The sequence below is a fragment of the Prevotella sp. E13-17 genome (genome assembly GCF_022024035.1).
Taxonomy (GTDB): Bacteria; Bacteroidota; Bacteroidia; order Bacteroidales; family Bacteroidaceae; genus Prevotella.
In genome coordinates, this window is the sequence record NZ_CP091787.1 from 1 (window position 1) to 57,671 (window position 57,671).

Here is a 57,671-nt window from a genome sequence, read left to right on the forward strand (position 1 = left end):
ATCTTTTTCACAAGAAAAACTGTTGAAAAGTGACGTAAAAGCCCTGAATAAAGGTGTTGATATCCACCCGTCTCTGGTGGTCTTTGGATAATCCACAAGTTATTCCAGAGTTATTCTATAGTTATTAACAGGGTTATCCACTCCCTTATCCACACCCCTTTTCTCATCTAAAAAGAACAAACTTCTCACTTAAAAATCTCACCTCTCATCTTTCATTCTCACTTAAAATATATATCTTTGCAGAAGAAATGAGAAAATTACGTACTATTGAGATGAAGCGCCTTTCGGTAGAGGAGTTTCATGAAGCAGAGAAGTTGCCACTGACGGTGGTTATGGACGATGTGCGCTCGATGCACAATGTAGGTTCCGTTTTTCGCACCTGCGATGCCTTTCGTGCCGAGGCAGTCTATCTTTGTGGCATCACGGGTTGTCCGCCTCATGCCGAAATCCACAAGACAGCCTTAGGTGCAGAAGAAAGTGTAGCGTGGCGCTATTTCCCCACAGCGCTCGAGGCCGTTCGCGAGTTGCAGAGCAGGGGAGTGGTGGTGCTCAGCATCGAACAGTGCGAGGGCAGCACCATGCTGAATCATTTCACGCCCGATTCCTCTAAGCGCTATGCCATCGTGATGGGCAATGAGGTGAAGGGTGTCCATCAAGAAGTGATAGACGCCAGCGATGGCTGTTTAGAGATACCCCAGTTGGGCACCAAGCACTCGATGAATGTTTCCGTGACGGCGGGAATCGTTATTTATCAGTTTGCCGAACCTTATTTAAAATAGCATCCAACTTCCCTACAATCATCTCGGGAGTGATGCCAGTCATGCAGTGATAGTCGCCAAAGACACATGGTTTTTGGCCATACACGCTGCATGGTCTGCAGTCCAGGTCCAGCTGTACGCAGTTTTCCTCTTTTTGTTTGTAGCCCATAAATCCGGCCATGGGGTGTGTGGCACCCCAGATGCTGACCACGGGTGTGCCTGTCAGTGAGGCCAAGTGCATATTGGCAGAGTCCATTGATATCATCACATCCAGATGGCTCATCAGTATCAGTTCCTGATGCATGTTTTCCAGATGCCAGCCCACGAATACACACTGTGGCATTTCCTTCACCCATTTCTTGAAATGTCGGTCTTCCTCCTTGCCGCGTCCAAAGAGGAAGATGCGGCATTTCGGATACTTCTCTGTAAGTTGTTTCACCACCAGTCCCATCTTCTCGGGAGGATAGATCTTGCCCTGATGTGCAGCAAAGGGCGCAATGCCTATCCACTGTTCCCAGTAGCGTTTTGGTCCGATGGCCTTTGGCAGCATGTTCAGGTTGCCTCCTTCAGCCGGGAACACCGAGTTGAAGGTCAGTTCCTTGATGGGGAACCCCAGTTTTTCGAACACCTCCATGTAGTTTCTCTGCTGTGGCGGCAGTGGTCGTCGCAGCTTGTTGTGAGGCTTCACCAGTTGGCGGCGGTCTTTACGGTGCTTGTCGATGTGTTGCACCTTGAAGTGCCCCATCATGAAGCGCAGTCTGAGGTAGTTGGAGCGCAGCACCGAGTGCAGGTCTGCCACGTGTGTGAACTGCTTTGCCACCAGTCGGCGGTAGAGCGAGTTCAGTCCTTTCATGCCTTGATATTCGCCTTTGATGTCGGCAGCCATGAAGTTCACATTGGGTGCCAGGTCTTCAAAGAAGCTGCGGGCAAACGGCTTACTCAGCACCGTGATTCTCAGTTCGGGATATTGCATGGCCAACGAATAGACCACGGGCACCATCATGGCCACGTCGCCTAACGCAGAGAACCGGATAATGAGTAAGTGCTGTCGTTTCATTTGTTGTTATACAGCACAGGGTTGGTGCTGGGGTCGTTGTACATCTTCATCTGGCGATACACCTTCATGTATTTGCGTCCAGCCTCGATGTCTTCCAGCAGTTGGTCGATGGCGGTAGAGAGATCGGCCTGCTGTTCCAGCAGCACGTTGAGCTTGGCGCGGCAGCGCTGGCGGTGTTCCTCGTCGGCATCCTCGCGCTCTACCTGTTCCTCCATGTGCCATATTTTCAGTGCCAGTATCGACAGTCGGTCCACGGCCCATGCGGGACTCTCGGTGTTCAGTCGTGCGTCTGGCAGGGGCTTCACGTCGCTATAGATATGACGGAAGTAAGAGTCGATGTTTTCCACTAGGTCTGTGCGGTCTTGATTTGAGTGGTCGATGCGGCGTTTCAGCGACAGCGCTTCTGTGGGGTCGATGTGTGGATCGCGTATGATGTCTTCATAGTGCCACTGTACGGTGTCTATCCAGCATTTCAGATAGAGGTTATACTCTATTGACTCACGCTCGTAAGGGTTTCTCATGGGCGTGTCCACATTGTCTGTCAGGTGATAGTCGCGTATTGCCTGTTGGAAGATCTGATTAGCTTGTTCAGTAAAAGTCATCACTAATTTTTTTATAGTATTATTTTCAAACTGCAAACTTACAAAAAGTTTCTTAATTCACCAATTTTTTTCATTCTTATTTGAAAAATACATCAAAATTCAAAGCCCAGGTTCAAGTAGAAATACAGTTGTTTTGTCTGGTTGCTATATCCCATGGTTGCCCCTGCAGGGCCCAGCAGCGTGCGATAGTAGTAGGCCAGCTGTGTGCCCAGCAGTGTCTTGTTTTCGAGCAGGCTTTTCAGGTGGTGGGCCTGTTGTCCGCCGGCCATGCGTAGCATCACGAAGTGGTTGGTGCCTATGCGTTGTTGAGCTTGCAGCTGGGCTGCCACAAATTGATGATCCACATATTCCATGTTGCCGATGCCGGCAAAAGGCATCTGCTGTTCCACGTAGTGACCGAACCACTCGCCACCGATGGTGTTGCCCATCACGAGTGGCACGTTGTCGCCCAGCAGTATGCGTCCGTAGAACATGGGTTGCAGTGTGAAGCGGCTTCCCATGGTGAACGAGATGCGCCAGTTGGCGTTCACGTCGCTGACGCCCGGCTTGCCGTCCAGTTTGGCGAAGTTGTCGGTCAGGTAGGCATACTCAGCCTTGAAGCGTGCACCACGAGTGGGGAAGTACCAGTTGTCTTCGCTGTTATAGTTCAGTAGGGCGCGGTAGCTGTAGAAGTGTTCGTTCTTCAGTGTCAGCTGTATCGATGATTCTGATCCCAGTTTGTTGCGGTAGTGCAGATGATCCCATCTGACGCCCATCTGCAGGTTGAAGTGCCGCAGGTTGAGGTTGATGGGTGTCAGCTCGGCTTGAAACTGATTGTACCGTATGTTGTAGTCGCGGTCGCCATCTGCGTAGATGTCTATGTCGTTGCGATAGAAGGTGCAGCGCAGCGTGGGTCGCGTGAAGCTCAGTGGGTGGATGGTCAGTTCGCCGCGTGCCATCAGTCGTTTGCCCAGTCTCATGGTAAAGTCGGTGTTGATTGGTATGGCGCTCTTCATGGGCACGTCCAGTCCCAGTTGCACGGCGGCATACTCTTCGTTGTCGTAGCGTGCGCCGGCATGAAAGCGACTTCGTCTGCGTTGTCCTGCAATGATTCTCAGCACCTGTCCGTCTTTGGTGGGCTCCAGTTGGCACTTGGCTGTCTGGTAGAACAGATCCACACGTATGGAGGTGGTGATCTGCTGTTCCAGTGTGGCGTCGATGCTGTCCAGTCTGTCCAGGTGGAACTTCTGTTTCAGGAATCGCTCGTCCTGCGGTGTCATATCTACAAACGCGCAACTGTCTATCTTCTGTTTCATGGTCATCACCCTGGGGCTCAGCGGGTGCAGGATGGTGGGCTTGAAGTTGTCGTCTATGCCGATGCGCTTTTTCAGTGCCACGATCTCGTCCCAGTGGCGCATGGCCTCGTCTTCGCCGCGCTGTATCAGTGTGTCGATGGCGGTGGGCGAGAAGCTGGCGGCGGTATAGCCCTCAGGATCTACGTAGAGGTAGAGGTCGGTGTTGTCTTTATTCTCGTCAAACTTGTTCTTACAGTTCATGTTGATAATCTGGTTCAGCACGCTCATGGTGCCCCACACGTCGTCATAGCCCATGGGGTGGTCGCTCACCGAGACACCTATCACGATGTCGGCACCCATCTCTCGTGCTATATCCACCGGATAGTTGTTGCGCAGACCGCCATCCACCAGCACCTTGTCGTCGAGTCTCACGGGCGAGAAGACGGCAGGTATGGCCATCGAGGCGCGCATGGCTTGTGGCAGTCGGCCGCTGTGGAAGTCGTACTCCTCGTAGTTGATGATGTCGGTGGCCACACAGGCAAACGGTATGGGCAGGTCGCGCGAGAAGTCGAGCGAGTCGGTGTAGCCCACGCAGAGCTTGTTGAACAGTTCAGAAATGTTCTTGCCGGTGATCAGTCCGCCCGCATTCTTGTTGCGCCTCACCACGGTGGTGTTGGTCGATATGAAGTAGGTGTTCTGCTTCTCGCGGTCGCTCAGGCTCTGGTTTTTCAGATTCTCGCGGTCGGTGATCACGTAGGTCCAGTCCTGGTTGCGCACCAGCGAGTCGAGCGAGTGGGCATTATAGCCAATGGCATAGAGTCCGCCCACGATGCTGCCCATCGAGGTGCCAGTGATGATGTCAACGGGTATGCCGGCTTTTTCCAGCACCTTCAGCACCCCGATGTGTGCCACGCCTTTGGCGCCTCCGCCACTCAGCACGACAGCCACTTTCTTTCTGTGTGACTGTTGTTCTGCATTCACGCTGCTGATGGTCAGCAAGCAAGCCAGTAGAAATATGATTCTCTTCATCCACTTTCGGTTTTTAAACGATCGATTTCCCCGTCGGCAAAAGTAGAAAATAATTTTGAAATAATCATCATGAAGAAAATAAATATTTACTTTTTTGCGATTTGTTGCCATAGCGGGTTGGCGTGCATGCCGAGCAAAAACAGATAGCGATCCATGTAGGGGCGGTTGCGGAAGCCCTGTCGCTGACTGCCCTGCGAGGCATATTTATACGGATTGCGCGGCATGCGCACATGCAGCAGACTGCAGGCCTGCTGCACGATGGCCGTGAACGAGAGGTATTGTCCCTCGTCGTTGGTCAGTGTGTTGGTCAGAAAGGCAATGTGGAGTGCCTCCATCAGATCTACGGTCGTGCCTTTCCATGTCAGTTGGTCCTCCTGACGGTGATTCTTAAACAGTTGCTCCACCTCTGCTGCCAGATGGAGTCTTGCCTCGCGGCTGGTGTACGTTTGGTTCATAGTCTTAATATCAATGATTGTTATAACGGTGGCAAAAGTAGTCTATTAGTGTGCAAAATATGTTCACTTAGTCGATTATTTATGTTAAATTCCTTCGTTTTTAAAATCATTTAACTACTCAGGTTTCTGGTAGTGAGGCATTTCCACGAGGCGTGTGCCGTCGGTCAGGGCATGTCGCTTCACGCCGTTGCGCGTCTTGTAGGTGTCGGGCTGAAACACCACGTGCACATTCACCACGTCGCGGTCTGTCCTGAAGTCCTTTGTGTGGTCGCATCCCCTGCTGCTGATGCCCAGCATGAAGGTGCCGATGCCCTCCAGATAGACCTTGTGCCCGTTCTGCAGTTCGGTGGTCATGGCGTCGGCCAGTTCGCTCAGCACGGCCAGGATGTCCGACCGCTTCACCGTGCTGTTGCACTGCATCTGTTCCGACAGTTCGCGGATGCCCACCGTTTCGGTGTGGACGGCTCGTGCAAACCACTTCTTGTAGGCCTTGGGAGTAGTAACGTCTGTGTTCTGTCTGAATTTATAAAAAAGTGACATAGTTGTGTGTTTTAATGGTAATGATAAAGTTAAACCTATTGATTTCTGAGTGCAAAGTTACGCTTTTAGCATGCAAAACTTAAGCTTTAATGTGGTAGAATGGTTGGTATAAAAATGTATCTAGCCCCTAGAATGGTCAATTCTAGCCCCTGGAGAGACCAATTCTAGGGGCTGCATGAGGTGAATCTAGGGGCTAGAATGAACCATTCTAGGGGCTAGACGGCATCCAATAGTGCCACTCTTGCGCGCTGATAGTAGCACTCTTGCCGCCTCATAGTGCCACTGTTGCGCCCCAAAACAGCCTGTGTGAACCCTTAAAAAACACTATATTATTTGTCCGTATCGCCAAAAGAGCGTACCTTTGCATTCCGTTTTTTCTTATCATGTTATGAACAAACTGGTTTATCACTTAGTAGCCTTTCTTGTGGTCGCCATCTGGGGCACCACGTTTATATACACCAAACTGCTGCTCATGGCAGGACTCACGGCAGCCCAGATTTTCACCCTCCGATTCATCATCGCCTATGTGCTGTTGCTGGCCTATGCCCTGCGTCGCCGCTCCTTCCGCTGGTTTGCCGCATCGTGGCGTGACGAGCTGCTCATGGCCGCCCTCGGTCTCAGCGGTGGCACCCTCTACTTCCTCACCGAGAACACCTCCATGGTCTATACCACCACCACCAATACCTCGCTCATCGTCTGTCTCAGTCCGCTGTTTGCCACCGGACTTATCAGTCTCTTCTATCGCTCCCAGCGACTGCGTGGCATCCAGATTGTGGGCACGCTGATGGCAGCCCTGGGTGTTGTTGTCGTCGTGCTCAACGGCCATTTCGTGCTCCACCTGTCGCCTCTGGGCGACGCCCTTGCCCTGGGTGCCTGTCTCTGCTGGGCGTTCTATTCGCTGCTGATGATACCCGCCAGCCAGCACTATCGCACCCTGTTCATCACCCGTAAAGTGTTCTTCTACGGACTCGTGTTCATGGTGCCCTACTTCCTCATGCGCCCCGAGGAGACATGGATTTTCACCCCCCGCGTGTTCCACGTGTTCACCCTCCAGATGGTGCTCAACCTCCTGTTTCTGGGCTGCATAGCCTCCATGCTCTGCTTCATTGCATGGAACTGGTCTCTCAAGAAGCTCGGAGCCGTCGTAGCCACCAACTACGTCTATTTCAACCCCGTCACCACCGTCCTCTTTGCCTGGCTCATGCTCTCCGAGCGCATCACCCTCTACTTCCTCGTCGGCACGATGCTCATCCTCACCGGCATGTTCTTTAGTAACAAGCGATAGCGTGTCAGGCAATTCCGTTGAAAATTGTTATTTATATTGGGCGGAAACTTGATTTTTTTATAGGATACATATGCAAACCATTTTGGCTGCAAAGATACAAAAATCAAGTGCGTTGACTCAAAAATTCTCTGTAACTATATTTCAATTATTTCAAAGAACGCTTAGCGATTTTTAGTGGACAGCAATGTTATCACGTTTACGTTGAATAGTCTGTCTTTATTTATACGTTTATCCAAACAGTTCTTCCATCGTAATAGGCACAGGCGATATTTCCGAATACATGTTCTCTTTGAGTCCGTATGTCGTTACAAGGCTTACTTGCACACCACCTTTGTGTCCTGTTTCCTTTTGGAAGGTTTCCATGCGACGGATGATATTTCTATACTCTTTTTCATCAAGAGTATAATCATCCTTGGAATATTTCATTTCACAGATGGTAACGATACCGTCAGCACGATCTATAACCAAGTCAATCTGAACGGCAGGTTGGCTGTTCTGACTGCGCCATGCATAGTATTCATGCCTTATGGCATCAAGACGCAAACCATGTACAATCTGCCTTACATGCCAAAGGCAGACCTTCTCAAATGTCAGTCCATACCAGTTGTTTTGCTCAGGGGTGCCGAGTGTGTTGCGCCAAAAATGTTCATCCGTCACTCTGCGAGTTCCAAAACGATAGTGGAAGAGAGAGAAGAAATCTATCAACTGGTATATTCCGTTCTTCTGTAATGAACCATTGTTATAACGGCGGATAAAGTCACAATGTTCCAAATCATCCAACATGTCACTAAGATGGCCATTGTCCGCAATCTTCAACTCTTTCGCTATCTCTGAACGAGTGTAACCATCTCGATGTGTGCTGAGTAGTCGGACAATCTCCATATATGAATCAGCATTTTTGAAGAGAGATTTGAAAAGTCTCTGGTACTCATTCTCCAGTTCTGGCTCTGCCGAGAAGAAAAGAGTATCGATGTTGTCTGGCACATTCTTCTTCGGATCAAGCAGACTCAGATAGTATGGTACTCCACCAAGCACCATATAAGCCTGCAATACGGTAATTCTTGGCCAACGGAATTTCCTGCTTTTTAGATATTCCTCTGTTTGTCCAAGAGAGAAAGGACGTAGGTGCATGGTGTGAGTGGTGCGCTTATGGAGTCCTGCCTTGTTGTTGACAATATTGCGCATCATCCATGATGTTGCAGAACCGCACACAACGAAATAGATGTTATCTATCCATGAGGCGCGACTGTTCCAAAACAAATCCAATGCTTGCAAAAATCCAGAACGACGTGTGTCGAAACAAGGTAATTCATCAATGAACACAATCAGACGACGCTTGCGGTTCTTGTTTTTCCTCTCCAAGAGTTCCGCGAGTTGTGTAAAAGCCTCAATCCATGTGGAAGCTTTGTCTCCTTTATGGCCATAGCGTACCAATGCATTATGGAAGGCCTCCATCTCAGTTTCTCGTGACCCGTCAATGACTCCTGTTGCATAGAAGTCAAACTGATCCTTAAAGAAACTTCGGATAAGGAATGTTTTACCTACACGTCGACGACCGTATAAGGCTATGAATTCACTCTTTCCTGACTCAAAGTAGTCAGAAAGTTTTTCTAATTCAGATTCCCTGCCAATAATTCTTTCCATTTTGACCTTGTATTTAGCAATTCAAATAATAATAGATTAAGATATTGTCATCCTATCATAAATTACTGATGCAAAGATACTAAGAATATTTTAAATAAATGTCTTTTCGGGCGGAAACTCACGTTTTTTTAATGTTTCCGCCCGAAATAAATCATATTTCAACACAAATTTAGGCATAAAATTGTTATTTATATTGGGCGGAAACTTGATTTTTTTATAGGTTTCCGCCCAAAATACTTCATTTGTGTTTATCAGTTTCGGATGTTGTGATTTGCTAAAAAGTTTGTATCTTTGCCACAGAATAAGAGAAACCTGGATGAAGCTGCTTTTGGCGGCTGTGGGTTGAATTATAAACTAATCGTCTATGCCTAAGAAATTCGAGATAAGAAACAGTACAGCCGGAGTTCCTGATATTTCAAATAGAAGATAAGGAACAAGGGGTTGAGGTGTACTATATTCACCGTGGCAAAATGGTTACGATAAAACGTGTGAAATAAAAAAGCACATCCGCCGAGGCATCTGAAAAGAGTCTCGGCGGATGTGCTTTGTCAGGATTAATGTCCCTGGTGATTCTGGTCATTTTACCCGAATGAAGTAGCTAATCAATCCTTCTTCCACACCCTGTTTAGGTTTCTGATTTTCGACTTAGCCTTCTGTCCGCTTACCATCAGTTGGTCATAGATGAAGTCAGGGAACACCAGTGTTGACATGATGACCGAGCCATCGTCGGTAGTCACCTCAATATTCGACTGATCTACATACAGGCAGAGTGTCACCTTTTCCTTGTTTGAGAAGACAGATGAGCGCATGTCGGGGATGGCGAAGTTGGGATGGAAGCCCGTGTTTCCTGTCTTGGCACCTCGGTTGATGACAAGTTCCCTCGTTGCCGCCAGATATTTCACGGTGTAGGCCTGTTCCACGCTGTTAGACAGCTTTATCTCGCAGTCAGCACTCGTGTCTATCGTTACATTTATCTGATAGGCATCGAGCGATGGTTTTGTGCCATTCATACCCATGGGAAGTGCCCCAAGCAAGGATGATATAGAGGCTGTCTGCCCCTTCACCGAGTGCCAGTCATCGGCGATGCCTTCAATCTCGCTGACGATGGTGGTCTTCAGCAGTGGCTGTCCATCGTGTTCCTCCAGCACCATTTCGCGAGGCAGCGTCATGCAGCAGCGCCAAGGTGACACCGGATAACCGCCATACGCCTGGTTGTTCATCCAGCCGATGCACACCGTTCTATCGCCCGTATTGCTCCAAGTCACGCTGGCATAGTCGTCCATGCCGTGGTCTTCCCAGAGGGGGTAGTTATAGTGGTCAGCAACAAAACGTTTGCCGTTGAAATCACCCACAAAGTACATGGTGCCCGAGCCAAGGACAGGGCCGCCGCCGCTGATGTTCACCGTGAGCACCCATTTGCGTTCGCCTTTGTACTGCATGGGAAACAGGTCGGTACATTCCCATATACCATCGTTGCATTTTGGATATGCGCTGGCATTGAAGGTGCTGCAGATGCTCCATTCCCTGAGGTTGGCCGATTTCCATATCTGCGCGGTGTGCTCTCCGCCCAGCGCGAAGACGCAGTACCACATGCTGGTCACGTCGTCCCACACCACTTTGGGGTCGCGATAGTCGCCATGGGTGGTGTTTTTGATGACAGGGTTACCTTCATACTTAGTGAAAGTCATGCCCCCGTCGGTGCTGTAGGCGATACACTGCTGTTCGTGAGCACCATGCGCGGTGTACATCGCCACGATGGCATTCTCGCCAAAGCCGGCGGTATTGTTTTTGTCGAGCACGGCCGATCCTGAATAGATATAGCCCAGCTCGTCGGGTTCGAGCACCACGGGCTGTTCTTTCCAGTGAAACAGGTCGGTAGAGGTGGCGTGGCCCCACGAGATGTTACCCCAGTCGTGTCCGTAGGGGTTGTATTGGTAGTAAAGATGCCAAATGCCGTTGGCATACACCATGCCGTTGGGGTCGTTGATCCAGTTCTTCTCTGGTGTGAAGTGTATCTGTGGACGGTTTTTCTCCCTGTACCATCCGTTGTCAATGGTGGGAATGTTTTGTTCCACGTTCACTGATGTTCCGCTCACGAATGCGCGCTCTTGTAGTATCACATTCGGATCTTCTGTCTTGCAGGCCACTGCGATGAGAGCCATTACTGCTATTATTATATTCATTTTCATAAGGATTTATCGTGTTTTAAGGTACTCTATTGCGTTTCTTGCCATTTTTAAAACATTTGACTGGTACTGACTATTGTGCGGATAAGCATTCTTGTCGGGCGTGCCGTCGCTATTCTTGTAAGAGAACTCACAGCCACCGTTGCCTATGCATAGCAGCGTGCCCCGACACTCGGTATTGCCCTGACGGGCTTCCCATACGTTGAGCTGACTCACCCAGTCTATCTGTGAGTCCCATACCCCCAATGGGTAGATGCCGTAAATCTCAGTCAGTGCATCGTAGCAGCGGGGGTCCTGGTTGTTGTAGCCTGTTATCAGACTTGGCAGGTTATGGAACACAATATTATGGTCTTCAGTCCATGCCGGTCCTTTCACGGTCACATACTTAGAACGTCCGTCGGTGCGCACATCTACATCCTTATAGAGAGGATGAGAGGAGAAGTCCTCCACGAAATAGCTGCCAGGGTTTATCTGTACTGCCATGTGCCAGATGCCTCCATTCCAGCTGCCGTTGCCTATGGTCACCCGGTGATCCACACTGCGCATCATGTCTCTGTCCATGCGCCCCAGGTCGGTGATGAATGCCACGGCGTGCTGCCACAGTACCATGTTTCCACCCGCCTTATACCACTCGCGTATATAGGGCGTGGCCTGCTGAATGCTAACTGGCTGGTTCCATGCGTCGTCTTCGTTTCCGCTGTCTATATCGCGTATATAGAAGAGCACCCGATAGTCGGCAAGATCCTCAGTTGCTTTGATGTCGGAAGCGCTGAGAAACTTGCTGTTGGGATATGTTTCGTGAAACCACAGCCATGCGCTGGCTTCATCGTCATCGCCCATGTTCACGCACTCCTCTGGTGAGGCATACTGGCTCAGGAAAGCCACCTTTTGTTTGCCCGACTTGAAGATGGTGGTCACAGGCAGCGAGCTACCCTTTTCATTGAGTGCCGTCAGCTCGAAGGTCCACGTCTCGTTGTCGGTAATTTGATCTATCGTATATGTGGTGGCATCGCCTTTCAGTGTTTCCTGTACCATTCGGATGCCATTGGTTCCTTTCAGCAGAATCTCGGTTGCGTCGTAGCTCGGTGTCCAGCTGACCAACAGTTCGTAGGCGTCGGTACCCTCTTGCTGTTCAACGCAGAGCTGTTGTGGTTTTGTGGCTCCCTGGCGGGTGTAGGTCTTCATGATAGCATCGCTGTAGTGGGTGCCGTCGAAGAGTCGGAACAGGTAGTCGTAACGCACATTAGTATCAAGATCCTTTTGAATGAGGGTTGTGGCGCGTGTAGTTTCATGGCAGTAGGGAATGCCGTTGCAAGTGATGGTGATGTCCATCTGCATGTTGTCAGGAAGGAGTGACCACGTCCAAACCACCCCATTGTCCTGTTCTGTGCTACTGATGTAGCCCGTGTAGAAAGCATCAAGAGTAAGTGATGCTGGTGGAATGATGATGTCGTCGGCCGCTTTTGTGCAGCCCATCAGTGCCATACAGATCATCGCTAATGGAAAGCCGAAGAACCGTTGTCGGCAGAAATAATAAATAGTTCTTTTCATGATTAATTTAGTTATTGCGTAAAAAACAAATGAGTTGTAAAAACATTGCAAAAGTAGTTTCTGTCATTTGAACTGTTTGAAAATAACAGGTCAAATAGGAACGTGATTTTTCCAATGAACGAAATATCATAGCATATGAAACATTTTTGCTAAAATATTAGTATCTTTGCACCGTACATAAACAACTTAGTGAACACTGTGATTCCGTCACAAGGTTAATAACAAGCTAATCATATATGCCTAAGAAATTCGAGATAAGAAACAGTACAGCCGAGTTCCTGATTTTCCAACTAGAAGGTAAAGAACAGGGTGTTGAGGTGTACTATAAGGATAAAACTGTATGGTGCACCCAGAAGGCCATGGGGGTGTTGTTCGATTGTTCGGCAGATAATATTGGACTGCATCTGAAGCACATCTTTGCGAGCGGTGAATTGGAGAAAGATTCAGTTACCGAGAAAATCTCGGCAACTGCTTCTGACGGCAAGAATTACCTGACTCAATTCTACAATCTCGATGCCGTCATCAGCGTGGGCTATCGTGTGAACAGCATCCGTGCCACCCAGTTCCGCCAGTGGGCCACAAGCGTGCTTCGAGAGTATGCCATCCGTGGCTATGTGCTTGATAGGAAGCGCATGGAGAATGGAACCTTCTTGGGCGAGGATTACTTTGAGCACCTGCTGGCAGAGATTCGAGAGATTCGTCTTTCAGAGCGTCGTTTCTACCAGAAGCTGACAGACATCTATGCCACCAGTATGGACTATAACAAGGATGCACCCACCACGCGGCTGTTCTATAAGCGCATTCAAAACAAGATGCACTATGCTGTGCATCAGCATACGGCAGCGGAGCTCATCATGGAGCGGGCTGATGCCGAAAAGGAACATATGGGCCTAACCACCTGGGAGAATGCGCCCGATGGCAAAATAGTTAAAACGGATGTTTCTATCGCCAAAAATTATCTGAACGAGATGGAACTCGAAGATATGGGGCATATCGTAACTGCTGTGCTTGACTTTGCCGAGAGCCGTGCCAAGCGCCATATCCCTATGACGATGGAGGATTGGGCCAAACGTATTGATGCCTATCTGAGCAGCGACGAGCGCCCTTTGTTGAACGATGCTGGTAGTGTAACTCACGAAGAGGCTGTGCTACATGCTGAAACTGAGTTTGAGAAGTATCGTATCGTGCAGGACCGCCTGTTCCAAAGCGACTTTGACAAATACCTAGGCGAACTGCCATTTGAGGAGAAAGACTCCGAATAAGAATTAAATTAGTCATTTAGACCAGTGTGAGCCACAATTTTGTTGCTCTGGCACAGCAACCAGTTGTGATTTACAAAAAAATTAGTATCTTTGCACTGAGCATAAACAACTTTTTACCTTTCAACAAAAAAGACCACACAGTTGTGATTTGCTAAAAAATTAGTATCTTTGCACTGAGCATAAACAACTATCCAAGTAAACAAGTACATAACGTCTATGTTGTGATTTGCTAAAAAATTAGTATCTTTGCACTGAGCATAAACAACATGGTTGCTCCACTTCCAAAGTAACCCCACGTTGTGATTTGCTAAAAAATTAGTATCTTTGCACTGAGCATAAACAACGTTGGTGAGCGCGAGGCCGCTCACAAAATGGTTGTGATTTGCTAAAAAATTAGTATCTTTGCACTGAGCATAAACAACCGTCAGCACATCGGGCGTATAGAAAAAGGTGTTGTGATTTGCTAAAAAATTAGTATCTTTGCACTGAGCATAAACAACTTTCTCATTAAACTGGTGTATGTCCTGTTGGTTGTGATTTGCTAAAAAATTAGTATCTTTGCACTGAGCATAAACAACAAGCACCAGACGCAATAACATTACTAGTTAGTTGTGATTTGCTAAAAAATTAGTATCTTTGCACTGAGCATAAACAACTAAGAAATTCCTGATAAAACAAAGAATTAGTTGTGATTTGCTAAAAAATTAGTATCTTTGCACTGAGCATAAACAACATTTTTTAACCTTCTTTGTCGCTTAGTGCAGTTGTGATTTGCTAAAAAATTAGTATCTTTGCACTGAGCATAAACAACTCGAGCTGAAAAATGTACTGATTATCAGTGAGTTGCAAAGAAAATTAGAAAAAGAAAAATGGTGCAAAAAAAGAGGAGAATCTCACATTAGATGCGAGTTTCTCCTCTTCTATTTAATTACCTCTTAATAACACCAGCAAGAAGCGGGACTAAAAAAGTTCAAGTTGTTGACCAGCTGAGTTGGGTTGTAAGGCTTTGGTTCCATAGAAAAGTTCTATGTTGCCAAACTGTTTGTCGGTGATACACATGATACATACCTTACCGAATTCTGGCAAGAATGATTTTACTCGCTTACGATGAACCTCGGCATTTTCCATACTGGCACAGTGGCGTACGTAGATGGAAAACTGAAACATGGTAAATCCATCTTGAATGAGACGCTTACGGAATTTGGTGTATTCTTTAATATCCTTTTTAGTCTCGGTAGGTAGGTCAAACAAAACCAATAGCCACATAACCCTATATTCGCTAAACCGTTGTGATGTCATTCTATGATAGGATATGATATTTTTCGCAATTCATTATTGAAACACTTATAGAGTGATGCGGTAGTCTGTGATGCTGCAATCATCAGTGGACTACGTTTCCCGTTGATAACGACATCAAGGGTGGGGATGGATAGTAGCTCGGCTTTGATATCCTTAGACAGTTCAACGTTCTCGCCATATTGCTCTGTGATGTCGAATACCAAGCGATCAACATAAGGACGATATGGCTCCATGATGTCGTCTGCCAAACAGTAGGCATTATATTTATTATGGTGGTGTATGCCCAACGTGGGTAATAGTCCACTTGCCACCAGCGAACGAGCGATGATAGCACGAAGGATGGCATAACCATAGTTCAAAAGATTATTGGGAGCAATACCCTCGCGGTCTCTTATAAAGCCAGGAACATGTCCAAACAATGACTTCCAGTAATAAACGGCTGCACGGGCTTCAAGATTGTCGGGGTCACCACTTCGTACTTCGTTAGCCCATACCTGCATGCACTTTGTTTCAGCCTTTGAACAAGTGGAAAGTACAGCAGATTGGTTGCGTATTTTGTGCTGAATGGTCTGTTGCCACAACTGTTTGCGAAGTGGTTGAGAAGCAAAGATTTGATCACGGAAGCGTTCATTTTGGGTAGTGTTTCCTACCAAAGGTAATAGTAGTCCCACGGGCATGTGGTTAGAATCACACGTGATGACAGCACTATTGTTTTCTAATAGTGCTTCGAGTGCGCCGGAAGTGATGGTAATCTGTTTATTGTCGAGCACCACCACTCCGATGTCCTCAATAGGACGTTTTATCTCATTTGCCTTTTTAAACTCCTCAGTGAGGTTGTCAGCCTTTTCCACTTCTGGCAGTTTGATAACCAATTGTTCGTCTTTCAACGAAAGATACGCAGGATTGCTAAAACATAGGGTCTTTTTGATCATAGACAAAATAGTTTTAGTATTCACCAATTGAAACAATTTGGCCAACATGATTAACCCGAACCTTAAGAATTCCTGTAATACCATTAAGTCCTAATTGTGGTTTATAGGTTATTCCTTTTAGTTCTTTTGGCTCAGCCACTGTCGTTTCCAAGTGGTGTCTAAAGAAGTAGTTTTTTGTGGCAATCTTTTGTATTCGATATAGGTTTGGACTGATCACAGCATAGTTCTCCGGATTGCGGTACCAGTTTTCATCATAATCCAATGGATTAAATATCATATTTCCTTCGTCATCATATCTTGGAAATACAAAATATTCATTTTGTTTCATGGTAAAGAGAAATTGCCATCCATCTTCTTTTTTATACTCCTTATCAATTATAGGATATCCAAGGTTTGCACGTGATGTAGCTTCAAAGAAAGAAACAACTTTTTCGTCTAATTCGTATAATGGTTCTCCATCGTCTGCAAATAATTGCTTACCATTTTTATCGGCTTTGGGTTTACGATAGATTGCCACATGATGATTGTTTCCTGTGTTGACAAAGCTTGTAGGTTGCTTCTTTCCATTCTTGTCAAAAATGAGTTTTCCGTCTTTGTCCCTTTTGTCATGTAGTGCTATCGCATTACTAATACCAGTTATTGTAACTCGTTTAATGGATATTCCCTTTTCCTTATTAAGCCATATAGGGTTTTCTTCGAGGTTTGAGAATGCCTTTTTACTGTCACCGTTATATTTCTCAAGGCGTTCTTGAAGTATAGTTCTTATTCTATTGTCAATGACCTTATCTATTTTTAGTTCAGGCGTGATTTCCTTCCTGATGGTATAAATATCTTCATATGTAATTGTCTTTACCTTTTCTGGAACTTTTTCTGTATGTTCGCGATTTATCCAAACAGGGTTCTTCTCCAAGCTGTTTTTGCCTGTAAATGCTTTTTTAGGATTATCTCCAAATTGATGTATTCTATTTGTGAGAGCTTCGCGGTATGCTTTCTTACAGACAGAGAGAATTTTGTTCATGTCAAAAGAAGCATTGATCTTTTCTTCTCTAATAACAGGAGATTTACTCATTCCATAAATGGTCTCAAGATGTAGCTGACCACGTGGTGTTAGTTGAATGGTACTTTTTGTTCCATTCTTTTTCTTCGTAATGTTGGTATTACGTGTTGCAACTTTGTTTTTAGCTTTGTTCGAAACAATGATACTCTCTAGATGTCGTTTAGCTTCTTTTCTAAACTCATCAATAGGCATTGGAGGTATAAAGCGCAATCTACCATTTCTGTCACGCAGTAACTCTTTTTTCTCTATAGCGTACATAACTTCTGAGCGTTGATTTTTGTCCAGTGTGGCAAGATTGATCTTGTCTAAATCAATATACTGATTAACACTCTTTTGTACTCTTGCATTCAGATTGTTGAGATACTGGATATAGCTTTGTTTTGTAAATGCTATTGTCAAAGCGTCCATTGCGTGATGGCGATGGTCATTACGCTTCGTCCAGTCTTTGATACGTGGAATACGCTGACCGTCCCGACCGATTTCTATTTCAGTTAATCCGAGCTTATTATATTTTTTCCAGTTCAACTCTTGCATGATATTTACAAGCTGCCAGTCATCACGTAATCTGTCGGTTACACTTCCAGTTGTTGGCACAACGACAGCCACGTATTCCTCAAGAATTTCTCTGGCTTTTTTCGCAATATACTGAGAGTCACGAAGGTCACGATTAATGAAGCCACTGGGAATCTCTGCTTCCTTCATTAGTAGTTTTTCTCTTTTTGTCTTGCTTATTGCGCCACTGTTGAATAGGTCTTCTATCTTGCTGGCATATTTCGTAGCATACTCTTTGCCATAATTACTTTCAATAAAGTCAAAGGCAGTCATGTCTCTTTTATCCAGATTGACTTGACGGGCTTCAAGTGTTTTATTGGAGAGGGAGTCATCAAAGAGTTTGGCTTTAGGTACAATATGCTCAATCTCAAATTCTTTGCTGAAAAGTTTTTCCTGTGCTATGTAAGTATCAGAATAAAGTGTTTTGAATGCATTTTTCTCCAGTTCCAAATATAATTTATAACGTATAATATCGTTGTGACTTACATGAGAAAGGTAGAAAGGAGCTCCCTTTAGTGTTTTGACGTATTCTTCGTGTAGTTTTGTTGTCGCATTAATAGATTTGGTCATCTCTTCACGCTCTTTGGCTGACTTCTTGAGTTCGCGGGCGAGTTCAATGCGAATCTCATCCGGTTTTCCATATGTAGCCGAAATTTCATTGACCACGTTAATCATTTGGTTTAGAATCTTTTCTACTACAGGATTGCGCAGACTGTTACGTGGAAGGAGATCTAGTTTATCCTTTAAGGCTTTGTTCTCTATCTCTTCTTTTGTAAGTGATCTAGCGGAATGTCGGTAGCCTGCGTATTCACAAGCGACACTGTAGTCATTGCCGTCCTTCATGTAAGGAAGAATTTTGCGTATGGCCTTAGCACTTAAGCTGGCATAATCTGGTTTGAATACTACATCAGATAGAATTGTAGCGCAATCTTTGTCGAAACCAAACTGTTCGGAAATTTTTTTTATCAATAATTCATTTCCCATAATAGAGTCATCTCCCTCAAACGAATAAAGTAGATGCCATAAGCGGTATGATGCTTGTTGCTCAATAGCATGTCCGTTAATTGAGGAATCAAATGTGAGTATATCAGTATTGAATCCAAGCCCAAAGAAAATATCCTTAACTATGTTTACGACATCATGTGTATCCATTTTTGCAAAGTCGTAACTACCATGTCCAGTCACTTCAATAATCGTTTGATAGGCCTTGAAGAGTTCTGCTTGGGTTGTATTTCCGTCCAGCATTTTGAAATTCATGTCATACTCTTTTGGCTTATCAAAAAGAATTTTGAGTATATCAACTTTTGATAACTTTTCTTTGTAGCTCAGTTCTTCAAATAACCTTTCTTTTTCCTCTTGATATAATGGACGTTTTCCATCCTTGAACGATACTACGTTGTCGAACAAGTCATGTTGAGATACAGGAATAACCTTTCCTGATATGACGACGTCATTAAGCTTTTGCCATATTTTGAACTCTTGAAATAATGGAGATGACTTTGGACATCCCTTTAGTCCGATGGTCTTTTTCTTAGGCTTGCCTTTGATATCAATCGTAACTTTCCTGCTTTCAAACTCGCAGAATGAAATGAGTCCTTTTTGTGATTTTAACGGTCTTTGATAGAATATGATAATATCTTTGATGGTTTTCTTTAATTCTTCTGTCAGTTCTTTGTGAAATTTAGCCTGTGTTTCCCAAATCGTTTCAAATTCATTGAGATAGTCTTGCCTATAGAATACCTTGTTTTTCAAACTGAAATTGGGATTCTTTTTTAATTCTGACATAAGGTATTGGCCGACAGTCTGCTTGTTAAAATAAAGAATCTTACTACGGTCGCTTATACCTCCAAGATAGCCGCTGGCACTACTGATTTGTCCATTAATCTCTTGTAGTACAATAGCAAGCTTTTCTAATTCCATTTTCTGTGAAAGGGCTGAAACACGCCATTGGTATGTTTCAATTTTCTGTTCAAGACCTTTGGTTTGTCGTTTGAAACCAACAATCATAAAAGGCTTTTCACAAATTGCCCATGTCTGACTCTTGTTCTTCCCACTTAGTTCGTCTTTTAGTTTATCTGTCAGAATTTCAGAGTAGAACAGTTGCTGTTTATTCCAGACTTTATTGAACTCGTCTGTTAAATCTGAGCGATAATACTCAGGAAGATACTTCTTTCCATTCTGAAGCATGCGCAATGAAAGCTGCCCAGGCGTAATATTTTCATTGTGTAGTTGCATGGCTATTTCCATCCCATCTATAAGTTGGCCTTCTTCTGTTGTTTTGGCTTTGCGACTGCTTTTATAACCACGCTTCTTATTAATCTGTAGCAATATACGAGCAAATTCAGACAAGCTTACCTCTTCTGTTGCAGCCTTAGCCCTTAGCCTGTAGGTCTCAAATGTCGTATCATTGCCATTCTCTGATAATATGGTCTCATCATTGATAAAACCATGTTGCTTCAATATAGAAATCAGGTAATCGCGACGTAACTTATATCTCTGCAAATTCCTGCGCATGCCACGCTTTAAGGTTCTATTAGCATTGGTAGTTATGCTTTTCCCCTTTTCGAAATTTATACTTTCATCAATGGTCAATGGATTGACTCTGACGCCTAATCGTATGATGGATGAATTTTCTGTGTCATGTTTCTCTTTTTCATTGACTAGCGCCCATCCTATGCTTGTTGTTCCTAAATCAAGACCGAGTATCTTTTTCATAATTTTTATCGTTTTTAGTTATTCTGCCACAAAAATACAATATTATTCTGAATATGTTTGGAACATTCAAAGAAATTATTTATCTTTGCATCACTAATTTTTAGCAAATCACAATAAGGATTATTCCGTTGTGAAAACATTAGGTCCCGGCCCATCGTCCTTCAACGGTGGGCCTTTTCTTCTTGCGGGGAAATGGCAAGACACACTAGGGACGGTTGCGGGTGTTTGTGGCGCTTTGGTTTCTTCTTGCGGGGAAACCGCAAGACACACTAGGGACGGTTGCGGGTGTTTGTGGCGCTTTGGTTTCTTCTTGCGGGGAAATGGCAAGACACACTAGGGACGGTTGCGGGTGTTTGTGGTGCTTTGGTTTCTTCTTGCGGGGAAACCGCAAGACACACTAGGGACGGTTGCGGGTGTTTGTGGTGCTTTGGTTTCTTCTTGCGGGGAAACCGCAAGACACACTAGGGACGGTTGCGGGTGTTTGTGGTGCTTCGGTTTTTTCTTGCGGGGAAACCGCAAGACATGCTAGGGGGCGTATTGGTTGTTTTTTATGGGGTATCTGCATTTTTTTTGATGATGATGGGCGGCGGTTTGCAGGAAAACAGGTAACTTTGCGGCTCTAAACTATACTTGATAATATATAAAAAAGGTGTATGGAAAAGGGGCATAATATGAAACGGCGATGTGAGTTTCATGACTATAGACGGACGGGCATCTACCATATTACTCTTGTACTAAACGATAGAAGAACGCAGGCTTTGGGACGTATCGTGGGTGATCTGAATAGGGATGATGATGATCCGAATGGTCCTCATGTGGCTTTGTCGGCTATTGGCTTGATGGTGCAACGAGAATTGCGGAATAGTATCTCTAAGTACTACCCGATGGTTGAGATTCAGGATTATGTGATTATGCCAGATCATGTGCATTTTATTGCTGTGGTACATAGGGATGTGGTTAGCAGAAATGGTCATGTGATGCATCTGGGACATGTGATTGCTGGTTTTAAGAAGGGGTGTAATAGGCTCTTTTGGGAAATGACTGGGATGGAAAGGCAGACGGATGGCTATGTGGAAGGTGAAAAGGTGCCATCGAAGGCGTGTAGTGACAGACCTTCTCTTTTTGACTCAGGCTATGTGGACGTGATGCCTCTGCAAAGCGAACAGTTGGAGCAGCAGCGGCAATATATCAGGAAGAACCCAAGAATGCGCTTGATTCGTATGTCAAGCTGTGGGGGACTGAGGATTCAGAAGGGTGGTGTTGATACAGCATTGACATTTCCTGCTCTGCATGGCTATCTGGAACGGGAGTGCGATGCCTCGCAAATGGATAACGGGACTTGGCTGATGCTGAAGGAACGGTTGCTGGATGAAGGTGGAAAGGTGGGTTGTAACACTTATGGTCACAGGAGCTTGTTGCAGAAACGGCTGTTGCCAGTGGTGTGTCATCGTAAGGACAAGTCCCTCTTTGGACGACAGAAGCAGCGGTGTCTGCAGGCGGCCAGGGATGGGGCTGTGTTGGTGTCTGCCCGCATAGCCAAAGGCGAGCAGGATATTATGGCGGCAGTGATGGCGCAAGGCTCTGCTGTGATTATTGTGCTAGATAATGGTTTTGCGGAGATGTATCATCCTTCGGAAGAGAAGATGCAGGCCTGCCTTGAGGGTCGGCTACTGTTTGCGACGCCTTGGCATTATCGCTACCATCGCAGGGATGAGAAGATATCAGTGGCAGAGTGCAAATCGATGAACTGTATAGTGCAGGCATTATGCCGCCGACGTGACGACTGGTGGCAATATGATGAATAGTGTAATGCCGTGGTTCCCCCACGGTATTTTTTTTCTACCATTATCTCTACCGCGAAGGTGCTTGCTTTGGCTTGTGAATTGTTGTACCTTTGCACCGTCGAAAGGAATGAGAGACATCCCGACAAGGATATACCAACCTTATATACCTTAATAATTATAATAGAAAACCATGAGAACACAAACACAACTGACGGAGCATTTCTCGCTCCAAGAAATGACGGCTTCGGGAACGGCCATCCGGCTGGGACTGAAAAACGAGCCTGGACAGAAAGAGGTGGAAGCGCTGAGGCATCTCTGTGAAGATGTGCTGGAACCACTGAGACAACGATTCGGACGTGTCATCATTGCAAGCGGCTATCGCTGTGAAGCAGTAAACAGTGCTGTGGGGGGAGTAGCGAACTCACAACACATGCGCGGCGAGGCGGCCGACATTCACTGCGGATCAAGGCAGACGGCACAGCGCTACTTCCTCTTTATCAGCGAGCAGCTGGAGTTCGACCAACTGCTGCTGGAGCGACGACTCAGCAATGGCTGCTGCTGGATTCACGTGAGCTACATCTTCCAGCCGGGAAGAAGGCCTAACAGGCGTATGGCCAGGGAACTCGATGTTTAAGAGAATAATCAATGTGCAGAGGCACAAACATAGTAAACAACAAATTTTTTTAACCATTTAAAACACACAAAAAATTATGAAACTGTTTTTTAAGAAGTATGTCAACGAAGTGAAGAATTCAAAGATGTTCGGTAAGTGGTATGCCCGCGTGGCCATCACCGAGACCGTGGGTATCGAAGAGATTGCCGTGAAGATGCAGGACAGCTGTACGTTGAAGCGTGCCGACATCCTGGCTGTGCTGAGTGAGTTGGGTCCCACGGTGCGCGACCTGCTTCAGGACTCAAAGCGCGTGAAGCTGCCCTATCTGGGTTCATTTAAGTTGGCCATCAGCACCACTGGAGCCGATAGTGCCGAGGCATTTACAGCCAGCAACGTGAAGAGCGTGAGGGTGGCTTTCCAGCCTGAGACCCACATCTCGGCCGACAAACACCGCGTGAAGGAGCTGACCAGTGGCTGCCGACTGATGGAGTTGCCCGAGTATGGCTACTCGAAGGGCGAGGATGTGGAGAATAACGACTGATCTGGTGGAATAAACGAAACAAGGCGCAGATTATGAAGAAGATGGATATTTGGAAGTTTATACTACAGACCACCATTGCCGTGCTGACGGCTATTGCCACCTCGCTGGGTGTGATATCGTGTGTGGCAGGATAGGCAGCCACGCTGACAACAGACAACTTGGACCATGGCGCACTGAGGCTGTGGTCCAAGTTTCTTTGTTTTGTTAATAAATCATAAGAATAAGGGGGTGGGGTAGTGGTTCTTTCGTGAATAATCTACTTTTGTATAATAATAGTGGTAGTAATATGAATATGTGTTGGTTGCGCTACATGGGGCTGCTGTTGCTCCTGATATGTAGTGGTTTAAAAGCTTCGGAATATCAATTCAGACATTACGACACCAACAACGGGTTGTCGCAGAACTCGGTGATGTCTATCATTCAAGACAGCATGGGTTTTATGTGGTTTGGCACCAACGATGGCATGAACCGCTTTGACGGTCGTTCGTTTAAGGTCTATCATAAGGGTAGTGGCGCTAACCAGTTGGGTAGCGACCGTATTGGTGTGATGTATGAAGCACCCAACCACGAGTTGTGGGTGGGTACGGATCACGGTATCTATATCTATTCGCCAACGACCGATTCCTTTCGCAGGTTTACCACAAAGACTGCTATTGGCGAGAGCATTGAGCGTCAGGTCAACGTGATTACGGGCGATGCGCACCGTGTGCTGATAGGCTGTAATAACGAGGGTGTGTATATCTATGACTTACAGCATGGACAGTTGGTGCATCATAAGCTGGAGGGCTATCCGGCTGTGTCGAGCATGTATGTGGACAGCGAACAGACCATCTGGATAGGCTTCTATGAGAGTGGCCTCTCGTTTACACGCAATCTGTTTAAGACGATAGTGAGCTTCACGGGGGCTAATGGACGTAATATCATGGAGCACCAGACGATCATGGGAATGACCTCTACTGAGCAGGGACGTTTCTTTATCTGCTCGTCGGCATCGGGACTGTCTGAACTGAACATCCCCGAGAAGCAGCTGAAACCACTCATCTCTTCTCTTGACGGAAAGGAACTTTATGCCAGAGACCTTATCAAGAGCGATGACCAACTGCTCATGGCTACAGAGAGTGGGCTGTTTGCCTACAATATGAGCAGCAACACTTATACGCACTATAAATATGAAGCCACCAATCCTTTCTCTCTGTCGGACAACTCGTTGCAGAAGGTGTTCAGAGACAAGGATGGAGGTATCTGGGTGGGTTCTTATTTCGGTGGCGTGTGCTATGCACCACGTATGGCGTATGCTTTCAACAACTATATGCCGCGCGTCGATGTGGCAGGCTCACTGCATGGCAGGCGAGTGGGACAGATGGTTGAGGCTGCCAACGGACATATTCTGGTGGCCACCGAGGATGGCGGACTGAACCGACTGGACCCTGCGACAGGACGCTTTGAACACCTGGCAGCCAGTGTGGCCTTCCCCAATGTGCAGAGCCTGTGTCTGGTGGGCAACGAGGTGTGGGCAGGCACACTGAACAACGGTTTGAAGGTGATGGACGTCAACACCGGGCGCTTGTTGCGCAGCTATGAGTCGAGCAGTGAAGACGGACAGTTGCACGACAACTTCATCCTGACGCTAGAGAAGGCCAGGCAGAGCAACAACGTCTATGTAGGAACGCTGGGCGGCGTGTATTGCTACGACCCGGCACAGGACAGATTCAACCACCTCAAGGAGTTGCCGCAGCAGATTGTGAAAGACATTATGGAGGACAGACGACACAACCTGTGGGTGGCTATCTATGATTGTGGCGTGTTTCTGCGCAAAGCAGGTAGCAAGCAGTGGCAACATTTCCGTGAGGCAGATGGCACGCTGGCCAGCAATAATGTGGTGGGCCTCTGCGAGACATCGCATGGCGATATATGGGTTTATACCGACTGTAACGGTGCCAGCCTGTATGACAAGAAGAAACGCCGCTTTGAGCACGTGCCCATACCCAGCTTCTGTTCGCAGCGCGTGGTGCAGAGCATGGTGGAAGACAGGATGGGACAGCTATGGCTGACCACCAACGAAGGACTGATGTGCTACAACCCCGACGACCGTTCTACCCGCATCTATTCCACCGCTAACGGTCTGCTGGATAACAATTTCAGCAGCAACTCTTCGCTGTGCAGCTCTAAGGGACAAATCTATCTGGGATGCCAGTCGGGCTTGGTGGCCTTCTCGCCCGAGAGTTTCCTGGGGGTGGCTTCGGCCCCGGTCATCATTGCCACAGAGCTGATGTTGCAGGGAAGCGTGGTGGACAACTTTACGCCAGAGTCTCCACTGACAGAGAGCATCACCGTGACACGTGAACTGACGCTGAACCACAATCAAAACGCATTCTCGCTGAAGATATCGGTGCTGTCCTATCGCGATGCACACATGCGGCAGATAGCCTATTACCTGGAGGGTTTCGATCATGAATGGCAAAACCTGTATAGTGATAACTATATCAGATACACCAACCTGCCGCCAGGTAATTATGTGTTGCACGTGCAGGACATGTCGAACATCGGTAAGACCGCAGAGCCCTATACGTTGCGCATCACCGTACTGCGCCCTTGGTATCAACGCTGGTGGGCATGGCTGCTCTATCTGTTGCTGATGACAGGTGTCGGTCTGGTGGTCTATCGTTATCTCAAAGAGCGTTCGCGCATGAACAGGCAACTGGCCATGGAGAAATTTGAGCACGAGAAGCAGCAGGAGCTATACCAGAGCAAGATCAGCTTCTTCACCAATGTGGCTCATGAGATACGTACGCCGCTGACACTGATAAAGGGGCCACTGACGGATATACTGCAGAAAGATATTCGTGATGATGAAGACCGCGAGAATCTGAACATCATGGACCAGAACGTGACGCGATTGCTGGATCTGACTAACCAGTTGTTGGACTTTCGTAAGATTGAACGCGACGGACTGCGACTGAACTTCCAGCATTGTAACATCGGACAGATCGTGAATGATGTGTATAAGCGCTTCGGACCACTGATGCAGCAGCGTGGCATTGAGGGAAACATCGTGCTGCCTGAAACACCACTGATGGCATGGGTGGACCGTGAAGCACTGACCAAGATCGTGAGCAACTTGCTGACCAACGCCACGAAGTACTGTGAGCATCAAGTCAGCGTGGAGGTGAAAGCCAGCGAAGAACAGGTGGAGATCATCACACGCAATGACGGACGGCTGATCGATGCTCAGCTGCGACAACAGATCTTCAAGCCGTTCTATCGTGCAGACAATGCCGAGGCCAAGACGGGTACAGGCATTGGTCTGGCATTGGCTCGCTCTTTGGCCGAGTTGCACGGAGGCAACCTGGAGATCATAGACGATGCCGCACTCAACGTGTTCCGACTGCTGCTGCCCATAGAGCAACAAGACCATGTGATGAGGCTGGACGAAGAAGTGGTTGTCGCCGACACGGAAATAGTGGAAACGGACGAGCAGTCCGACCGCAATCAACTGCCAACGGTATTGATAGTAGAGGATAATGCTGCCTTGCTGGCTCATGAGAAGAACCACCTGCAACGCCATTATCGTGTGCTGACAGCCATCAATGGCGAACAGGCACTGAAGGTGCTGACCGATAGTGACGTGGACATCATCGTGTCGGATGTGATGATGGAACCTATGGATGGCTTCGAACTGTGCCAGTACGTGAAGAGCGACGTGAACTTCAGTCATATACCCGTGATTCTGCTGACGGCCCTGACACTGGACTCAGCAAAGATACAAGGTATGGAGAGTGGTGCTGACAGCTACATAGAGAAACCGTTCTCAATGGACTACCTGCTCAGTGTGATTCAGAACCTGCTCCGTTCGCGACAAAGCATCAAGCAGGCTTATGCCACTTCGCCATTCCTGCAACAAGACACGGTGTCGATATCGAAGGCCGACGAAGAGTTCATGAAACGACTGGAGAAGGTGATGACTGCCAACATGACGAATAATGATTTCGACATTAATGCGCTGGCCAGTGAGATGTGTATGAGTCGCACGAACTTAAACAGGAAAATGCGTGGCTTGTTTAACCTTACACCCAATAATTATATTAAGGTGGAACGACTGAAACGGGCAGCGCTGTTGCTCAAACAAGGCGAGACAAAGATCAATGAGGTGTGCTACATGGTGGGATTCAGTTCGCCCAGCTACTTCACGCAGTGCTTCCAAAAACAGTTTGGAATGTTGCCTAAGGAGTTCGTCAACCAGAAAAATGCACGAGAATAGTGCGATTGGTTCTTTTTTGATGCTTTTGTGTTCTTTTTTTATAGTCGATAATTGGAATAGTACGTACTTTTGCAGCGTGTTCAATTTACCAATTTATTTAGTAACCTAAAAACAAAAACATTATGCAAAAAGTTTACTTTTCAAGTGTACGCAGAATGGTAGCCGCAATGGCTCTCTGCGTGGTGGCTATGAGTGCACAGGCTACTCCCTACAAAAACATTCATGTGCAGCTGGTGGCTAACGAGACAGGACGCGGTGTGGTCTATATGAAGACAGAAGACCCATCCAACCAGCAGACCCGAAAGGCTGAGTCGATCACGCTGAAGGCTACGATTGGCGAGAACGGCAACGACCTGACTCGTGAGGAAGGTGATCCGCTGCGCGGATTCTATCAGGTGGGACTTTTCGGAGAACCAGAGGACGGCTACGTGCTGGCTGGCTTCAGTCTTGTGAAGAAGGCAGACAACGAGTACACAAAGGCCGACCTGCTTGTGGCCCCCACAACCGATAGTAATGGATGGACAGACCCTTACGTTGCCGATGGTGGACTGGTGTTCAATGCTAACTGCCCGCGTGATGTCGATGCCCAGACAGATGAAAATGCTGGATATACTTCTGATATGGCGCGTGAGGATGCGCGAGCCAAGGATAACTGGAACGTAGAGCCAGACCATGTGGTCTATGCGGTGTTCTTGCCAGAGGGCACTGTGCTGCCTGATGGTGACAATCCTGACAAGATCAACAACGTGGTGCGTCAGACTTCTAAGGCGCAGGTATTCACGCTCAGTGGTCAGAAAGTCAGCGCCATGCGCAAAGGTATCTATATATTCAATGGAAAGAAGATCATAAGATAAATGTTTTTAAGGAAGGTTTTTATTCGGCTCATCGTTGTGGCAACGGTCTTATGGCTGTTGCCCGCGATGGGCTTTTCTCAAACCGACGAGGATGGGCTGGCCACTGATATCAAGACATCGCTACTCAGTGTGGCTCCCGGCTATACCATCTATACGGCACATGGTCATTGCGCCTTGCGTCTGCAATGTCCGTCGGCAGGATTAGATCTTTCTTTCACTTATGGACTCGATGATACGGCAGGTAATCGGCTGGCATTCTTTACCGGTGATGCCATGGGGGAATACTCTGTTGCGCATACCAGTGATTATCTGCAAGACTACATCAACGAGGGGCGACAGGTGGTGGAGTATGAGTTGAACCTCAGTCTGCAACAGAAGAGACGACTGTGGGAACTGCTTGATAACGAGCTGGCACGTGGTGCCTTTCGTCAATATAACTACCTGACGACCAACTGCGCCAGCATGTGCGCTTATGCCGTGACCAGTGCATTGCAGAACGATACAAAGCTGGTGTATGATTCTATCTCGCCGATACTGAATGGTACCTATCGCAACTTTGTGCATCACATCTCTAAAGACCGCCCATGGGTGGACTTCTTTTGGAACACTCTCTTGGGGGCCGAGGGCGACAAAGTGGGACAAAAAGGGCAAAAGTATTCGCCATCGCTACTCGTGGAGACATGGCAGCATGCGTCTGTTGTGGATACGATGGGCAGCCGACGCCCGTTGCTGTTAGAGAACAACGGGCATGTGCTGATAGCTGGCAATGACGGTCATGACACAGGGTGGTTTACGCCGACCCGGTGTTTCATCATCGTGCTGCTATTGATGGTGGCGCTCACCATAGCCGAGCAACAAGGACGTTTGCGCAAACTGACAATAGCAGTCGATGGGTTACTGCTACTGTCGCAGGCGGTGATAGGACTGGCCTTGTGCTACACCACATTCTGTTCTTCGCTTGACGGAACATCGGGTAATTGGTATGTGTTGGTGTTCAACCCGTTGCCGTTATTGTTATGGCTCGTTCTTCACCAGTGGTCGGGATTCCGTCACTTGGTATTAGGCTATTTCTTATTATTGATTGTATTCATATTGCTCACGCCTTTTGTTTCTCAGATTGACACTTCTCATGGTTTAGTCGTAATGATACTGGCAGTAAGATGTCTGTCGAATGCTAAGAGGAAGAAGACTGTTAACGGATAATTAACTATGATGACACGACTATTAAAAATCTTACTGTGTTCTACGTTTGTTTTGACTGTTGAGGCGCAGCCCAGAAACTTCTTTGTAGATGGCTTTCATGGCGGACTTTACGGTCACTATCCTCTGGACACCTACACGCAGTTTATGGTAGATCAGTTAGAACGGCATCCCGACTGGTGTATTGGTTTGGAGATAGAACCCGAGACATGGGACACCGTGGCGGTGCGCACTCCCGAAGCCTACCGTCTGTTTCAGAAGAAAATGTTGAGTTCGCAGGTTGAGGTGACCAATCCTACCTATGCGCAGCCCTATCTATATAATATCAATGGTGAGAGCATCATTCGCCAGTTTCAGTATGGCATGCAGAAGTTGCGCAGCCATTTTCCCGGTATCACGTTTAATACCTACAGCAGTGAAGAGCCTTGTTTCACAAGTCAGTTGCCACAGCTGCTGAGACTGTTGGGCTTTAAGTATATGGTGCTGAAGTGTCCCGACACCTGTTGGGGTGGTTATACGGAAGCACATGGCGGTCAGCTGGTGAATCTTGTGGGCCCAGACGGTAGCAAGATGATAGCTGTGCCACGCTATGCCTGCGAGAAACTGCAGGAAGGGTCGGTGTGGCAGACCATTGGTTGGACTAACTCTGACGAATATATCCAAATATGTGAGAAGGCAGGCATCCAGAATCCTGTGGGCATGTGCTATCAGGATGCCGGTTGGAACTATGGCCCCTGGTTGCGAGACCGCAAGGGAAAGACGCAGTATGTGAGATGGACGGACTATATAGACCGTTACACCCAGAAGAAGAATGTGGAGGAATGGCGGTGGACTCAAGAGGATGTCCATCCAGGGCTGATGTGGGGCTCACAGGTGATGCAACGCATAGGCCGACAGGTGCGCCAGGCTGAGAACATGCTGGTGCAGGCCGAGAAACTCAGTGTGCTGACGGGCTACCACATAGACCAGCCACTGTTGGACGAGGCGTGGCGCACACTGATGCTGGCGCAGCACCACGACTCGTGGATTGTGCCTTATAACATGTTGAAAAGCTATGGCACATGGGCAGACGCTATCCACATGTGGACCGACAGTACCGTGGCGACAGCTTGCAGGATGATGAATGATGCTAAGGTCGTTGGCAACGGTGATGGACCTTACGTCACGTTTTACAATACAACGGCTCATCGCCGACAAGAGGTGGCTAGTACAGAAGACGGCCGACTGCTATGGGTCGATGTGCCTGCGTTTGGACAGGTGACATGTAGGGTCGATACGGCCATTATACCACAGGCACGTACGGACAGATGGCATGGTGAGACTACGGCTGTCTTGGAAAACGACCAATATCGATTGACGTTCGACCTGAAGCGAGGGGGCGTTATCAGCAGTTGGATAGATAAACAGCAAGGCGGACGAGAACTGGTTAGTCAGGTTGACACGCCATGTTTTGGTGAGCTGAAAGGCTATTTCGAGAATTGCGGGGGCATACGTTCCTCTACAGAGAACGTGGCGACGGCAACATGTTTGGCAGACCACCCACTGAAACAGCAGATCCGTATAGACGGCATGGTGGCAGGTGTCCCTTTCTCGCATACCGTCACATTGATACCGGGACAGCGCCGCGTGGACTGTCAACTGGCAATCCACTGGACGGAAGACACCTCCGTGGGTGATCCCTTCCGCTATCGCAGTAATGCCAATCGCACACCTTATTACGATACACGCTACATGTTGCGATTGCTCTTTCCTGTAGCCCTGCAGCAACCCCGGTTGAGCAAGGATGCACCATTTGATGTCTGCGAGAGCAGGTTGGAAGACACTTTCTTCAACCGATGGGACAGCATCAAACACAATGTGGTGCTGAACTGGGTGGACCTCAGTGAAGGAAAAAAAGGACATGGCTTTGCTGTGTTGACAGACCATACCACCAGCTACTCTTATGGTGCAGACGAGCCTCTGGCGCTGACCGTACAGTATGCGGGCGATGGACTATGGTGGCGACGCTACCCTATAGATGGTGAGTCGATGATGAACTATGCACTGATACCTCATCAAGGAAAATGGGACCAGGCAGGACTGTCACAGATGGTGGCAGATTGGCACAACCCATTGGTTGCCTCGGCATGTCATGCTCAGCAGCAAGCGGCACGTCAGATGCTTTCTGCCACTTGTCAGCTCAGTGCAGCCATGATGCAGGCTGATGGTGCCGTCATGCTGAGGCTTTTCAATGCTGACGGGACCACAGGACGCGAACAACTGAAACTGGGTTTCCCCGTGAAAGATATTGTTGAGGTTGACCTCAACGGAAGGCCGTTAGCTCACTATCAACCTGATGCGAAGGGTACCGTCAGCATGAAGATGCCACGTTTCGCCATTAAGACACTGAAAGTATATCCGATAAGATAAAATCCCTATCATACAGTTATGCAGACACGAGAATACCTATCACATTGGGCTTTGATACCCATTGTTGGAAGCTTGCTATGCTTTTCAAATATAAAAGCTCAAACCCCTGCGGATGTTGTTAATCCATTTATTGGCGCATCGACAAATGTGGATGCCGCAGGAGCTTATCATGGACTGGGAAAGACCTTTCCTGGTGCGACAACACCTTTTGGATTGGTTCAGGTTAGTCCACAGACTATCACAGGCGGTGACAACGGTTCTGGTTATAGTTATGAACACAAGACAATAGAAGGCTTTGCCATGACGCAGATGAGCGGTATAGGATGGAATGGCGACCTTGGCAATTTCCTGGTGATGCCTACTACAGGACCAATGAAGACCATTGCAGGCATTGAAGGAAAACGGCCGGGGTGGCGCTCGCATCTGGATAAGTCGAAAGAGGTGGTTTGTGCAGGCTATTATTCTGCCGAGTTGACGGATTATGATATACGGGTAGAGGCCTCTGCCACGCCTCATGGTGGCATCCTGAGGATGACATTTCCGAAAAATGACCAGTCTCGTATTCAGATTGATCTGGCACGAAGAGTGGGGGGAACAGCCGAGGAGGAGTATGTCAGAGTGATCGATGAGCACACCATCGAGGGATGGATGCGATGCACCCCAGACGGTGGAGGCTGGGGCGACGGACAAGGCAAAGGCTTATACACGATATATTTCCACGCAGAGGTGTCGCAACCGATGAAGGACTATGGTTTCTGGTCGGCAGCAATTACTGATGACATGAGCAGACACAATGATGATGTGGTGAGCAACAAGTATTTGGACATCGTCGAAAAGGCTGAGATCATTCGTGGTCGTCAGTCGTTGCAGGGCCGACATATTGGTTTCTTCACTCAATTTGCCACCGACCCCAACGAGCAGGTAGAGATGAAGGTTGGCATCTCGTTTGTGGACCAAGAAGGCGCACGCAAGAACTATGAGGCGGAATTGCGAAACAAAGACTTTGAGGCTATTCGACAAGCTGCCAAAGCAATGTGGAACAAAGAACTGAGTCGCATAGAGGTGGAAGGCGGTACTGCCGATGAGCGAACCATTTTCTACACTGCCCTTTATCACACGATGATTGACCCTCGTGTCTATACCGATGTGGATGGACGCTACGTGGGGGGTGACTATCAGATACACCGGAGCGATGGCACGTTTACCAAACGCACCATCTTCAGTGGATGGGATGTGTTCCGTTCGCAGATGCCCTTACAGACGATCATAAATCCTACGTTGGTTAATGATATGCTGGGCTCGCTGATTTCTTTGGCCGAGCAGAGTGGGAAAGAGTATTATGAGCGCTGGGAGTTTCTGAACAGCTACTCGGGATGTATGCTCGGCAACCCAGCTATCTCGGTGTTGGCAGATGCCTATGCCAAAGGTATTCGTGGCTATGATATAGAAAAAGCCTACCAGTATGCAAAGAACTCGTCGGCAAAGTTTGGCAATGACAAACTTGGATTTACGCCAGGCACACTTGGACTGTCGCACACATTGGAGTATGCTTATACCGATTGGTGTGTGGCTCAGTTGGCTAAAGCACTGGGGAAGAAGTCCGACGAGAAGACGTTTATGAAGAAAAGTCAGGCCTACAGACTGATGTTTGACAAGGAGAAAGGGTGGTTTCGTCCGCGCAACGAAGACGGTACGTGGGTGGAATGGCCCGAGCAGGGACGCCTGCAGGAGTGGTATGGCGCAATGGAGAGCAATGCCCTGCAGCAAGGCTGGTTCGTGCCACATGATGTGAAGGGAATGGTTGGTTTGATGGGTGGCAGAAAAGCCGTGCTGAAAGATTTGCAATGGATGTTTGAACAGACGCCTGAGGATATGTTTTGGAACGTGTATTACAATCATGCCAACGAGCCAGTTCATTTCGTTCCATATCTTTTCAATCAGTTGGGTGCCCCTTGGCTGACGCAGTATTGGACTCGCTACATTTGTGCGCATGCCTATAAAAATAAGGTAGAAGGACTTTGTGGAAATGAGGATGTGGGACAGATGTCGGCATGGTATGTGCTGACGGCCTCAGGCATTCATCAGGCATGTCCCGGTGACACACGTTTTGAGATTACGTCACCAGTATTCTCAAAGGTAACTTTCCACCTGCCAAATGGCAAGACATTCTGTATCAAGGCAAGCAATAATTCTCAGGATCATATCTACATAGAGAAGATGACCCTTAATGGCAAAGCCCATAAACAGTGCTTTATCGATTTTAAAGATATAGAACAGGGCGGGCTGTTGGAAATGCAGATGAGTAGTAAGCCGAATAAGTAATTGTATAGGAGATGAAGAACATAATAGTAGCGATAGTATGTAGCTTGATGAGCAGCCTCTATGTGGTTGCTCAGGTGCGTGTGATGTCACTGAACTCTGACGATAAACAGGTGGTGTGGCATGTAGCTCCGCAGGATGAGGTGAAGGCTAAAGGTCAGGAGGTGTCGTCAGCAGGATATACTTTTGACGATGATATTATGGCAACAGTTCCGGGTGTGGTGTTTGCCGATTATGTGAATGCGGGCAGAGAGAAAAATCCAGATGTAGCAGATCATATCTATCGTGTTGACGAAACGAAGTATAGCAGGCCTTATTGGTATCGTACAGAGTTCTGTGGGATGACATTAGAGGAGGGGCAACATGTGTGGTTGTGTTTTGACAACACAAACCGTTACGCTGATTTCTATTTCAATGGTCATAAGATTTCTGGCACAGAGGAATCGACAAAGGATGTCAGCGGACACATGCTTCGCTCGCGATTTGATGTGACATCCTATTATAAATCGAATGACAAGAACGCGATTGCAGTGCTCATCTATGACGTCGATCAGAAGAAAACACGCAAGGATGAAGGACCTTATGGCGTGGCCTGCAGCCCCAGCTATTTGGCAGCAGCTGGTTGGGACTGGATGCCTTATGTGCCCGGCAGACTGGCTGGCATCACAGGTCATGCGAGAATAGAGATTACGGGCGATGTGGTGATGAACGATCCATGGATTCGTTCTTTCCTGCCTTCAAACCAGCAGGCTGAACTCTCGGTTTCGAGCGAGCTTAGAAATCTCTCTTCAGAGAAAAAGAAAGTCGTGGTGGAAGGGGTCATTCAGCCAGGGAATATCCGTTTTCAGAAGACTGTTGAGATCAATGGGGGCGAGACGCAGATGTTAGGAATCAATCACCATGATGCCGAGGCGCTTCTTGTCAACCAACCCAAGTTGTGGTGGCCTAATGGCTATGGTGAACCAAATCTTTACACCTGTCAATTGCGAACCATTGTAGATGGTCAGCAGACGGATGTGCGTAGTTTTCGTTTTGGTATCAAGAAATATGAGTATCGCATAGAAAAGAATGCGGTCGGTATGCCGGTACTGATTTTCTATGTAAACGGGCAGCGCGTCTTTGTGAAAGGTGGCAACTGGGGCATGAGCGAGTATCTGCTCAGAATGCATGGCGCACAATATGAACTGCCCATCCGTCTGCACCGTGAAATGAACTATAACATGATACGCCTATGGACAGGATGCGTCACGGATGACGAGTTCTATGATTACTGTGACGAGTATGGTATCATGGTGTGGAATGATTTTTGGCTATATGTGGCATGGAACGATGTGGCAGAGCATGAAGCTTTCAAGGTGAATGCACGCGACAAGGTGCGCCGCCTGCGCAACCATCCAAGCATTGCCCTGTGGTGTGGAGCCAACGAAACACATCCGGTGGCAGACATAGATCAGGCACTGCGCATGATCGTGATGGAAGAGGATGCTAACGACCGTCTCTATACCAGCTGTTCAAACCAAGATGCAAAATCGGGGAGCGGGTGGTGGAAGGACATGCCGCCACGTCATCATTTCGAGACGTCGGCATCGAATTTAGCATTTAATACGCCCAGCTATCCTTATGGCTATAACTATGGTTACGGATGCCGTTCGGAGATAGGTATGGCAACGTTCCCCACCTTTGAGTCTGTACGTGAGTTCATTCCTGAAAAAGACTGGTGGCCACTGCCCACCGACGAACAATTGGAGAAGGACGATGATACCATGTGGAACAAGCACTTCTTTGGAAAGGAAGCCTGGAACGGTGGTCCTATTGACTATAAGAAGTCGGTCAACGAGCGCTATGGAGCATCAGAGACGCTCGAAGCATTCTGTGAGAAAGCTCAACTGATAAACCTGGAAGACATGAAGGGTATGTATGAAGCGTGGAACGACAAAATGTGGAATGATGCTTCTGCTCTTTTGATATGGATGAGTCATCCTGCCTATCCTTCGTTTGTATGGCAGACATACGATTATTATTATGACCCTACGGGCTGCTACTGGGGTGCCAAACAGGCATGCGAACCACATCATGTGCAGTGGAACTGTCTGACAAACAGTGTCAAGGTGATTAATGCTACAAGCACACCATTGGAGGATGTCATCGTCACTGCGCGTATCTATGATATCAACGGAAAGGAAGTGCCAGCACTGACAAAAACAAAGCGTGTGCCTCTTGTAGAGGCTTCAAACGTTAAAGAGGCTTTCGTGTTGAGTTTTGCTGATGACGACATGCTCTCGCCCGTGCACTTCATCCGATTGGAGCTAACCCATCGGGAGCAGTTGTTATCGCAAAATTTCTATTGGCGCAATGGGGAGAATGAACTTGACTATCGGGCACTTCTCACCCTGCCAGAGGCTAAGTTGAAGACCGTTGTCGGTCAACCTCTTGTCAGTGAGCAGTCCAAATATACTACATTCAATATCACACTTACCAACATCTCTAAAACGGTTGCTTTTGCCAATCGCCTGCGCGTGGTGAACAGCAAGACCGGCGAACGTGTGCTGCCTGCCATCATGAGTGATGGCTATGTGACGTTGATGCCCGGCGAACAGCGCACTTTGCGTGTAGAGGTGCCTAACGAAATGATGGCGAACGGACTGAACATTCTGGTGAAACAGTTTAATCAAAAGGAGCGTATGTGCGCTCAAGTCAAATACAAAAACAAACGATGAGAAACTATCTGCTATTTTTAGCAGCCTTCATGACACAGGTTGTTGCTGCCGATGTCGTAAAGCTGCGTTGCGAAGGAATGAGGGACCCACTTGGTATCGACACGACGACACCTCACTTCAGCTGGCAAAACACACTGACACACCGAGGACAGCGACAGACTGCCTACGAAATAGAGGTGGCAAAGGATAGCTTTGCTCTGAGTAAAGGGCAACTTCTCTTGTGGAAAAGTGGTCGTATAGAATCGGCCAACCAGGTGATGGTGCCCTATGAGGGACCGGCACTTCAGTCGCGTCAGCTTTGCTTTTGGCGTGTACGAACGTGGGATGAGAAAGGCCGCTGCTCTTCATGGAGTCGAATAGGGCGATTCGCGATAGGCGCTCTTGATGGTATAAAAGGACAATATATCACAGCTGTGTCAGGCAAGCAGATGGCTCCAACGAGCAAAGTGCGAAAGTCTTTTGTTGTCAACGAATTGGAGAAGCCAGTTTTTGCCTATGTCAACTCATTAGGTTACCATGAACTATATGTGAATGGTCAACGGGTAGGCAATCTGGTGTTGCAACCCGCAATGTCGCAGTTGAACACGCATTCCTTGATTGTGACTTATGATATCACCCCCTATCTTCGTAAAGGCGAAAACGAACTGCTGCTGTGGATAGCACAAGGATGGAATAGAGCGATTACTTTTAAAACCCAGTTTGAGGGACCTCTGGTCAAGGCTGAGGTGTGCCAACAGCATGATAATCATTGGCAGACAATGCTGCAGACAGATGATTCGTGGCAGGCAACAATTTCTCCCTATAGCTATACGGGCAATTGGTTCCCACTGCAGTTTGGTGGTGAGCGTTATGATGCCAACGTTACCGATGTGTGGACAACGGCAACGGCATTCAAAGTAGATCATATTCGCGCCACGCCGCAACTCTTCGAGGGCAATCAAATAATTGACACATTGCAGCCCAAGACCATAAGTCGTCAGGCAGACGGTTCGCTCTTGATCGATTTTGGACGTGTTATTACAGGATGGCTCACGGTTGATTTTGAGCATCTAAAACATCAAGAGGAGGTGCAGATAGACTATACTGACTATATACCTCGCGGGGCTTCCTTTACCAAACAAGCGGATAGTGATCATGGTGATGTGTTTGTTGCCTCGGGCAGTATGCCGATAGAGCACTTTGAGAACAAGTTCCATCATCACGCTTTCCGCTATGTGAAGATCAGTACACAGCAGGTGAAACGCATACAGGCACTGCAGATTAGCGCCTTGCCAAAAGAGGGCGTTGATGTCTCGGCGTTTGTTTGTTCGGATGAGCGCCTTAACGCCATCCACCAGATGATTCATTACACGATGCAGTGCCTCACGATGTCGGGCTATATGGTGGACTGTCCGCATTTAGAGCGTATGGGATATGGTGGTGACGGCAACTCCTCGACCATGACATTGCAGACGATGTATAGCGTGGCACCGACCTATCTGAACTGGCTATCGGCCTGGGAGGATGTGATGGACGAGGATGGTTCTTTGCCCCATGTGGCACCAGCTGGTGGCGGCGGTGGCGGCCCTTACTGGTGCGGTTTCATCGTAAAAGCTCCTTGGCGGTCTTATCAAAACTATGGCGACATACGATTTGTAGAGCGCTATTATCCATTGATGAAACGATGGATGTCGTATGTTGAGAAGTATATGGTCAACGGATTATTGCAGCCATGGCCCGACACCAAGAACAGAGTGTGGTTTCTCGGTGATTGGCTGGCGCCAGACGGCGTAGATGTTGGTGGAGAATCTGTTATTCATTCCAATAATTGTTTTATCAGCGATTGTCTTCGTAATATGGCAGATATGGCGCGATTGCTCAATATAAAAGAAGACGCCAACCATTATGCTGCAATGCGTGACAGCCTGAATAAGCACATTCATGCCTCTTTTTATCATGCAGACACACACACCTATGCCAACGGGACCCCTCTCGATATGTCCTATGCCATGTTGGCTGGCGTTGTTCCTGATTCACTCTATGACATCGTTAAAGAACAACTCATCACGGACTCCTATCATAAATATAAAGCACATATTGCTGCAGGTCTTTTTGGCGTGCCCGTCTTCACAGAGTGGGCTGTTCGCAATCAGCAGTCAGACCTCATGGCTACGATTCTCAGACAGCCCGATTATCCGGGTTATCTGCACATGATCAATAACGGTGCTACTACCACTTGGGAATATTGGAATGGAGAAAGAAGCCGTGTGCACAACTGCTATAATGGCATTGGCACGTGGTTCTATCAAGCCTTGGCAGGCATAACAACTGATCCGCAGCAACCTGGCTATCGTCATATAACCATTCGTCCGCAGCAACCCGCTGGTCTCAAATGGGTACAGGCCACAGTACCCACGCCTTATGGCATTGTTTGCGTGAAGTGGAATAAGAAAACGCTGCGCGTGCGAATGCCCGTCGGCATGACGGCAGATGTGAAATGGGGAGAAAAACAGCATGTCATAGGCAGTGGAGAGTGGCGCTTTAACAAGGATTAACGTAGTAGGTTAGTGGTTGAAGGCACCTTAATCGTGAAACTATTATAATCTCTTGAAGGAAATAACTCAATAACTTAACTATAAATGTACGCAATGAAAGCAAAAGGAAACTTTTTTATACTATTGCTGAGTATGCTCGGTGTAGTCTCTTGTAATGACAGTTTCCTCGATCAGACGGCAACAACCGACCTTAATGAGGAAAGTGTCTTTGCTGACAGTGCTTATGCGACAGGATTCCTGACGGAAATCTATGCCGACATAGGTTTTGATTCAGAATTGGACCGTTTTGGTGAGGGTGGATTGCAATGTGCCACAGATGAGGCAGAGCCGCGAGCTTCGTCTCGTATCACGACAGGTGTCGCATTTGCCATGGGCACCATTAATCCTGTCATCGTAACGGATGATGTGTGGAGTCGTTGTTACACCAATATCCGTCGTTGTAATAAGTTCATGCAGCTTGCCGACCGTGCTCCTATCGCTGCTGCCACACTCAAGCAGTATAAGGCAGAAGCCCGGTTCCTGCGTGCGTGGTATTATTATATGTTGTTGCGTCATTATGGTGGCGTGCCTATTGTATATGACAAGATATATGGAGCCAATGACGAGATTGATGCCACCCGACAGACTTACGAGACGTGTGTGAACTATATCATCGATGAGTGTAATGCAGTGCTTGCCGAGAATGTGTTGCGTCCACGCAACTCTGGTCGTAGCAATGGTCGAATCAGTCAGGCTGCTTGTTTGGCACTGATCATGCGAGTCACCCTAGATGCTGCCAGCCCGTTGCATAACGGAAGCGGTTTCGGAACAGAAGATACCAAGCTATTGTTGGGTTATGAAGATGCCGACCCTCAGCGCTGGCAGCGTGCCTATGAGGCAGCGAAGCGTTGCATGCAGATGCAGGGTGACTATCGGTTGTTCGAATGTCATACGCGTCATAAGTTCCCAGACGACGCTCCAGAACCAGGTTGGGGCTTTTATGCCGTTCAGTCGCCAGCAGAGTTTGTTAATGTGACGACAGACGATACGAGTCGTGGCTCATTCAGTTATCCGTATGCTTCTTATCAAGAAATAATCCTGATGAGGAAGATGCCTTTGAGCATTCATACTTGCCAGCTGTTAGACCCGCCATCGTGTGGCGGTAATGGTGGTGCAGGCTATGCCTATTACGACCTGGCCAAATGCTTCCCCATGATTGATGGTAAGCCTATCGACCAGAGCTCTTATACCTACAACCCACTTCAGCCTGCCCAGAATCGCGACCCACGTTTCGATATCTCTATAGTCTATAATGGCAGTAAGATATGCAACCAGCAGAATTATGCCTACTCGGTTTATACCTATCAGGGCGAGAACTCTACGCAGGATGCCGTCTATTCTGGTACGCCGACAGGACTTTATACGCGTAAGATGTTGCCACGTGCTGCATCGGGCAACTGGTGGGTAGAGCCACCTCAATCACGTCCGCTCATTCGTTTTGCAGAGGTATTACTGAGCTATGCTGAGGCTGCCAACGAGTGGAAGGGACCAGATTTCCAGGAGACACTCTCTGATGGCAACACCTATGGTCCTCTTGAGGCACTGAAACTGATACGTCGTCGTGCAGGCATAGAGCCCGGAGCCGATGGCATGTATGGTTTGAAAGCTGGAATGACACAACAGGAGATGCGCGAAGCCATTCAACTGGAGCGCCGTATAGAACTGGCTTTCGAAGGGTTCCGTTTCTATGATGTGCGTCGTTGGATGATTGCAGAGAAGACCGAGAACCAGCCAATGCACGGACTTGAAATCACACGCGTTATGGGTGATGACAATAAAGTGACTTATGTACCTCGTGAATTTGTGGTTCGTACACATGTGTTCCGCAAGGCCATGTACTTCTGGCCTATTCCCTATGCGGAAATTGTGAAAACACCGACACTTGTTCAGAACCCTTATTATGAATAGTATTATTAATACCATAGAATGATTTCCTTATGAATAATATGATAAAGAATACTGGTAGAGCACTACTGATGGCTTTGTTGCTGACGAGTTGCTCACAGTTCGCAGACGACACATCACCTTATAGTGTGCCGGAAGCTGTAAAGAATGTTAGTGGTGTGTGGACACTGAAGAATGTGACACGTAATGATATCGATATTACTTCAGACATGGACTTCAGTAAGTTCGAGCTACACATCACAAATGATGGACGCTATCACATTGAAAACTATTTGCCTTTTGTCGTAGAGAAAGACGGAACCTGGACGACTGATGATCCGCTCTATCCTTATCAACTATCCTTTCATGAGGATGGGGCAACCAGTCGTGTTACCGTCAACTTCAACTTCCCCGTTGTGAATGGACAACGAACTTTGTTGATTACACTCTCACCGGGTTGCGCAAGTAATGTTTATACGTATGTTTTGGAACGAAAAAACAACCCATAGTATATGAAAAAGAAGTTTTTAAGACATATAACATATGTGATGGTGCTGGCCATGGCCGTGGCACTGTCAGCTGCTGACTGCGTGTTTATCGACCGCTACCAGATAGCCCAGAAAGACGAGAGTGGGCGTGAGGTTTTTTACGCCAAGGCACAGTCGGATGTGACTTTCACCCTGGACGGCAAAATCCAGTGTCGTACAACAGACAATGATGGCTGTACCACGAAGTTTGTTTTTGCCATGTTGGTTCCCAAAGATTGGGACTTGGCCCATCAAGGAGTGGTGACTTACAAATGCGATTTGTCTGATGATCGTAGCGAACAGCTCCCAATGTCAGTCATTCCAGAATCGCAGCTCCCGAAGAATGGCGAAGGACGCACATGGACTCAGTGCCTGCTTTCAGAATATGGAGTCGGCCCTAATGTGCTTGATGATATGGAGTGGGTGGTTTTCCAGACTAACAAGACATGGAACATTCGCAACAACCAAGATCCAACCTATCAGATACAGGTTCGCACACGTGTCGGAAAACGTAATCTGAAATGCAAGCTGGGCTTCTTTGTGAACCATACAGACGATGGCTTCAGCAATGGCACAGAGCATAAGAAGGTTATTTTTGCCAACGAATGTTTTGAGGTGCTCGGAGGCAAAGGAATGACAATAGATTTCTGTAATCGTCATTTTAATCGCGTGTCACCATTGACCGCCCTGCAGGATGACTATATCACCATTAGCTACCTGGCCGATGTCGATCTCTCTTTGACGAGTAATCCTCTGGCGCAAACAGATGAAGTCTATTTGCAAGGAAAGGCAGTAACCGTCGATGGGCGTGAGTATCAAGCTCCGGCAATAGGTCCTCAGACGCAGATGCACAGGCAAAACACACAAAACCGCACATTCAATCTAACCATTTGGCCTTCTGGTTTCTTCAACGTGCCAACAGATGAGTTGATAGATCACATAGACTACTACTTCGTCAATGCCGACGGGACTCGTTTCGTCAACCAGTCAACCGATGATCTGGTGCAACTTGGGTCGGCAGACCGTGACAACGAGCCATTTAACCTAAAGCTTGAATGTGAATAATCACTAACAACTATTAAGCAATGAAAGCAATATCTCGAACATCATTTGCACTCATCGCTCTTGCAGCTATTAGCACGCAGGGGTTGGGAAAGCCCAGTAGCCAGCAAAAAGATTCAGCGACGGTTGAATTCGCTTCGGCATCGGCCCCGTCGGTGAGTGGCCAAGACATGGAGAAATATCTCTCTACAGATATATTGACATCGTTACAGGGACGCATCGCAGGCTTTAATATTGGCCAGTATCGTGGTAGCGACTTGCCTCGTATTTCGGTTAACACTTCCGCAGACCTGATTGGTTACCGACCAGCTTCTTATGGTCAGCTTCCCTATGGCGACAATACCCGTTTTACGCTCTCAAGCCGCGGACTGGCACCCGTCATTATTGTTGATGGCATCGAGCGTGACATGGTGTCGCTTGACCCTGAGGCCATTGAAAGTGTAACGCTGAAGCGTGATGCTCTTTCATCAATGTTCCTTGGCATGAAGAGTTCACGCGGTGCTTTGGTTATTACAACGAAGACACCAACCAGCGATCGCCTTCACTTTGGTTTCACCGCCAAGTGGGGTATTCATGGCAACACGTTTAATCAGAAACCCTTGTCTTCAAGTCAGTATGCCTACTTGTTGAATGAAGCTCTTCAGAACGATGGCCGTTCACCCATCTATAATGCTCAAGACCGTGATGCCTATCGAGATCAGACTTCGCCATTTACTCATCCAGACGTGAACTGGTACGATGAGCTGATGAACAAGAACGCCCTTTCTCAATCGTACAATCTGAATGTGACAGGCGGTGGAAAGGTGGCACAGTTCTTTGTTTCGTTAGGCTATACCGGCGAGGATGGTCTCTTCAAGACAAACAACGACAACGGCTACAACACGAACTTCGATATCAACAGATACATGATCTCGTCGAAGGTCAATATCAACATCACCGAAGATTTCACAGCTTCAATGACAGCCATCGGGCGCATTATCGAAGGCAATCAACCTGGCGGTTCTGGTTCTGGCTATAGCGACTTGCTGCTGAACATCTGGCGCACACCGAATAATGCCTATCCCGTACATAATCCAGATGGAACATGGGGCGGCACAATTGCCTTTACTAATAACCTGGCATCGCAGGCTTGGGAGTCGGGCTATATCAACGACAACATGCGTGATATCATGGCAACGTTGTCTTTGAAGTATGATTTCAATAAACTTGTGAAGGGCTTGTCGGCAACGTTTACAGGTCATGTGACACATCAGACACGTACGGCCATTGTACGTACGAAGCAAAATCCCGTCTATCATTTTTCTATCGTAGATGGTGTTCCCACTTATCTGCGCTATGGTAATTCTATTTCCCAAAGCAATAATTTCACGGCTGTCTCAACCTATCAGAATCTCTATGGTCGTTTGTCGGTTGACTATACCCGTCAATTCGGGCTGCATCATGTTGCCTTAGGAGCAATGGGTGACACTCGTCATGAAGTGGTTCAGTACGATCTACCCATGATTCCTTCAGACATCATGGAAAGTGTGCGCTACGACTATGATCGTCGCTACTTTCTGGAGGCTGCAATGACACAAAGCTACTTTAATCGTTATGCGCCAGACAACCGATGGGGTCATTTCTTTGCCCTCGGTGGAGCGTGGATGGTTAGCCGCGAGAATTTCATGCAGGGCACTTCCGATTGGCTTCAGGAGCTGAAGTTGCGTGCCACTTATGGTCATACAGGTAATGGCATTGACAATTCTGGTTACTATCAGTATCGTCAGCGATTCTCGCAGAATGCTACTGCAGCCTATCCTCAGGGAACATCAATGGGCACCTCTGGTGGTATTTTCACCAGCGAGACGATGCCGATGGCTAATCCGTTCATAACCTATGAGAAAGCTCGTAAGTTGAACATTGGTATCGATGCAACTTTGTTGAATGGTCGTCTGTCAGCAACAGCCGAGTACTATAATGACAAGTATGTTGACTTGTTGCAGACCCGTGGTAAGAGCATCGAGTTGATTGGTGCCACCTATCCTACGGAAAACATAGGCAAGTCGCGCCGTCAGGGTGTCGATATCAGTCTTAGTTGGCAAGACCATGTAGGACCTGTTTCTTACTATATTGCCCCTAATTGGAGCATAGAGTTCACGAAGTTGCTCTTCATGGATGAACAGAAACAACCCTTTAACTATCTTCGCCAGACAGGCCGTCCACTCGGTGTCGTCTATGGATTGAAAGCCCTGGGCTTCCTCAGTGCCGAGGACATCGCCGCTAATTATCCTGTCATGCAGGGTGTGGAAGTGCAACCTGGTGATGTTAAATATGCCGATTTGAATGGCGATAAAATCATTGATGAGTACGACCGCACCGTCATCGGTGGTGATAAACCACTTCAGTACTTTGGTCTTGACCTCGGTCTCAGTCTCTGCGGTTTCGAATTCTCTATGCTCTGGCAGGGCGTTTATAATCGCGACCTTTACGTTGACGACCGTACCCTTGTTGAAGGCTTCCAGAGCATTGGCAACACCTATGGCCAGGCCTATCAGAACATTCTTGGACGCTGGACGCCAGAAACGGCTTCCACTGCAACCTATCCAAGACTGTCGGCAGGAGGCAACACGTATAACTATGGTGGATATTACGGTTCTTCATTGTGGATGCACAAGGGAAATTTCATTCGTCTGAAGAACATGCAGCTAGCCTATAATCTACCTAAGCAGCTCTGCCAGAAGCATCTTGGTGGTATTGGTGTGAAGGTATTCTTCAATGCTCAAAATGCCATCACCTTCTCAGCTTGCAAACTGGTAGATCCAGAAGTCTCTTTCACTTCTTCGCCTTTACAGCGATGCTTCTTTACTGGTATCAATCTCAACTTCTAAAAACACGAACGTGCAATGAAACAAATAAAATATCTCATACTCCTGGTAGTGGGCTCGCCAATGATGCTGACGTCCTGTATGGATAACTATGAAACGCTCCCTGCCGATGAGTTCACTACCGACTATCTGTTTTCCACAACCGATTCGTTAGGTAAGCAGGCACGCCAGTACCTGAACACCATTTACGATATTATGGAGAATGGTCACAACCGTGTGGGTGGCGACTATCTTGATGCTGCTTCTGACGATGCCATCAGCATCGATATGGATGGCGAGCCCGATGTGTTGCGTTTGGTTACCGGACGCTACACTGCCAGCAATGGCGTGGGCAGTGATATGCGCTGGGGACAGTATTATACCGGTATTCGTAAGGTCAACATCCTCATCTCCGGTATTGACAGGGTGCCATTTCGCGCTACTTATAAAAATGCCGTCGGACAGATTCGTCCACTCGGTGTGACTTTTAAGGCCGAGGCTCGCTTCTTGCGTGCATGGTTCTACTTCCAGCTGTTGCGTCGCTATGGTGGCGTGCCTATTGTCGGTGATCGCGTGTTTAATATTAATGATGACGTAGAGTTGCCCCGCAACACGTTTGGCGAGTGTGTGGATTATATCGTGAATGAGCTGGACGACATTCAGGATTCCTTGCGTTCGGTTGGTACCATGAGCAATGTGTCCGAGTTTGGTCATGCACCCACCAAGCAGGCCTGTCAGGCATTGAAGTCGCGTGTGCTGCTCTATGCCGCTTCGCCTCTGTTCAATGGTCAGACCCTCGAGGCCGGCAATGAATTGGTGGGCTATGCCACTTACGACGCTGCTCGTTGGAAGCGTGCTGCCGATGCTGCTCGTGACTTGATTGAAGGCGAGGGCCATAAGGGCAAAGACAGTCTCACACTGACCGAAGACGTCCGCAACGTGTTCCTCAACTTCTATGACTATGGTGCCAATCCCGAGCTCATCTTCTTCCGTCAGGGCGGCAATAACACCAGCATCGAGAACAGCAATGGACCTCTCGGATTCACAGGTCCTCGTATGGGTAACGGACGCACCTGTCCGACTCAAAATCTTGTTGACGCATTCCCTATGGCCGACGGACGTATGCCAGGCGATAGTCCTCTCTATCCTTATTCAGATGCAGATCCCTATTCGAATCGTGATCCCCGTCTTGACAAGACGATTCTGCATAATGGGTCTCAGTGGTTAGGTGGCAAGCTCGCCACATGGCAGGGTGGAACCAATAACCCTGCCAACGGCACGGATTATTCACTTACCAGCTATTACATGTGTAAGTTTATGGGTCAGTTTGCCGACAAGAGCGAATATTCTTCCGTGATTCATGTCTGGGTCATGTTCCGCTATGCAGAAATACTGCTCAACTTTGCCGAAGCCGAAAACGAGTCTGTCGGTCCCACATCCGAGGTGTACGATGCTCTTTATCTCTTGCGCAAGCGTGCCGGTATCAAGAAAGGAACGGTGTCTGGTTACAGCTATGGCCTGAAAGACAACATGACGCAGGCTGAGATGCGCGAAGCCATTCACAATGAGCGTCGCATAGAGCTTGCATTCGAGGAGCACCGCTACTATGACATCCGTCGCTGGCGTATTGCCGAGGATGTGTTTGCCAAACCCTTGCAGGGAATGCAGGTTGTTGAGAGCTCGGGCACTACTACCTACACACGTGTTAACGTGCTCAAGGCCAATTTTGCTGCTCGCAACTATCTCTACCCAATACCCTTCAGTGAAGTCAACAAGAATAGGAACATGGTTCAGAACCCCAATTGGAAATAAGTTATGAAACGACTGATAATCATCTTTGCGTGTCTGATGACATGCATGCTCATCACAGCTCAATCGCTCACAGTGAGCGGTGTCGTTACTTCGCAAGAGAATGGCGAACCTCTGATAGGTGTCACCGTCAAGGCCGGCTCTGCCGGTGTAGGTACTACCACCGATATTGACGGACGTTACTCCTTGACTGTTCGTCAGGGCGAGCGTCTCACGTTCTCCTATGTGGGCTACCGTCAGTTCGTCGCCACGGTCAAGGGTGCCAAGCTCGATGTGGTGATGCAAGACGACAATAGCTTGCTCAACGAGGTCGTTGTGGTTGGTTACGGCCAGGCCAAGCGTATCACGCTGACGGGTGCCGTCAGTGCCATCAATGGTAAGGAACTGCAAAAAGTACCTGTCAGCAGTGTTCAGAACGCGTTGGCTGGAAAACTTCCTGGCTTCTTCTCACAGCAGCGTAGCGGCCAGCCCGGTAAGGATGCCAGCGACTTCTTCATTCGTGGCGTCAGCTCACTGAATAGCGATGGCAACAAGCCGCTTATTATTGTCGATGATGTGGAGTACACCTACGACCAACTATCACAGATTAACGTCAACGAGATTGAGAGTATCTCTATTCTGAAAGACGCTTCAACCACGGCTATCTATGGTATCAAGGGTGCCAATGGTGTTCTGGTGGTCAAGACACGTCGTGGCGAGAGTGGGGTGCCTAAGATCAATGTGCGCATGGAGACAGGTGTGCAGATGCCTGTTCGCACCCCCAACTTCCTGGGCAGCTACGAAACGGCCACACTGGTCAACGAGGCACGTGCCAACGACGGACTGACGCCTTTGTTTACCGATGCCGACCTCGAACATTTCCGTACGGGCGATGACCCCTATGGCCATCCAGATGTCAACTGGTACGATGAGATTTTCAAGAAGACGGCACAGCAGTCGAATGTCAATGTTGACGTGTCTGGTGGCTCCGACCGCTTGAAGTATTTCGTGTCCGTGGGCTATTTCAGTCAGAATGGTCTGGTGCGCAATTTCGATTCTGGCGACGAGCTGAAGAGCAACTATCGCTATCGCCGTTTCAACTTCCGTTCAAATCTCGACTTTCAAGTCACCAAGAATCTCTCTATGCGTCTCGACATCACGTCACGTTTCATGAACATCAACGAGCCGCGTGGTATCAATGCGACTGGCGAGATCTATAACTTCTCGGCCATGCATCCCTATTCTGCACCTGTCATGAACCCCGACGGCTCTTATGCCTATCTTTACGATACCGACACACGTCGTCCAACACTCAATGCCCGACTGGCCAACGAGGGCTATGTGCGCTCACGTCGTAACGACAACAACCTGCTTTACCAGGCTACTTGGAATATGGACTTTTTGACAAAGGGTCTGTCTTCAAATGTACGACTGGCCTATTCTACCATCGACGAGAATGCCCGTTCTGCATGGCGCACAGAATTTCCCACATGGCATTACAACTCAGCTAATGGCACCTATACAATCAACCCAGACAATGTGTTTACAAAGGGTGTGCCTGCCATCACCGTTGAGCCTCGCACTGCCATCAAGGATATGAACCTGATGGCATCGCTGAACTATCATCGTGTGTTCAATGAGGCACATGATGTAGAAGGTATGCTTTTCTACAATCGCGAAAGTACCACCACCGAGCTCAATACTCCTGCATTTGTTGGTCAGCCAAAGGTACCCGAGAAGTTTATGGGTACTACCCTTAAATTAGGCTACAAATACAAGAATCGCTACCTGCTCGATTTCAATGTGGCATACAATGGTTCAGACCGTTTCCAGGCCGACCACCGTTTCGGTTGGTTCCCCGCTGTGGGCGCAGGTTGGGCTATCTCAGAAGAGCCCTGGTTCCGCGACCATGTGAAGGGTGTCGAACTCTTGAAAATTCGCACCAGCTACGGCCTTGTAGGTTCCGATGTGGCCATGGGCAATCGCTACCTTTATAATCAGGTCTATGAGCGTGGCAACAGTTACCAGTTTGCCGAATACGAGGAAGAGTGGTTTCAGGGCTATCGTGAGGGTGCCCTGGGCAACGATCACGTGACGTGGGAGAAGGCCAAGAAGTTCGACCTCGGTGTTGACATCAACCTCTGGAACTGCGTGTCTATGACGCTCGACTATTTCCACGACAAGCGCTACGACCAGCTGGTCTATCGCAACGACATCCCCTTGATGCTCGGTGTCGGCACCTCACCTATCAATGTGGCTCGCACCACCAATCAGGGCTTCGACGGCCAGATTGGCTACCGCAACCATTGGGGCGATTTCAGTTTCAACACCAACCTGGTGTTCTCGTATGCCAAGAACAAGATTGAATACATGGCTGAGGCTCAGCAAAGACATCCGTGGTTGGCACAGACAGGTCATAGCATCGGTCAGCAGTTCGGTTATACGTGGATAGGCTATTACACTCCCGAAGATATCGCTCTCATCAAGGCTGGAGCCGAAGGTGCTCCCGCTGTACCCAACACCGATATCCCCGTACAGGCAGGCGATCTGAAGTATAAGGACCTGAACGAAGATGGCGTCATCGACGACTATGACAAGAGTGCTATCGGTTTGCCCAATCTGCCCAACACCACCATGGGATGGACCATTGGCGGCTCTTGGAAGGGCTTCACATTGAGCGTGTTGTTCCAAGGCTCTTTCAACTATAGCTTCAGCGTTGTTGGAACAGGCATCGAACCCTTCAAGAGCCAGTTCCAGCCACTGCACAAAGAACGTTGGACCTTGGAACGCTATACCAATGGCGAACCCATCAACTTCCCTCGTCTCACCAGCAACCCGTCAACCATCAACAGTGCACAAGCCTATATGTCAAACTTCTGGTTGATCGATGCCTGGTATGTACGTCTGAAGACCATCGATCTGAGCTATGACTTCCCTCGTAAATACACGCCCAGCTTCCTCAGCTCGCTGCGTCTGTACATGAATGCCTATAACCTGTTTACGTGGACCAGCTACGACAAGTATCAGCAGGATCCCGAGATACAGACCAACTCGGCTGGCGACACCTACATGAACCAGCGTGTCTTGAACTTCGGTGTTTCTATGGCATTCTAAACGATGGAGGTTGTTGTCATGAATCGATTAAGGACCATACTGTCTCTCCCCATTCTGCTAGGCATGTTTTCCATCGTGCATGCTTCTGCCGACGACCTGACACATTTTGTCGATACCCGTCAGGGCACCGATTCCGATTTCGGGTTGAGTCGTGGCAATACCTATCCAGCCACAGGTATGCCTTTTGGCATGCACCTCTGGTCGCCACAAACAGGGCTTAATGGCGATGGATGGAAATACCAATGGAAGGCCGATAGCTTGCGAGGTCTCTCTCAGTCGCACCAATGTAGTCCGTGGGTAGGCGATTATGCGGTCTATTCCCTGATGCCCGTTACCGGAAGGTTGCGTACGGATGAAAGGGCGCGTGCTGCTGCATTCACTCATGACAACGAAACAGCTCTTCCACATTATTACCGTGTACGTCTGAACGATGGTACCATAGCGGAGGTGGCCCCCACAACACGTGGGGCTCACTTCCGTTTTTCATATCCACGCGGTCAGCAGGCATGGCTGGTGCTCGATGGCTATCATGGTCAGTTCGACATGAAGGTCGATGCCGCCCGTCGGCAGATTGTTGGCTGGGTTAACAACCACCGTTTTGTCAACCATCCCGAGACGTTCCGTTGCTATTTCATTCTTCAGTTCGACAAGCCTTTCACCTCACAAGGAAAGTGGGCCGAAGGCGTATATGTTGGCTTTGCCCCTGGCACCAAGGTTCAGGTCAAGGCTGCTTCGTCGTATATCAGTGCAGAGCAGGCTCGCTTGACCCTTCAGACCGAGTTGGGCAGCGATCGTTCTCTGAATCAGACCCGTGAGCGCGGGCGTAAGACCTGGAATCAGCTACTTGGTCAGGTCCGTGTGCAGGGTGGCACAGAAGAACAGCTGCGCACTTTCTACTCTTGTCTGTTCCGTGCCAACCTGTTCTCGCGTAAGTTCTATGAACGTCGCTCCGACGGCACATCTTATTATTATAGTCCCTACGACGGACGTGTACACGATGGTTATATGTACACCGACAATGGCTTTTGGGACACCTTCCGTTCGCAGTTCCCCCTTACATGTTTACTTCATCCCACCCAGCAGGGCCGCTATATGGAGGCACTGCTTCAGGCTCAGCATGAGTGCGGTTGGCTTCCGTCATGGTCTTTTCCCGGAGAAACGGGCGGCATGGTGGGTAATCATGCCATCTCTCTTTTGGCCGACGCATGGGCAAAAGGCATCAGAACAGTTTCTGCTGACAGCATCTTGAAGGCCTATGCTCACGAGGCTATGAACAAAGGCCCTTGGGGTGGAGCCAACGGACGTGCAGGGTGGAAGTCGTATTTCACCCTGGGTTATGTTCCTTTTCCCGAGTCGCATGGCAGCGTCACCCAGACATTAGAATATGCTTACGACGATTTCTGTGCGTGGCAGTTGGCGCGCTCTGCGGGTTTGAAACATTGGGAACGCGTGTTCGGCCGACAGATGATGAACTATCGAAACCTGTGGGATTCTGAGACGCATTTCATGCGTGGCCGCTCTTCCGATGGTCGTTGGACAGAACCCTTCGATCCCTTGGAGTGGGGCGGTCCCTATACCGAGGGCAATGCCTGGCATTACATATGGTCTGTCTTTCACGATGTGCAGGGACTTATCAACCTTTTTGGTAGTGATCAGGCCTTTGTGGAAAAGATAGACAGTGTCTTCACGATGGAAAACACCGTGAAGCCCGGATGGTATGGTGGCATCATCCACGAGATGAAAGAGATGCAGCTTGCCGATATGGGACAGTATGCCCATGGCAATCAGCCTATCCAGCACTTGCCTTATCTCTACACCTATGCCGGTCAGCCATGGAAGACCCAGTATTGGGTACGTCAGATTATGAATCGCCTTTATAACAGTGGCCCTCAGGGTTTCCCAGGCGATGAGGACCAGGGTGGCATGTCTGCATGGTATGTGCTCAGTGCCATGGGTCTCTATGCCGTAACTCCTGGCACTGATCAGTATGTGATTGGCAGTCCGCTCTTCAATAGCATGACGCTGACCACCGAAGAAGGCCGACACTTTACGATCGAGGCACAGAACAATAGTGCCGAGAATGTGTATATCGAGTCTGCCACGTTGAATGGTCAGCCCTTTGGGCGCAACTACCTGACCTACGATGAAATCAACCGTGGCGGGACACTTGTCCTTCAGATGTCATCGGAGCCCAATCGCCAGCGTGCCATTTCCAAACAGGCAGCGCCATTCTCTCTTTCCAGAGCCAGGGCCAGCCGACGCTGACTTTTCTTTCTAAGAATAATATTAAAAAAGATTGTATGCATCAAAGACTATTTGTTATTATCCTTTTTGCAGCCCTTGGTCTGACCTCGTGGGCTGGTTCCCGTGCCCGTATGGTCAACCCGTTCATCGGTACACAGGGCGTAGGCCTTGCCTCAGGCTATCTCTTTCCTGGGGCTACCTATCCTGGTGGCATGGTGCAGTTCACCCCCACCTATTTTGCCAAGAATGCAGGTTTTGTTGTTAATCAGAATAGTGGCGGCGGTTGCGAGCATATGGGCAACTTTCCCACCTTCCCTGTGAAAGGTGCGCTCACGGCGTCTCCCGATAAGATACGTAACGCCCGTTTTCAGGTCAGCGGCGAGAAAGCCCATGCAGGCTATTACGAGGCGCATGTCAATGACGATGTCAAGGCAGCGCTCACCGTCACCGAGCGCACGGGCATGGCAGAATATGTCTTTCCCGACTCTTCCCACCTGAATACCGTCATCATCGGTGCCGGTATAGCAGCCACCCGCATCACCGAGGCCGCACTGGTTGTCACATCGCCTCACAGTGTTGAAGGCTATGCCGACGGAGGCTATTTCTGTGGTATCCGCACACCGTATAAGGTCTATATGGCTGCACAATTCGATGCCGATGCCGTTGCCATCGGTACTTGGAAGGGAGATCGGCTTCATCCTGGCGACACCTTTGCCGAAGGCGAGTTCTCGGGCGTCTATTTCACGTTCGATACCAGTAAGCAGTCTGTCGTTCATTATAAAGTGGGCATCAGCTACGTTTCCGTAGAGAATGCCAAGGAGAACCTGCGTCAGGAAAACCCCGGCTGGTGCTTTGAATCCGTCTGTCAGCAGGCAGAGGATGCTTGGGAGAAGATGCTCTCTCTCATCGAGGTGGAAGGCGGCCATGCCAGTCGCACGTCGCAGTTCTATACCCACCTGTATCGCGCCTTTATCCATCCCAGTGTGGCCAGCGATGTCAATGGCGAGTATATGGGTGCCGACTTCAAGGTGCACAAGACCAACTCCAAATACTATTCTCAGTTCAGCAACTGGGACACCTATCGCACCCAGATACAGTTGTTAGCCCTGCTTCAGCCCGACTGGGCCAGCGACATCGTCGTCTCCCACCAGTTGTTTGCCGAGCAGTCGGGAGGCTCTTTCCCGCGCTGGGTGCTGGCCAACATCGAGACCGGCATCATGCAGGGTGATCCCTCGTCCATCCTTGTCAGCAATGCGTGGGCATTCGGTGCACGCCGTTACGACCCCAAGCCGCTCTTCGACATCATGCGTCGTGGTGCCGAGGTGCCAGGTGCCAAATCCCAGCAGGAGGAGACGCGTCCCTATCTCCAGCAGTATCTGGAGAAAGGCTATTGTCCGGCCTCCATTCAGTTGGAATACACCTCTGCCGACTTTGCCATCGGTCAGTATGCCCTCCATGCTGCAGGCGACGAGTTTGCCTCGTGGCGCTATTTCCACACGGCCCGTTCATGGAAGAACCTCTATAATCCTGAAACAGGCTGGCTGCAGTCGCGCCATGAGGACGGTTCATGGAAACCGCTCAGCGAGGATTTCCGTGAGGCCACCTATCAAGACTATTTCTGGATGGTGCCTTACAACTTGAAAGGCCTTATTGACATCATTGGCGGACCAGCCAAGGCCGAACAGCGACTCGACGAATACTTCAGGCGCCTCGATGCCGGTTATGGCGACACGTGGTTTGCCTCGGGCAACGAGCCCAGTTTCCAGGTGCCTTGGGTCTATAACTGGGTTGGCTGTCCGTGGAAGACGTCGCAGGTGGTGCGCCGCACGCTCAACGAGCAATACAGCGACCGTCCCGACGGTCTGCCGGGCAATGACGACCTCGGTTCCATGGGCGCCTGGTATGTCTGGGCCTGCCTTGGCATGTATCCCATGATTCCCGGCGTGGGCGGTTTCGCACTGAACACCCCCGTCTTCCCCAAGGCCACCATCCACCTGCCTCATGGCGATGTTATCATCAAGGGTGGCTCAGAACAGAAGATATATACCACGCGCCTCACCGTCAACGGACACGAGCATCCGTCCACCTGGTTGGACCTGAAGACCATCGTTGATGGCGCCACACTTCAATATCAAACCGCTGCCAGTCCCCATCGTAAGTGGGGCACGCAGATAGCACCTCCTTCCTATGAATAAATCACTTGTTTTAGCCCTATTTGTCTTGCTCGCCCTGACGGGGTGCAAGCATTCTTCTCAACAGTCCAAGTCATGGGCACTTGGTCCCTTTAAACGTCCGGTCAATGTGGGGGCCGTCATCTCGCCCGACACCAACTCCGTCTTCTTCTGTCCCATGCGTGGCGAAGCGGTGGAGTGGGAGGGCAGCGACACCTTCAATCCTGCTGCTGCAGTGATCAACAACCGTGTGGTGCTGCTCTACAGGGCAGAAGACAACTCGGCCGTCGGCATTGGTCAGCGCACATCGCGCATCGGTTATGCCTCGTCGGCCGACGGACTGTTCTTCCAGCGTCATGGTGCCCCAGTTCTGTTCCCGTCGGCCACCGACGAGCAGGCCGCCAACGAGTGTCCTGGCGGTTGCGAGGATCCACGTGTGGTGATGACCGACGACGGACTCTATGTGATGATGTACACGCAGTGGAACCGCAAGCAGGCACGACTGGCCGTTGCCACCTCTCGCGACCTGGTCACGTGGCAGAAGCACGGACCTGCTTTCGCGAAAGCCTATGGAGGTCGTTTCAAGGACGACTTTTCCAAGTCGGCATCTGTCGTTACCCGCCTTCAGGGCGACCGTCAGGTCGTAGCCCGTATTGGTGATAAATATTGGATGTACTGGGGCGAACAGTTTGTCAATGTGGCCACGTCCGACAATCTGATAGACTGGACGCCACTACTTGATGAACAGGGTGAACTGCTGCGTGTCATGGAACCACGCAAGGGACATTTCGACAGTCAGCTCACTGAGTGCGGTCCGCCAGCCGTGCTTACCAGCCAGGGCATTGTGCTGATCTATAACGGCAAGAACCTGGAAGGCGCTGACGGCGACCCGCGCTATGTGGCTAATACCTATTGTGCGGGGCAAGCCCTTTTTAGTGGAGAGGACCCCACACGGCTGCTCGATCGGCTCGACGAACCCTTCTTTGTTCCAGAGGCCGACTACGAGCGCAGCGGACAGTATCCTGCTGGCACGGTTTTTGCAGAAGGATTAGTGTATCATAATAAGCGTTGGCTGCTTTATTATGGTTGTGCCGATTCGCGTGTCGGCGTTGCTGTGTGTAATACCAATCATAAATAATAGTAAGTATAACCAGAATGAAAAGATTATTTCTCTCGCTGCTGACGGCTCTGTCGCTCACGGCATCAGCACAAGTGTCCACGATGGTAGGCGACCGTGTGGCTGTCTTCTATCCTAAGAACTACGATGCTGCCAACCACCAACCATCACCTATCTTTGTTCACGAACTAACACCCACGGCCCTGCAATTGCCAGCCAACTGGCAACTGAAGCCCGTGTTCACCCAGGAGAACGGGCATAGCATTGCCACTATCCAGGTGGGCGATGCCGACCTTTACGGCACTGGCGAGGTCTATGGCGACCTGCGTCGCAATGGTGAGACCATCGGCATGTGGAACAAGGACAACGGTCTTTATATGACCGAGGGCGGCAAGCGCCTCTATCAGACTCACCCTTGGGTGCTGGGCGTCAGAAAAGACGGCACCGCCTTTGGCATCATTGCCGACAACACGTGGAAGTCTAAGCTGACAACAGGTCGTGAGGTGCGCTTCGACAGCGAAGGTCCTGCTTTCCGCGTCATCATCATCGAGCGTGAGACACCAGCCGAGGTACTGAAAGAACTGGGCCGGTTGAGTGGCACCATGGAGATGCCCCCACTTTGGTCTCTCGGCTTCCACCAGTGTCGTCATAGCTACGTGCCCGACACGTGGGCCATGGAGATTGCCGACACGTTCCGCGAGAAACAGATTCCCTGCGACGTGATCTGGATGGACATCATCTATATGGACGGCTTCCGCATCTTTACGTTCTCACCTGAGCAGATGCCCGACCCCAAGAAGTTCAATGACTATCTGCACAAGAAGCACTTCAAGTCGGTGTTCATGATTGACCCAGGTGTCAAGGTCGATTCCACCTATTTCGTCGATCAGCAGGGCATGGCCGGCGACTACTATGTGAAGAAGGCCAATGGCGAGAACTTCGTTGGCAAGGTATGGCCAGGCGACTGCCATTTCCCCGACTTCACCCGTCAGGATGTTCGCTCTTGGTGGAGCACGCTCTATAAGGATTTCATGGCAACAGGTATCGATGGCGTGTGGAACGATATGAACGAGCCTGCCGTCTTTGACGGTCCTGACAGTTCGATGCCTGAGGACAACCAGCATGGCATCGCTTCGCCTGCCAGCACTGTCGAGGTGGCCGGTTCTCACCTGCGCTATCACAATGTCTATGGCTACAACATGGTGCGCGCCACGCGTCAGGGCATCCTGACAGCCAATCCGCAGAAGCGTCCTTTCGTGCTGTCGCGTTCCAACTTCTTGGGTGGTCAGCGCTATGCTGCCACGTGGACGGGCGACAATGCCTCTACCTGGGAGCACATGAAGGCCAGTATCCCCATGACGCTGAACATGGGACTCACCGGTCAGGCGTTCAACGGTCCTGATATTGGTGGCTTTGCCCGCGATTGTAATGGCGAGCTCTTGGCTCACTGGACAG

General features: G+C 48.7%; 35 protein-coding genes and 1 CRISPR repeat array (1 of these 36 running past the window's edge). Of the genes, 24 read left to right on the forward strand and 11 right to left on the reverse strand.

The genetic code is table 11. The features are described 5' to 3' along the window. The first annotated feature begins 248 nt into the window (after positions 1-248). Positions 249-779 carry an RNA methyltransferase gene (locus L6472_RS00005; RefSeq protein WP_237806016.1) on the forward strand — a complete coding sequence of 177 codons (531 nt, stop codon included), beginning with the start codon at positions 249-251 and terminating at the stop codon, positions 777-779. On the opposite strand, the gene L6472_RS00010 is transcribed toward L6472_RS00005, so the two are convergent. From L6472_RS00010 to L6472_RS00030, 5 genes are all read right to left on the reverse strand, one after another. Continuing rightward, complete coding sequence (locus L6472_RS00010; RefSeq protein WP_237806018.1) at positions 745-1,815, reverse strand: glycosyltransferase family 9 protein; 1,071 nt, start codon at positions 1,813-1,815, stop codon at positions 745-747. The two genes, L6472_RS00005 and L6472_RS00010, sit on opposite strands and share 35 nt — an antisense overlap. Next, a complete protein-coding gene (locus L6472_RS00015) occupies positions 1,812-2,417 on the reverse strand; it encodes a DUF4254 domain-containing protein (protein ID WP_237806020.1) in 606 nt (201 codons plus the stop codon). Before L6472_RS00015 ends, L6472_RS00010 begins: the two co-directional genes overlap by 4 nt. A 92-nt stretch (positions 2,418-2,509) precedes the next feature. Then, positions 2,510-4,720 carry a patatin-like phospholipase family protein gene (locus tag L6472_RS00020; RefSeq protein WP_237806022.1) on the reverse strand — a complete coding sequence of 737 codons (2,211 nt, stop codon included), beginning with the start codon at positions 4,718-4,720 and terminating at the stop codon, positions 2,510-2,512. Between the two features lie 86 nt (positions 4,721-4,806). Further along, positions 4,807-5,175 carry a hypothetical protein gene (locus L6472_RS00025; RefSeq protein WP_237806024.1) on the reverse strand — a complete coding sequence of 123 codons (369 nt, stop codon included), beginning with the start codon at positions 5,173-5,175 and terminating at the stop codon, positions 4,807-4,809. Between the two features lie 114 nt (positions 5,176-5,289). After that, positions 5,290-5,715 (reverse strand): HU family DNA-binding protein, encoded by a 426-nt coding sequence (locus L6472_RS00030; protein ID WP_237806026.1) that lies wholly within the window; start codon positions 5,713-5,715, stop codon positions 5,290-5,292. Positions 5,716-6,103: 388 nt separating this feature from the next. Here L6472_RS00030 and L6472_RS00035 point away from each other — a divergent pair, with 388 nt between their 5' ends. After that, complete coding sequence (locus tag L6472_RS00035; RefSeq protein ID WP_237806029.1) at positions 6,104-7,000, forward strand: DMT family transporter; 897 nt, start codon at positions 6,104-6,106, stop codon at positions 6,998-7,000. 228 nt (positions 7,001-7,228) lie between these two features. Here the strand turns inward: L6472_RS00035 and L6472_RS00040 are convergent, their stop codons facing one another. From L6472_RS00040 to L6472_RS00050, 3 genes are all read right to left on the reverse strand, one after another. Beyond that, entirely contained in the window at positions 7,229-8,644 is a 1,416-nt protein-coding gene (locus L6472_RS00040; RefSeq protein WP_237806030.1) for an ATP-binding protein, read from the reverse strand. A gap of 602 nt (positions 8,645-9,246) precedes the next feature. Continuing rightward, entirely contained in the window at positions 9,247-10,827 is a 1,581-nt protein-coding gene (locus tag L6472_RS00045) for a glycoside hydrolase family 32 protein (RefSeq protein WP_237806032.1), read from the reverse strand. Between the two features lie 12 nt (positions 10,828-10,839). Then, on the reverse strand, positions 10,840-12,381 hold the full coding sequence (locus L6472_RS00050) for a DUF4960 domain-containing protein (protein WP_237806036.1): 1,542 nt from the start codon (positions 12,379-12,381) through the stop codon (positions 10,840-10,842). A 236-nt stretch (positions 12,382-12,617) separates the two neighbouring features. Between L6472_RS00050 and L6472_RS00055 the strand changes: the two genes are divergently transcribed. Next, positions 12,618-13,643: a virulence RhuM family protein gene (locus tag L6472_RS00055; RefSeq protein WP_237806038.1), complete on the forward strand. Its 1,026-nt coding sequence runs from the start codon at positions 12,618-12,620 to the stop codon at positions 13,641-13,643. Between the two features lie 296 nt (positions 13,644-13,939). Continuing rightward, a CRISPR array of direct repeats spans positions 13,940-14,454; the repeat unit is 48 nt; unit sequence GTTGTGATTTGCTAAAAAATTAGTATCTTTGCACTGAGCATAAACAAC. Positions 14,455-14,603: 149 nt separating this feature from the next. Here L6472_RS00055 and cas2 read toward each other — a convergent pair. From cas2 to cas9, 3 genes are read right to left on the reverse strand one after another with little or no spacing between them, the layout of a single operon-like run. Beyond that, entirely contained in the window at positions 14,604-14,942 is a 339-nt protein-coding gene (gene cas2 / locus L6472_RS00060) for a CRISPR-associated endonuclease Cas2 (protein WP_237806041.1), read from the reverse strand. Further along, positions 14,939-15,874 (reverse strand): type II CRISPR-associated endonuclease Cas1, encoded by a 936-nt coding sequence (gene cas1 / locus L6472_RS00065; protein WP_237806043.1) that lies wholly within the window; start codon positions 15,872-15,874, stop codon positions 14,939-14,941. The genes cas2 and cas1 overlap by 4 nt, the downstream gene beginning before the upstream one ends. 13 nt (positions 15,875-15,887) lie before the next feature. Then, positions 15,888-20,198, reverse strand: a complete 4,311-nt coding sequence (gene cas9 / locus L6472_RS00070; RefSeq protein ID WP_237806045.1) for a type II CRISPR RNA-guided endonuclease Cas9 — start codon at positions 20,196-20,198, stop codon at positions 15,888-15,890. A gap of 671 nt (positions 20,199-20,869) precedes the next feature. Between cas9 and L6472_RS00075 the strand changes: the two genes are divergently transcribed. From L6472_RS00075 to L6472_RS00175, 21 genes are all read left to right on the forward strand, one after another. Then, on the forward strand, positions 20,870-22,003 hold the full coding sequence (locus tag L6472_RS00075; RefSeq protein WP_237806046.1) for a transposase: 1,134 nt from the start codon (positions 20,870-20,872) through the stop codon (positions 22,001-22,003). 169 nt (positions 22,004-22,172) lie between these two features. After that, positions 22,173-22,616, forward strand: coding sequence for a D-Ala-D-Ala carboxypeptidase family metallohydrolase (locus tag L6472_RS00080; protein WP_237806048.1), 444 nt, complete (start codon positions 22,173-22,175; stop codon positions 22,614-22,616). A gap of 76 nt (positions 22,617-22,692) precedes the next feature. Then, positions 22,693-23,136: an HU family DNA-binding protein gene (locus L6472_RS00085; RefSeq protein WP_237806050.1), complete on the forward strand. Its 444-nt coding sequence runs from the start codon at positions 22,693-22,695 to the stop codon at positions 23,134-23,136. A gap of 32 nt (positions 23,137-23,168) precedes the next feature. After that, positions 23,169-23,270 (forward strand): smalltalk protein, encoded by a 102-nt coding sequence (locus L6472_RS00090; protein ID WP_237806052.1) that lies wholly within the window; start codon positions 23,169-23,171, stop codon positions 23,268-23,270. Positions 23,271-23,383: 113 nt separating this feature from the next. After that, entirely contained in the window at positions 23,384-27,394 is a 4,011-nt protein-coding gene (locus tag L6472_RS00095) for a two-component regulator propeller domain-containing protein (protein WP_237806054.1), read from the forward strand. A gap of 122 nt (positions 27,395-27,516) precedes the next feature. After that, positions 27,517-28,248, forward strand: a complete 732-nt coding sequence (locus tag L6472_RS00100; protein ID WP_237806057.1) for a hypothetical protein — start codon at positions 27,517-27,519, stop codon at positions 28,246-28,248. 36 nt (positions 28,249-28,284) lie between these two features. Then, positions 28,285-29,451, forward strand: coding sequence for a DUF4105 domain-containing protein (locus L6472_RS00105; RefSeq protein ID WP_237806059.1), 1,167 nt, complete (start codon positions 28,285-28,287; stop codon positions 29,449-29,451). Between the two features lie 6 nt (positions 29,452-29,457). Next, positions 29,458-31,857: a glycoside hydrolase family 38 C-terminal domain-containing protein gene (locus L6472_RS00110; RefSeq protein ID WP_237806061.1), complete on the forward strand. Its 2,400-nt coding sequence runs from the start codon at positions 29,458-29,460 to the stop codon at positions 31,855-31,857. Between the two features lie 18 nt (positions 31,858-31,875). Beyond that, positions 31,876-34,179 (forward strand): GH92 family glycosyl hydrolase, encoded by a 2,304-nt coding sequence (locus L6472_RS00115; RefSeq protein ID WP_237806063.1) that lies wholly within the window; start codon positions 31,876-31,878, stop codon positions 34,177-34,179. An 11-nt stretch (positions 34,180-34,190) separates the two neighbouring features. After that, the gene (locus tag L6472_RS00120; RefSeq protein ID WP_237806065.1) at positions 34,191-36,893 is read left to right on the forward strand and encodes a beta-mannosidase; all 2,703 of its coding nucleotides are present in this window, start codon (positions 34,191-34,193) and stop codon (positions 36,891-36,893) included. Next, the gene (locus L6472_RS00125; RefSeq protein ID WP_237806068.1) at positions 36,890-39,427 is read left to right on the forward strand and encodes a family 78 glycoside hydrolase catalytic domain; all 2,538 of its coding nucleotides are present in this window, start codon (positions 36,890-36,892) and stop codon (positions 39,425-39,427) included. Before L6472_RS00120 ends, L6472_RS00125 begins: the two co-directional genes overlap by 4 nt. Before the next feature lie 93 nt (positions 39,428-39,520). Continuing rightward, complete coding sequence (locus tag L6472_RS00130; protein WP_237806069.1) at positions 39,521-41,374, forward strand: RagB/SusD family nutrient uptake outer membrane protein; 1,854 nt, start codon at positions 39,521-39,523, stop codon at positions 41,372-41,374. 38 nt (positions 41,375-41,412) lie between these two features. After that, entirely contained in the window at positions 41,413-41,859 is a 447-nt protein-coding gene (locus L6472_RS00135) for a DUF5004 domain-containing protein (protein ID WP_237806072.1), read from the forward strand. A 3-nt stretch (positions 41,860-41,862) separates the two neighbouring features. Beyond that, on the forward strand, positions 41,863-42,942 hold the full coding sequence (locus L6472_RS00140; RefSeq protein ID WP_237806074.1) for a DUF4961 domain-containing protein: 1,080 nt from the start codon (positions 41,863-41,865) through the stop codon (positions 42,940-42,942). 20 nt (positions 42,943-42,962) lie between these two features. Further along, positions 42,963-45,806, forward strand: coding sequence for a SusC/RagA family TonB-linked outer membrane protein (locus L6472_RS00145; RefSeq protein WP_237806076.1), 2,844 nt, complete (start codon positions 42,963-42,965; stop codon positions 45,804-45,806). A 15-nt stretch (positions 45,807-45,821) separates the two neighbouring features. Continuing rightward, a complete protein-coding gene (locus L6472_RS00150) occupies positions 45,822-47,594 on the forward strand; it encodes a RagB/SusD family nutrient uptake outer membrane protein (protein ID WP_237806078.1) in 1,773 nt (590 codons plus the stop codon). A 3-nt stretch (positions 47,595-47,597) separates the two neighbouring features. Beyond that, positions 47,598-50,684 carry a TonB-dependent receptor gene (locus tag L6472_RS00155; RefSeq protein WP_237806080.1) on the forward strand — a complete coding sequence of 1,029 codons (3,087 nt, stop codon included), beginning with the start codon at positions 47,598-47,600 and terminating at the stop codon, positions 50,682-50,684. Positions 50,685-50,702: 18 nt separating this feature from the next. Next, positions 50,703-52,949, forward strand: a complete 2,247-nt coding sequence (locus L6472_RS00160) for a GH92 family glycosyl hydrolase (protein ID WP_237806082.1) — start codon at positions 50,703-50,705, stop codon at positions 52,947-52,949. A gap of 20 nt (positions 52,950-52,969) precedes the next feature. Next, entirely contained in the window at positions 52,970-55,123 is a 2,154-nt protein-coding gene (locus L6472_RS00165; RefSeq protein ID WP_370640897.1) for a GH92 family glycosyl hydrolase, read from the forward strand. Next, positions 55,116-56,237, forward strand: a complete 1,122-nt coding sequence (locus tag L6472_RS00170) for a glycoside hydrolase family 130 protein (protein WP_237806084.1) — start codon at positions 55,116-55,118, stop codon at positions 56,235-56,237. The genes L6472_RS00165 and L6472_RS00170 overlap by 8 nt, the downstream gene beginning before the upstream one ends. Before the next feature lie 17 nt (positions 56,238-56,254). Next, positions 56,255-57,671, forward strand: the 5' portion of a protein-coding gene (locus tag L6472_RS00175) for a TIM-barrel domain-containing protein (RefSeq protein WP_237806087.1). Its footprint extends 710 nt past the window's final position; only the first 1,417 of its 2,127 coding nucleotides appear in the window; it begins with the start codon at positions 56,255-56,257; its stop codon lies beyond the right edge, outside the window.

What these genes read in the sequence shown, in the direction of transcription:
- L6472_RS00005 (WP_237806016.1), top strand. Translation starts at nt 249, where the DNA reads ATGAGAAAATTACGTACTATTGAGATGAAGCGCCTTTCGGTAGAGGAG.
- L6472_RS00010 (WP_237806018.1), bottom strand. Translation starts at nt 1,815, where the DNA reads ATGAAACGACAGCACTTACTCATTATCCGGTTCTCTGCGTTAGGCGAC.
- L6472_RS00015 (WP_237806020.1), bottom strand. Translation starts at nt 2,417, where the DNA reads ATGACTTTTACTGAACAAGCTAATCAGATCTTCCAACAGGCAATACGC.
- L6472_RS00020 (WP_237806022.1), bottom strand. Translation starts at nt 4,720, where the DNA reads ATGAAGAGAATCATATTTCTACTGGCTTGCTTGCTGACCATCAGCAGC.
- L6472_RS00025 (WP_237806024.1), bottom strand. Translation starts at nt 5,175, where the DNA reads ATGAACCAAACGTACACCAGCCGCGAGGCAAGACTCCATCTGGCAGCA.
- L6472_RS00030 (WP_237806026.1), bottom strand. Translation starts at nt 5,715, where the DNA reads ATGTCACTTTTTTATAAATTCAGACAGAACACAGACGTTACTACTCCC.
- L6472_RS00035 (WP_237806029.1), top strand. Translation starts at nt 6,104, where the DNA reads ATGAACAAACTGGTTTATCACTTAGTAGCCTTTCTTGTGGTCGCCATC.
- L6472_RS00040 (WP_237806030.1), bottom strand. Translation starts at nt 8,644, where the DNA reads ATGGAAAGAATTATTGGCAGGGAATCTGAATTAGAAAAACTTTCTGAC.
- L6472_RS00045 (WP_237806032.1), bottom strand. Translation starts at nt 10,827, where the DNA reads ATGAATATAATAATAGCAGTAATGGCTCTCATCGCAGTGGCCTGCAAG.
- L6472_RS00050 (WP_237806036.1), bottom strand. Translation starts at nt 12,381, where the DNA reads ATGAAAAGAACTATTTATTATTTCTGCCGACAACGGTTCTTCGGCTTT.
- L6472_RS00055 (WP_237806038.1), top strand. Translation starts at nt 12,618, where the DNA reads ATGCCTAAGAAATTCGAGATAAGAAACAGTACAGCCGAGTTCCTGATT.
- cas2 (WP_237806041.1), bottom strand. Translation starts at nt 14,942, where the DNA reads ATGACATCACAACGGTTTAGCGAATATAGGGTTATGTGGCTATTGGTT.
- cas1 (WP_237806043.1), bottom strand. Translation starts at nt 15,874, where the DNA reads ATGATCAAAAAGACCCTATGTTTTAGCAATCCTGCGTATCTTTCGTTG.
- cas9 (WP_237806045.1), bottom strand. Translation starts at nt 20,198, where the DNA reads ATGAAAAAGATACTCGGTCTTGATTTAGGAACAACAAGCATAGGATGG.
- L6472_RS00075 (WP_237806046.1), top strand. Translation starts at nt 20,870, where the DNA reads ATGAAACGGCGATGTGAGTTTCATGACTATAGACGGACGGGCATCTAC.
- L6472_RS00080 (WP_237806048.1), top strand. Translation starts at nt 22,173, where the DNA reads ATGAGAACACAAACACAACTGACGGAGCATTTCTCGCTCCAAGAAATG.
- L6472_RS00085 (WP_237806050.1), top strand. Translation starts at nt 22,693, where the DNA reads ATGAAACTGTTTTTTAAGAAGTATGTCAACGAAGTGAAGAATTCAAAG.
- L6472_RS00090 (WP_237806052.1), top strand. Translation starts at nt 23,169, where the DNA reads ATGAAGAAGATGGATATTTGGAAGTTTATACTACAGACCACCATTGCC.
- L6472_RS00100 (WP_237806057.1), top strand. Translation starts at nt 27,517, where the DNA reads ATGCAAAAAGTTTACTTTTCAAGTGTACGCAGAATGGTAGCCGCAATG.
- L6472_RS00110 (WP_237806061.1), top strand. Translation starts at nt 29,458, where the DNA reads ATGATGACACGACTATTAAAAATCTTACTGTGTTCTACGTTTGTTTTG.
- L6472_RS00115 (WP_237806063.1), top strand. Translation starts at nt 31,876, where the DNA reads ATGCAGACACGAGAATACCTATCACATTGGGCTTTGATACCCATTGTT.
- L6472_RS00120 (WP_237806065.1), top strand. Translation starts at nt 34,191, where the DNA reads ATGAAGAACATAATAGTAGCGATAGTATGTAGCTTGATGAGCAGCCTC.
- L6472_RS00125 (WP_237806068.1), top strand. Translation starts at nt 36,890, where the DNA reads ATGAGAAACTATCTGCTATTTTTAGCAGCCTTCATGACACAGGTTGTT.
- L6472_RS00130 (WP_237806069.1), top strand. Translation starts at nt 39,521, where the DNA reads ATGAAAGCAAAAGGAAACTTTTTTATACTATTGCTGAGTATGCTCGGT.
- L6472_RS00135 (WP_237806072.1), top strand. Translation starts at nt 41,413, where the DNA reads ATGATAAAGAATACTGGTAGAGCACTACTGATGGCTTTGTTGCTGACG.
- L6472_RS00140 (WP_237806074.1), top strand. Translation starts at nt 41,863, where the DNA reads ATGAAAAAGAAGTTTTTAAGACATATAACATATGTGATGGTGCTGGCC.
- L6472_RS00145 (WP_237806076.1), top strand. Translation starts at nt 42,963, where the DNA reads ATGAAAGCAATATCTCGAACATCATTTGCACTCATCGCTCTTGCAGCT.
- L6472_RS00150 (WP_237806078.1), top strand. Translation starts at nt 45,822, where the DNA reads ATGAAACAAATAAAATATCTCATACTCCTGGTAGTGGGCTCGCCAATG.
- L6472_RS00155 (WP_237806080.1), top strand. Translation starts at nt 47,598, where the DNA reads ATGAAACGACTGATAATCATCTTTGCGTGTCTGATGACATGCATGCTC.
- L6472_RS00160 (WP_237806082.1), top strand. Translation starts at nt 50,703, where the DNA reads ATGAATCGATTAAGGACCATACTGTCTCTCCCCATTCTGCTAGGCATG.
- L6472_RS00170 (WP_237806084.1), top strand. Translation starts at nt 55,116, where the DNA reads ATGAATAAATCACTTGTTTTAGCCCTATTTGTCTTGCTCGCCCTGACG.